The sequence below is a fragment of the Rhizobium sp. TRM95796 genome (assembly GCF_025779995.1).
In the GTDB taxonomy this organism is placed as follows: Bacteria; Pseudomonadota; Alphaproteobacteria; order Rhizobiales; family Rhizobiaceae; genus Rhizobium_E.
The window spans coordinates 57,261-114,744 of the sequence record NZ_JAOXHE010000011.1 but is presented as its reverse complement, the minus strand read 5'-3'; the positions used below and the strand labels follow the sequence as shown (position 1 = coordinate 114,744).

Annotated in this window: 54 protein-coding genes and 2 pseudogenes (2 of these 56 only partly in view); 16 read left to right on the top strand and 40 right to left on the bottom strand. The window is 58.6% G+C overall.

What is annotated here, in order from left to right:
* The 3 genes in view from OCK01_RS21465 to traA are tightly spaced (each overlapping or abutting the next) and all read right to left on the bottom strand, a layout consistent with a single transcriptional unit that may run on beyond the window.
* Positions 1–45, bottom strand: partial view of a conjugal transfer protein TraB gene (locus OCK01_RS21465; protein ID WP_263825731.1) — the start only. It extends 1,119 nt beyond the left edge of the window; the window shows 45 of its 1,164 coding nt (coding positions 1–45); it begins with the start codon at positions 43–45; the stop codon falls past the left edge of the window.
* Positions 35–592, bottom strand: a complete 558-nt coding sequence (traF, locus tag OCK01_RS21460) for a conjugative transfer signal peptidase TraF (RefSeq protein WP_263825730.1) — start codon at positions 590–592, stop codon at positions 35–37. The genes OCK01_RS21465 and traF overlap by 11 nt, the downstream gene beginning before the upstream one ends.
* Positions 589–3,900 (bottom strand): Ti-type conjugative transfer relaxase TraA, encoded by a 3,312-nt coding sequence (gene traA / locus OCK01_RS21455; RefSeq protein WP_263825729.1) that lies wholly within the window; start codon positions 3,898–3,900, stop codon positions 589–591. The genes traF and traA overlap by 4 nt, the downstream gene beginning before the upstream one ends.
* A 255-nt stretch (positions 3,901–4,155) precedes the next feature.
* Between traA and traC the strand changes: the two genes are divergently transcribed.
* From traC to OCK01_RS21430, 5 genes are all read left to right on the top strand, one after another.
* Positions 4,156–4,443 carry a conjugal transfer protein TraC gene (traC, locus tag OCK01_RS21450; protein WP_263825728.1) on the top strand — a complete coding sequence of 96 codons (288 nt, stop codon included), beginning with the start codon at positions 4,156–4,158 and terminating at the stop codon, positions 4,441–4,443.
* Between the two features lie 4 nt (positions 4,444–4,447).
* Positions 4,448–4,663, top strand: coding sequence for a type IV conjugative transfer system coupling protein TraD (gene traD / locus OCK01_RS21445; protein ID WP_263825727.1), 216 nt, complete (start codon positions 4,448–4,450; stop codon positions 4,661–4,663).
* Positions 4,650–6,572 (top strand): Ti-type conjugative transfer system protein TraG, encoded by a 1,923-nt coding sequence (traG, locus tag OCK01_RS21440; RefSeq protein ID WP_263825726.1) that lies wholly within the window; start codon positions 4,650–4,652, stop codon positions 6,570–6,572. Before traD ends, traG begins: the two co-directional genes overlap by 14 nt.
* Positions 6,573–6,833: 261 nt before the next feature.
* Positions 6,834–7,037, top strand: coding sequence for a WGR domain-containing protein (locus tag OCK01_RS26485; protein WP_318530252.1), 204 nt, complete (start codon positions 6,834–6,836; stop codon positions 7,035–7,037).
* Between the two features lie 88 nt (positions 7,038–7,125).
* Positions 7,126–7,560, top strand: coding sequence for a thermonuclease family protein (locus tag OCK01_RS21430; RefSeq protein WP_412179053.1), 435 nt, complete (start codon positions 7,126–7,128; stop codon positions 7,558–7,560).
* A gap of 36 nt (positions 7,561–7,596) precedes the next feature.
* On the opposite strand, the gene OCK01_RS21425 is transcribed toward OCK01_RS21430, so the two are convergent.
* The 9 genes from OCK01_RS21425 to OCK01_RS21385 form a co-directional block, all read right to left on the bottom strand.
* Positions 7,597–7,773: a hypothetical protein gene (locus tag OCK01_RS21425; RefSeq protein WP_263825825.1), complete on the bottom strand. Its 177-nt coding sequence runs from the start codon at positions 7,771–7,773 to the stop codon at positions 7,597–7,599.
* Between the two features lie 262 nt (positions 7,774–8,035).
* Entirely contained in the window at positions 8,036–8,194 is a 159-nt protein-coding gene (locus OCK01_RS21420; RefSeq protein ID WP_263825725.1) for a hypothetical protein, read from the bottom strand.
* Between the two features lie 315 nt (positions 8,195–8,509).
* Positions 8,510–8,818 carry a DUF736 domain-containing protein gene (locus OCK01_RS21415; RefSeq protein WP_018326263.1) on the bottom strand — a complete coding sequence of 103 codons (309 nt, stop codon included), beginning with the start codon at positions 8,816–8,818 and terminating at the stop codon, positions 8,510–8,512.
* A 649-nt stretch (positions 8,819–9,467) separates the two neighbouring features.
* A complete protein-coding gene (locus OCK01_RS21410; protein WP_263825724.1) occupies positions 9,468–10,391 on the bottom strand; it encodes an ArdC family protein in 924 nt (307 codons plus the stop codon).
* A gap of 273 nt (positions 10,392–10,664) precedes the next feature.
* Positions 10,665–11,252, bottom strand: a complete 588-nt coding sequence (locus OCK01_RS21405) for a hypothetical protein (protein ID WP_263825723.1) — start codon at positions 11,250–11,252, stop codon at positions 10,665–10,667.
* A 92-nt stretch (positions 11,253–11,344) separates the two neighbouring features.
* Positions 11,345–12,085, bottom strand: a complete 741-nt coding sequence (locus OCK01_RS21400; protein WP_263825722.1) for a hypothetical protein — start codon at positions 12,083–12,085, stop codon at positions 11,345–11,347.
* On the bottom strand, positions 12,082–13,839 hold the full coding sequence (locus OCK01_RS21395; RefSeq protein WP_263825721.1) for a ParB N-terminal domain-containing protein: 1,758 nt from the start codon (positions 13,837–13,839) through the stop codon (positions 12,082–12,084). Before OCK01_RS21395 ends, OCK01_RS21400 begins: the two co-directional genes overlap by 4 nt.
* A 293-nt stretch (positions 13,840–14,132) precedes the next feature.
* The gene (locus OCK01_RS21390; protein WP_263825720.1) at positions 14,133–14,447 is read right to left on the bottom strand and encodes a hypothetical protein; all 315 of its coding nucleotides are present in this window, start codon (positions 14,445–14,447) and stop codon (positions 14,133–14,135) included.
* Between the two features lie 225 nt (positions 14,448–14,672).
* Positions 14,673–15,536 carry an AraC family transcriptional regulator gene (locus tag OCK01_RS21385; protein ID WP_263825719.1) on the bottom strand — a complete coding sequence of 288 codons (864 nt, stop codon included), beginning with the start codon at positions 15,534–15,536 and terminating at the stop codon, positions 14,673–14,675.
* Positions 15,537–15,609: 73 nt separating this feature from the next.
* Between OCK01_RS21385 and OCK01_RS21380 the strand changes: the two genes are divergently transcribed.
* Entirely contained in the window at positions 15,610–16,545 is a 936-nt protein-coding gene (locus OCK01_RS21380; RefSeq protein ID WP_263825718.1) for an NmrA family NAD(P)-binding protein, read from the top strand.
* Positions 16,546–16,739: 194 nt separating this feature from the next.
* Here OCK01_RS21380 and OCK01_RS21375 read toward each other — a convergent pair whose 3' ends face one another.
* The 6 genes and pseudogenes from OCK01_RS21375 to OCK01_RS21350 all read right to left on the bottom strand — a co-directional run.
* Positions 16,740–21,833 carry a DEAD/DEAH box helicase family protein gene (locus OCK01_RS21375; protein ID WP_263825717.1) on the bottom strand — a complete coding sequence of 1,698 codons (5,094 nt, stop codon included), beginning with the start codon at positions 21,831–21,833 and terminating at the stop codon, positions 16,740–16,742.
* Between the two features lie 88 nt (positions 21,834–21,921).
* Complete coding sequence (locus OCK01_RS21370; RefSeq protein WP_263825716.1) at positions 21,922–22,527, bottom strand: DUF1419 domain-containing protein; 606 nt, start codon at positions 22,525–22,527, stop codon at positions 21,922–21,924.
* Between the two features lie 120 nt (positions 22,528–22,647).
* A complete protein-coding gene (locus OCK01_RS21365) occupies positions 22,648–22,890 on the bottom strand; it encodes a toprim domain-containing protein (RefSeq protein ID WP_263825819.1) in 243 nt (80 codons plus the stop codon).
* A 33-nt stretch (positions 22,891–22,923) separates the two neighbouring features.
* On the bottom strand, positions 22,924–23,610 hold the full coding sequence (locus tag OCK01_RS21360) for a DUF3991 and TOPRIM domain-containing protein (protein WP_263825715.1): 687 nt from the start codon (positions 23,608–23,610) through the stop codon (positions 22,924–22,926).
* A 217-nt stretch (positions 23,611–23,827) separates the two neighbouring features.
* Entirely contained in the window at positions 23,828–24,004 is a 177-nt protein-coding gene (locus OCK01_RS21355; protein ID WP_263825714.1) for a hypothetical protein, read from the bottom strand.
* Positions 24,005–24,281: 277 nt separating this feature from the next.
* Positions 24,282–24,911 (bottom strand): annotated as a pseudogene (locus OCK01_RS21350) (acyl-homoserine-lactone synthase); the annotation flags it as partial.
* Between the two features lie 314 nt (positions 24,912–25,225).
* Here OCK01_RS21350 and OCK01_RS21345 point away from each other — a divergent pair.
* A complete protein-coding gene (locus OCK01_RS21345) occupies positions 25,226–25,699 on the top strand; it encodes a GNAT family N-acetyltransferase (RefSeq protein WP_263825712.1) in 474 nt (157 codons plus the stop codon).
* Positions 25,700–25,839: 140 nt separating this feature from the next.
* Here OCK01_RS21345 and OCK01_RS21340 read toward each other — a convergent pair whose 3' ends face one another.
* The gene (locus tag OCK01_RS21340) at positions 25,840–26,433 is read right to left on the bottom strand and encodes a TetR/AcrR family transcriptional regulator (protein WP_263825711.1); all 594 of its coding nucleotides are present in this window, start codon (positions 26,431–26,433) and stop codon (positions 25,840–25,842) included.
* 131 nt (positions 26,434–26,564) lie between these two features.
* Between OCK01_RS21340 and OCK01_RS21335 the strand changes: the two are divergent.
* The 4 genes and pseudogenes from OCK01_RS21335 (at position 26,565) to OCK01_RS21320 (ending at position 29,793) form a co-directional block, all read left to right on the top strand.
* Positions 26,565–26,955, top strand: a pseudogene (locus OCK01_RS21335) (Rid family hydrolase).
* Positions 26,956–27,001: 46 nt separating this feature from the next.
* Entirely contained in the window at positions 27,002–27,610 is a 609-nt protein-coding gene (locus OCK01_RS21330) for an NAD(P)H-dependent oxidoreductase (protein ID WP_263825710.1), read from the top strand.
* 352 nt (positions 27,611–27,962) lie between these two features.
* Positions 27,963–28,754 (top strand): phytanoyl-CoA dioxygenase family protein, encoded by a 792-nt coding sequence (locus OCK01_RS21325; protein WP_263825709.1) that lies wholly within the window; start codon positions 27,963–27,965, stop codon positions 28,752–28,754.
* A 90-nt stretch (positions 28,755–28,844) separates the two neighbouring features.
* Positions 28,845–29,793, top strand: a protein-coding gene (locus tag OCK01_RS21320; RefSeq protein WP_263825708.1) for an IS630 family transposase whose coding sequence is annotated in 2 segments (ribosomal slippage) — positions 28,845–29,180 and positions 29,182–29,793 — 948 coding nt in all. Because the reading frame shifts where the segments join, the coding sequence is not laid out codon by codon here.
* A 107-nt stretch (positions 29,794–29,900) separates the two neighbouring features.
* On the opposite strand, the gene tnpC is transcribed toward OCK01_RS21320, so the two are convergent.
* The 12 genes from tnpC to OCK01_RS21260 all read right to left on the bottom strand — a co-directional run bounded on the left by tnpC (position 29,901) and on the right by OCK01_RS21260 (position 42,128).
* Positions 29,901–31,487 carry an IS66 family transposase gene (tnpC, locus tag OCK01_RS21315; protein WP_263825707.1) on the bottom strand — a complete coding sequence of 529 codons (1,587 nt, stop codon included), beginning with the start codon at positions 31,485–31,487 and terminating at the stop codon, positions 29,901–29,903.
* 69 nt (positions 31,488–31,556) lie between these two features.
* Positions 31,557–31,910 (bottom strand): IS66 family insertion sequence element accessory protein TnpB, encoded by a 354-nt coding sequence (gene tnpB / locus OCK01_RS21310; RefSeq protein WP_024707692.1) that lies wholly within the window; start codon positions 31,908–31,910, stop codon positions 31,557–31,559.
* Complete coding sequence (tnpA, locus tag OCK01_RS21305) at positions 31,907–32,296, bottom strand: IS66-like element accessory protein TnpA (RefSeq protein WP_263825706.1); 390 nt, start codon at positions 32,294–32,296, stop codon at positions 31,907–31,909. Before tnpA ends, tnpB begins: the two co-directional genes overlap by 4 nt.
* A 36-nt stretch (positions 32,297–32,332) precedes the next feature.
* On the bottom strand, positions 32,333–33,037 hold the full coding sequence (locus OCK01_RS21300) for a LuxR family transcriptional regulator (RefSeq protein WP_263825705.1): 705 nt from the start codon (positions 33,035–33,037) through the stop codon (positions 32,333–32,335).
* Between the two features lie 122 nt (positions 33,038–33,159).
* The gene (locus OCK01_RS21295) at positions 33,160–34,161 is read right to left on the bottom strand and encodes an IS30 family transposase (protein ID WP_263825704.1); all 1,002 of its coding nucleotides are present in this window, start codon (positions 34,159–34,161) and stop codon (positions 33,160–33,162) included.
* 203 nt (positions 34,162–34,364) lie between these two features.
* Positions 34,365–35,519 carry an N-acetylglucosamine-6-phosphate deacetylase gene (gene nagA, locus OCK01_RS21290; RefSeq protein WP_263825703.1) on the bottom strand — a complete coding sequence of 385 codons (1,155 nt, stop codon included), beginning with the start codon at positions 35,517–35,519 and terminating at the stop codon, positions 34,365–34,367.
* Positions 35,516–36,547 carry an SIS domain-containing protein gene (locus OCK01_RS21285; protein WP_263825702.1) on the bottom strand — a complete coding sequence of 344 codons (1,032 nt, stop codon included), beginning with the start codon at positions 36,545–36,547 and terminating at the stop codon, positions 35,516–35,518. Before OCK01_RS21285 ends, nagA begins: the two co-directional genes overlap by 4 nt.
* 223 nt (positions 36,548–36,770) lie before the next feature.
* Positions 36,771–37,916: an ROK family protein gene (locus OCK01_RS21280; RefSeq protein ID WP_263825701.1), complete on the bottom strand. Its 1,146-nt coding sequence runs from the start codon at positions 37,914–37,916 to the stop codon at positions 36,771–36,773.
* Positions 37,917–37,961: 45 nt separating this feature from the next.
* A complete protein-coding gene (locus OCK01_RS21275) occupies positions 37,962–39,095 on the bottom strand; it encodes an ABC transporter ATP-binding protein (protein ID WP_263825700.1) in 1,134 nt (377 codons plus the stop codon).
* 68 nt (positions 39,096–39,163) lie between these two features.
* Entirely contained in the window at positions 39,164–40,384 is a 1,221-nt protein-coding gene (locus tag OCK01_RS21270; RefSeq protein WP_263825699.1) for an ABC transporter substrate-binding protein, read from the bottom strand.
* Between the two features lie 20 nt (positions 40,385–40,404).
* A complete protein-coding gene (locus OCK01_RS21265; protein WP_263825698.1) occupies positions 40,405–41,247 on the bottom strand; it encodes a carbohydrate ABC transporter permease in 843 nt (280 codons plus the stop codon).
* A complete protein-coding gene (locus OCK01_RS21260; protein ID WP_263825697.1) occupies positions 41,244–42,128 on the bottom strand; it encodes a carbohydrate ABC transporter permease in 885 nt (294 codons plus the stop codon). Before OCK01_RS21260 ends, OCK01_RS21265 begins: the two co-directional genes overlap by 4 nt.
* 622 nt (positions 42,129–42,750) lie before the next feature.
* Between OCK01_RS21260 and OCK01_RS21255 the strand changes: the two genes are divergently transcribed.
* Positions 42,751–44,079, top strand: coding sequence for a phosphodiester glycosidase family protein (locus OCK01_RS21255; protein WP_263825696.1), 1,329 nt, complete (start codon positions 42,751–42,753; stop codon positions 44,077–44,079).
* Positions 44,080–44,335: 256 nt separating this feature from the next.
* Positions 44,336–45,253, top strand: coding sequence for an ROK family protein (locus OCK01_RS21250; protein WP_263825695.1), 918 nt, complete (start codon positions 44,336–44,338; stop codon positions 45,251–45,253).
* 342 nt (positions 45,254–45,595) lie between these two features.
* Here OCK01_RS21250 and OCK01_RS21245 read toward each other — a convergent pair whose 3' ends face one another.
* From OCK01_RS21245 to OCK01_RS21205, 9 genes are all read right to left on the bottom strand, one after another.
* The gene (locus OCK01_RS21245; protein ID WP_263825694.1) at positions 45,596–46,021 is read right to left on the bottom strand and encodes a DoxX family protein; all 426 of its coding nucleotides are present in this window, start codon (positions 46,019–46,021) and stop codon (positions 45,596–45,598) included.
* A gap of 359 nt (positions 46,022–46,380) precedes the next feature.
* The gene (locus OCK01_RS21240) at positions 46,381–47,544 is read right to left on the bottom strand and encodes an adenosylhomocysteinase (RefSeq protein WP_263825693.1); all 1,164 of its coding nucleotides are present in this window, start codon (positions 47,542–47,544) and stop codon (positions 46,381–46,383) included.
* A gap of 65 nt (positions 47,545–47,609) precedes the next feature.
* Positions 47,610–48,560 (bottom strand): LysR substrate-binding domain-containing protein, encoded by a 951-nt coding sequence (locus tag OCK01_RS21235; RefSeq protein ID WP_263825692.1) that lies wholly within the window; start codon positions 48,558–48,560, stop codon positions 47,610–47,612.
* A gap of 101 nt (positions 48,561–48,661) precedes the next feature.
* Entirely contained in the window at positions 48,662–49,666 is a 1,005-nt protein-coding gene (locus OCK01_RS21230) for a succinylglutamate desuccinylase/aspartoacylase family protein (RefSeq protein WP_263825691.1), read from the bottom strand.
* A gap of 30 nt (positions 49,667–49,696) precedes the next feature.
* Positions 49,697–50,443, bottom strand: coding sequence for an amino acid ABC transporter ATP-binding protein (locus tag OCK01_RS21225; protein WP_263825690.1), 747 nt, complete (start codon positions 50,441–50,443; stop codon positions 49,697–49,699).
* Between the two features lie 6 nt (positions 50,444–50,449).
* Entirely contained in the window at positions 50,450–51,109 is a 660-nt protein-coding gene (gene ehuD, locus OCK01_RS21220; protein WP_112951317.1) for an ectoine/hydroxyectoine ABC transporter permease subunit EhuD, read from the bottom strand.
* Entirely contained in the window at positions 51,099–51,758 is a 660-nt protein-coding gene (locus tag OCK01_RS21215; RefSeq protein WP_263825689.1) for an amino acid ABC transporter permease, read from the bottom strand. Before OCK01_RS21215 ends, ehuD begins: the two co-directional genes overlap by 11 nt.
* A 31-nt stretch (positions 51,759–51,789) precedes the next feature.
* Positions 51,790–52,665 (bottom strand): ectoine/hydroxyectoine ABC transporter substrate-binding protein EhuB, encoded by an 876-nt coding sequence (gene ehuB, locus OCK01_RS21210; protein WP_263825688.1) that lies wholly within the window; start codon positions 52,663–52,665, stop codon positions 51,790–51,792.
* 39 nt (positions 52,666–52,704) lie between these two features.
* The gene (locus OCK01_RS21205; RefSeq protein ID WP_263825687.1) at positions 52,705–53,901 is read right to left on the bottom strand and encodes a trans-sulfuration enzyme family protein; all 1,197 of its coding nucleotides are present in this window, start codon (positions 53,899–53,901) and stop codon (positions 52,705–52,707) included.
* A gap of 129 nt (positions 53,902–54,030) precedes the next feature.
* Here OCK01_RS21205 and OCK01_RS21200 point away from each other — a divergent pair, with 129 nt between their 5' ends.
* From OCK01_RS21200 to OCK01_RS21190, 3 genes are all read left to right on the top strand, one after another.
* Positions 54,031–54,924: a LysR substrate-binding domain-containing protein gene (locus OCK01_RS21200; RefSeq protein WP_263825686.1), complete on the top strand. Its 894-nt coding sequence runs from the start codon at positions 54,031–54,033 to the stop codon at positions 54,922–54,924.
* Positions 54,925–55,203: 279 nt separating this feature from the next.
* Positions 55,204–56,796, top strand: coding sequence for a diguanylate cyclase domain-containing protein (locus OCK01_RS21195; protein WP_263825685.1), 1,593 nt, complete (start codon positions 55,204–55,206; stop codon positions 56,794–56,796).
* A gap of 124 nt (positions 56,797–56,920) precedes the next feature.
* Positions 56,921–57,484, top strand: partial view of an urea carboxylase-associated family protein gene (locus OCK01_RS21190; protein ID WP_263825684.1) — the 5' portion only. 297 nt of this gene lie beyond the right edge of the window; the window shows 564 of its 861 coding nt (coding positions 1–564); the start codon lies at positions 56,921–56,923; its stop codon lies beyond the right edge, outside the window.

The following is a 57,484-nucleotide window of genomic DNA, read 5'->3' as shown; positions in this document are numbered from 1 at the left end:
GATCGCAGAGACAACGAGGAGGCTCGTTCGAAGGTCAGGGCGCAAAGGTCAGCACCTCCTTCGCCAGGCCGAGGATCCCCTCAACCGGGAGCGGTCCGAAGTATCGCGAGTCGTACGATCCCTTGAAATCAGAGTGAAGGAAGACAAACCCGTCGCGGACCACGCCGCCCGCATAAGGGGTGAGTGATCTCCCCTCTCCGTCTATTGGAGCCAACCTTGAATTGGGCAAGGGGATGCCTTCAACGAGGACCGTTTGCTTGATCTCGACCTGCTGCCCGGCGACCGCGGCGACCCTCTTGATCAACGGCGCATATCCTCCGGGGCAAAGACCCGATCGGATATAACCGCGCTGCGCGGCGCGTTCCATGTCTGGCCTTTCGGGCGGGCAAATGAAGATGAGGTCGCCGCCACGCGCCGGCCGGTCCAGCGGTTGGATACGCCATAGTCCGATTGGCTCGCTTGGCGTGAAGTTCAGGCGATAGCCGGCGAGCCCTGCCGTTGCTATAGAGACGGGGACGCATAGAGCGGTAAAAGCCAAAGCTAAACCGCGCTTCTGCCATATCCGATGGTGACTGTGGATAACGGAATTCATTTGAGTGATAGCCCTTGGGATTTGGTTTGGCGGAGGGTCTCCGCCTGCTTCGCCGCGTTGACGCTGCGCTCATGCGCCGCCAGTTGCTGGCTGGCGCGCATCAAGCTCCAGGCGGATTGAATCTCGGCTTTTTGCCCCGGATTCATGCCCGATGTGACGGTGCGGAACGTCTCGCCGCCTGTCTCTTTGGCAGCCAGGGGCAGGAAGGTTCTTTCGCCGAAACGTTCCGAGACCGCGCGCGCGAAGCCTTCCAGTTCTGCCTTGATCATCTTGTCCGCGAGCGCGAACTCCAGGCCGGACGGAAGATCGTTCCGGTCGATGGCGTCACGGACGCGCTCGAGGACGCTTTTCGCGCTAGCCGACAGGGCAGGGATGTCGATCGATACCTGTCTGCGCGTCGATAGCTCCTCTCCCCGCATGCGCGCCTCCAGCGTGTCGCGCTGACGCAGATAGTCGGTCAGGCTGGCAGCGAGCGCGGGCACGTTGGCGATCGCGCGGTCCCGGTCTCGCCTGTCGGCAGCGCTGGAGAGCATGCCGGTCTTCCCTTTGAGCGGGCCAAAGCTTTCTGGCTTTTCAGCGATTGTTTGCAGTCTGGCCGCCGCACTCGCTTTATCCGCCAGCATCTTGTCGACATCGACGGCTTTGAAGGCGGCTTCAGGGTTCGCATAGACAAGCTGAAACCGGGTCGAGACCTCTTCCCATTGCTTCTTCAAGGCAGGATCTGCTGCGAGCCTGTCTTCAACAGCCTGATCGACGGTTTTTGGGTAAGTCGTGATACCAGCGACCATGGGCTTTGCCTCCTGAGTGGGATTGGATTTGAGCGTTGGGCCAAGGCCGATCCTGGCGCCGATTGCCGCAAGCCGGCTGGCCAGATCGGCCAACCGCTCGGCCTGCCTTGCGGTCCAATCGAGCCGGTCGCGGGCGATCGTTCTGGCGACGTTGACGAGATGCAGACCACGCGCCTCGGCAAAACGAAGCGCCTGCCGGTAGAGGCTGCCGCCCGAATAATCGAGCGTGGTCTCTTTGGCGTTAGTGCGCGACAGCATCTCGACGAGCCCGCCCGCTTTGGCAAAGGAGCGGCGGCCGTAATAGACGGCAAGATCCTCGCGGTGGCGCGTCATTGCCACATAGGTCAGATGCCGATCGAGCGAGAGAGAGGCGAGCACTTTCACACGATCAACGGTAGCCCCTTGGCTCTTGTGCACCGTCGTGGCGTAGCCGTGGTCAACATTGTTGTAGAAGCGCTGTTCGACGCTTACGTGCCGGCGTTGCTCCGCGTCCCCGATCTCGGCGACGATGCGGCCAGGCGAGGCCTCGACCACTCTGGCCAGCATGCCATTCTTGACGCCGATCGATCCCTCATTCTTCAGGAAGACGATCTGGTCGCCGGCAGCAAACCTTCTTGTACCATCACCTGTCTTGAAGACGTGGCCCTCTTTGATGATGCCGCGTTCGACAAGCTTTTCGCGGGCTAGCTCGTTGAGCATACGAACGTCGCGTCGCAGATGCGCGAGGATCAGCGACGTCTTCTCAGGATCGTAATCGCGGTTCCAGTCGGCGATCAGGTTGCTGACGGCCTGGCCCTTCAGCTCCGAGGCCATCATACGGCCATGGGCGCCATAGGCTTCGACCGCTCTGCCGATGTTGCCACGGGCAAGATCAAGCGACGCGTCCCGCATCCATTCTTCGCGCTGACGATAGATGGTTTCCAGTTCCGCATAGCCGATGCGATCGGCGATCGCGCGGAATGCGGCGCCGGCCTCGATCGGCTGCAACTGTTCGGGATCACCGACCAGAACCAGCTTGGCGCCGGTCTTCGTGACAGCTTCGACGACGAGCGCCATCTGCCGGGATGAGACCATGCCGGCCTCATCCAGCACGAACACGGTCTTATCATCGAGCTGGTTTCTTCCCTGATCCCAGCGCAGCTCCCAGGACGACAGGGTACGGGAGACGATACCGGCTTCTTTCTCCAGACCTTCGGCCGCCTTGCCGGCGAGCGCACCCCCGACGACACGATAACCGGCCGCTTCCCATGCCTCGCGGGCCGCCTTCATCATCGTGGTCTTGCCAGCGCCGGCGCGACCAATCACGGCTGCGATCCGCTCTGGCCCGGCGACATGTTCAATCGCTACCTTCTGCTCGCTGGACAGGCGCTCGTGTCTCCCAAAGACGGCCGTCAGCACGGCGTCTTTCACGCCATGCGACGTGCGCTGAGAGAGCCAGATGGCGCGATTGGCCATTTCGGCTTCGAGCCGGATCAGTTCGCGTGTCGTGTATTTTGCAGGTTGCCGGACCCCGGTCATAAAGTCGATCCGCTCGCGGTCAAGCCGCAGCGTCTGCGGGCTCTGCAGGATGCGAGCCATCAGGTTCCGGAAGAGGGCGGGATCGTCGATATAGCGATGGAGCACTTTGGCGATATCGCGCTCATCGAATACGCTTTTTTCGCGTGTGATCAGGTCGAGCACGATCTCGGGACTAGCCTGGATGCGCCGAGCATTCTCCACCCGTCGCTCCTCCTGCAACTCCAGCCGCTCAAGGGAAACCGTCTCGGCCGCCGTGCCATCTGCGGTCGCGACCTTTCGCTCGATCGCCTTGGTGCCGACCCCGAGATGAATGGTCGGTGTCAATTCTATCCCTTGCCTCTCGAACGAACGACCGTCAACGCGGATGTCGAGACCGGCAAGCGCAAGATGCCGGTTCTGGCAGGCGAACCAGCCATCGCGAAACTCGTTGAAATCGTCGGCACCGCCGGCCCAAAGCTTGTAAACGATCTTGCCGGCATCGTTGCGGACCGGATTGCCGTCAGCTCCGGTCACCGGGACTTTCTTGGGGCCGAAGCCGTCCTCCGACAACGGTCGCAAGGTGGTCATCAGATGGATATGCGGATTGCCGGGTGCGTCATGAAAAACCCAATCCGCGACCATGCCCATGGACGTGATGTGCAGCGCTACGAACTCCCGGACAAGCTCGATATTCTGCTGAGGTGAAAGCTCGATCGGCAGAGCGATCGTCACATCCTTGGCAAGCTGCGCATCCGAGCGCTTCTCGAAATCCTCGACCCTGTTCCAGAAGGCTTCTGACGCACCGGATACCGAGCGGTCGGCAATCATCGACCGGAGCCACTCCGGCGCATCGGCCGGGATCGAAAACTCCTCGTGCAGCAATCCCTGTTTGCGGGTGTAGTCGATCGTGCGGGCCTCCCGCTCATATTCCATCTTGGCGCAATGTCGGTAGGCCGCAGACAGCACCGCGCTGCGGCCGGAACCGCGGGCAACGATGCTGACTGAGAAATGCGGGACGGCCACGAGCAGGACACTCCATCTTCCGAATGAATTCAACATATTCGAGAGGATCGGAGCGGCCCCGCCGGGGCCTTCAGCCAGAGCGTCGCGTTAGCGACGTATAATTGCGCCCTTGGATGCCGTCCTTCGAACGGCCGGGATGATGGTCAAAGGCGTTGGCAGAGCCAACTACCACTTCTGATAGTCGCTTCGCGCCTGAACATCTGAAATTTTCCACCTGTCACAGACAGGAAAAACGTTCAGAAGGATCGATCGGAAATGAAGAAATCGTCGCTTCAGCTGCGCAAGGACATCGCCAAACTCCAGGAACAGCTTCGCCAGGCAGAGACACGCGAAGCCGAACGGATCGGCCGGATCGCATTGAAGGCGGGCTTGGGGGAGATAGAGATCGACGAGGGCGAGCTGCAGACAGCCTTCGAAGCCGTTGCGAAGCGGTTCCGCGAAAGCCAGCGGACACCGAAATCGGCGGCAAGCGGGGGCGAGCCAAAAGGCCCAAGTACGACGGCCGGCTCTGGTGCGGCTTCGGGCCAACCTGCTGAGGCTTGAGCGAATGGCACGCACAACGATGTCTGACGCGCGCAAGAAAGATACGCGGGAAAAAATCGAGCTCGGCGGTCTCATCGTCAAAGCGGGCCTGAGGTTCGAAAAGAGAGCGCTTCTACTCGGAGCGCTGATCGACCTCCAGCAGCGTCTGGCCCATGATGGCGCTGAGCGCGACAGGCTGATCGCTATCGGGTCGGGGGCCTTCGGCGATGACGACGAATAAGATTATCATCACGGTGGCTCCTGCCATCCTGATGATCGTGGTTATGTTCATTTCGACGGGACACGAACAGGCACTATCCGCAATGGGTCGATCGGAAAACGCGCGAGTGATGCTCGGCCGCACGGGTATCGCATTGCCGTTCGTTGCGGCGGCAGCACTCGGCCTGATCTACCTATTTGCGAGCGCAGGCGCGGTGAACATCAAGGCGGCGGGCCTGGGTGTTCTCGCTGGCGGATTGGCGACGGTGGCAGTCGCCGTCGTTCGAGAGAGTACGCGGTTGCTCACTCTCGCGGGCAACGTGCCATCCGGCCAATCCATTTTTTCGTTCATCGATCCCTCGACACTTATCGGCGGCGGCGCAGCAGCTCTCGTTGCAGCCTTCGGGCTCCGTGTCATGGTCCTTGGCAATGCGGCCTTCGCAAGGCCAGACCCGAAACGCATTCGCGGCAAGCGTGCGCTTCACGGCGAAGCGGAATGGATGAACATGAATGAAGCCGAGCGGCTATTTCCATCATCGGGAGGCATCGTGATAGGAGAACGCTATCGCGTCGATCGCGACAGCGCAGCCGACCGGCCATTCTATGCTAACGATCGCATGAGTTGGGGCGGCGGCGGCACATCCGAGCTCCTGTGCTTCGACGGATCCTTTGGGTCCTCGCACGGCATCGTCTTCGCCGGATCGGGTGGCTTCAAGACGACCTCCGTGACGATCCCGACGGCTCTGAAATGGGGAGGAGGGCTGATCGTTCTCGATCCCTCGAACGAAGTCGCGCCGATGGTCGCGAGACACAGGCAGCAAGCCGGTCGACGGCTGCGAACGCTCGACCCTCGTCAGCCGGATATCGGCTTTAACGCGCTCGACTGGATCGGCAAGTTCGGCGGTACGAAGGAAGAAGATATCGCCTCTGTCGCGTCGTGGATCATGAGCGATACGGGGAGGGCGAGCGGCGTACGCGATGACTTTTTCAGGGCGTCGGGTTTGCAGCTTCTGACTGCGATGATTGCCGATGTCTGCCTCTCCGGCCATACCGAGGCGGAGGACCAGACGCTGCGGCAGGTGCGCGCCAATCTTTCCGAGCCGGAGCCAAAACTGCGCCAACGTCTTCAGGACATTTACGACAATTCCAGCTCGGACTTCGTGAAGGAGAACGTCGCAGCCTTCGTCAACATGACGCCTGAGACCTTCTCCGGTGTCTACGCCAATGCGATCAAGGAGACGCACTGGCTCTCCTACAAGAACTATGCAGCATTGGTGTCCGGCTCAACTTTCTCGACGGAGGACATAGCATCCGGCACGACCGACGTTTTTCTCAACATCGATCTGAAGACCTTGGAAACCCATTCGGGCCTGGCGCGTGTTATCATCGGCTCCTTCCTGAACGCGATCTACAATCGCGACGGAAAGGTGGACGCCCGCGTCCTCTTCCTGCTCGATGAAGCGGCTCGGCTCGGGTACATGCGGATCGTGGAGACCGCTCGTGACGCGGGCCGCAAATATGGCATCACGCTGACGATGATTTATCAATCGATCGGACAGCTGCGGGAGACTTATGGCGGACGCGACGCATCGAGCAAGTGGTTCGAGAGCGCCAGTTGGATATCCTTTGCGGCGATCAATGATCCGGAGACCGCGGACTACATCTCCCGCCGGTGTGGCACGACCACGGTCGAGATCGACCAGGTCAGCCGCAGCTTCCAGTCACGTGGATCGTCAAGGACCAGATCGAAGCAGCTGGCGGCCCGACCGTTGATCCAACCGCACGAGGTGCTGCGAATGCGAACCGATGAGCAGATCGTTTTTACCGCCGGCAACCCGCCCCTTCGTTGTGGCCGTGCGATATGGTTCAGACGGGAAGAGATGAAGGCTTGCGTCTCCGACAGCCGGTTCAGCCCGAAATCCGAGCCGTGATGTTGCCGAAAGAGTTTGGCGCGGAAGGATCGTTACCCGAATGGGCGAAGACCGCCCGTGGGCTTCGTTCGCGGGACGCGAATAGAGCCGTATGCCAAAGGCAGACCGCCCGAAGTAACTTGCCACTTCACGGAGATGAATCGATGGCCACTGTCCGATTCAAAACTGTCATTGGACGCTCGCGGCCAAAAGCGCGATTCTGTCGCCATGATCGCACAGCCCCACCAGCTCTACGTGGAAAGAACGGACCGGACAAAAAACATGTCCCGCTTCTATGCGATGTCGATCGAGCCAAACCTCTTTGGCGAAGCTTGCCTGACACGGCGCTGGGGTCGTATCGGCGCAAAGGGTCAAATGATGATGCACCATTTCGAGCGGGAAGAGGATGCGGTTCTGCTTTTCCTGCATCTCACCCGCCAGAAAAGAAACCGCGGATATCGCACCCTTCCCAGCAACAATCTCTGATCGCAACTGAAGCGCCCCTTTCAATCATGAAAGCCGAGCGCAAATCTGCTATCGCCATTTTAGCTCCCAGGCCTGAAGGAATATCCGTTTGAAAGCCGCCACATCCGCGTTCATTGCCGCCATTTCCATAGCGACGGTGCTGCAACCCATCTCATCCAGTGCCGCTTCCAGGAACGTGGCTCAGTTTCAAAAATGCGGTTCCGGCTCTCGTATGAACTGCATTGTCGATGGCGACACGATCTGGATTGGCGGTGACAAAATCAGGATTGCGGATATCGACACACCGGAGATTAGCGAACCGAAATGCCGATCCGAGCTCGCGCTCGGCAACAAGGCCACTGCCCGATTGATCGAGTTGATCAACGCTGGACCTTTCGAGTTGAAGGCATGGCCAGGGCGGGACGAAGATCGCTACGGCCGAAAGCTACGTGTCCTTACGCGAGACGGGCGCAGTCTCGGTGATATCCTGGTTTCGGAGGGCTTGGCGCGGACATGGTCCGGCAGACGCGAACCTTGGTGCTAGTATCCGGCTCGCTCGAAGGCAAGCCGGATGCGACTGTTACCGGCGCCGGTTCCAGTCGGTCTCGAAGTTGACTTCGATCTCGACGAAGAACGGGATCTTGATAGCGAGCTTCATGCCGAGCTTGCCTTTGCGTAAGAAATGCTGGGCGACCTTATTAAGTGCGCGAAGACGGCGGCCGGTGGCGCTGAGGAATTTTGCGAGCTGGTGCATCATGGATCTCCTGTTGATTGCGGTTCATTGCGGGGATGAAGAGCGGACCTGGAAGGAGGGCTGCACCCGCAGGGCCGAAGCGGAGCGGAGGACCTGATGGCGACCGAATTCTGATGCGCGAGGAGCCGCAGGCGGGGAAAATTCTGGCGTTATCAGGTTGCAGCCAGACGCCCGGGACGCACCATCCCTGATGTCAATGAAATCGGATCGACAGGAGATCTTCGGGTACCGTGTGCAGCACACGACGCGACTTGAGGCCTCCCCCTCAGAACGGTGGCTCCACATCGATGCGGCCGTCCATCTCGGCAATCGCCAGCGCCAGTTCCGCCTGTGCGAGATCGAGTTCCGTCTCGATCTGGCGGCGCTCGCAAGGATCGACAGCGTTACGCAGTTCTTCGATCTGGCGTTCAAGTTCGTAGGTCATCGTCTGATCTCCTATGTGAAAGACGATCAGCGGCGCCGGATAGGGAATGACGATGTCAGGGATCGCGGAAGCGACCGGCAGCGCCGGGGAGTGGGGGAGCCGATTTCGAGTTGGCGGCTCCGCTGCCAACTCGAAATTGGGGGTACCGCTCATCCTTGACGACGGCAGTCCCGTCGGCATCATCATCGGGTACTGAGCAGGTTTCCTTCCCCCCCGTATGGCACCAAAAAGCCGGACCCGGCTCAATGCCGGGTCCGGCTTGAAATCTCGGAGAGAAGAGAAGGCTCCGCCGGTGGCAGAGCCTCGTGATGTCGATCAGTCCCGGTTCGGCCGGGACCAAATGAGCTGGAGCCCGTCCTCGCCTTCCACCTCGGCGAGCGTTGCGTAGATCGGAGCCGGGAAGCTCGGATCGTCGAGCTTGACCGAGAGGTAGTCGCGGCCTTGCTCGGAGGTCTTCTGCCAGGCGGCGCCCAGCTCGACGCTGCCGGCGTAGACGCGGAACTGCGGGCCCTTGTCGGAGGGGTTCTCAACCCGGGCGATGCGGGCCTTGACGTTGAGGGCGAGGGTGCGGATGGAGCCGGTGAAGCCGTTTTCGGTGGAGGTGAAGGTGCCGATGGTTGCCATTGTAGTATTCCTTTTCTTGTGTTCGGGCCGCGCCCATCGCGGCCTCGATGGCAGTCGCAAAGACCGGTGACGATCGGACCGCACCTGATAAGGCCGGAACGAAGTGGAGGGCGGCAACTACCAATTTTGTTAGTTGGAGAGGAATGGCGGCGCAGCCGGCAGGGGTAAGAAAATTGGTCGTGGCCGTTGCGGGAAGACGATCGAGGCGCAGCCGGTCTCCGGTCAGACATGCCTCATCGAGCCCGCGGATGGGTTGCCGGAAACTCTGGAGGGAAGGGATATGACAATGGCGTTCCGCCGCACTCGCCCTGGATACGAACGGCATCCCGCGCAACGTACGCCGGGACCCCTCTCATCGTCTGCTTCATCAGGGGACTAGCGTTTCTCCCAACATGGCCCGCATGCTACCTGCGCACGGTGCGATATCGTGCGGCCTCAAATCGCTGCCTGAAGGATCAATGCGCTAACAAACAAGCCGGTCATCGTCGAACACAAACCGTCCCGCAAAGCCAAACTCGACACTCTAGAACCGTCGATCTTGGGAAGGCTGGATGCTGACATTGCACAAGGTCTCCAGGGTCAACGAGATGGGGACCTACATGATCCGGCTCACGCGGCCGCCACCGATGGTGACGACCGCGCTTAAGGTTCAAGCCGCAGCCTTCATATCCGTTTCCGGCTGCAGCGAATGCAGGAAGCTCACAGCGCGTTGCGCATGGGCCGCCGCCTGAAAAATCGCCCGTTTGTCATTGGCCAGCACCGTAAGCCATGACTGCAGATAAGAAGCGTGATCCGCTCGTGGCTCAAGCTCCGGCGCGATGCCAAGATCCGCGCAGAGGAAGCAACTGCCAAGTTCGGCAATGAGCTCTTCCCGCGCCCGCTCGGTCCGGTCCTTGGCATAGCGCGATAGGTCTCGTCCCACGCGATGCTCCGCCGCCGTCCAGTGGGTTGCCTCATGACTGAGGACAGCCGCGTATCCGGCAGCATCGCGAAACGCCTCAAACGGTGGCATCTGGATATAATCCATGACTGGAGAATAATAGGCCTGATTGCCGCCGTGCCGGATGACCGCGCCGGTATTGCGGAAAAAGCGATCGGCGCTCTCGATGCGCTCGACGGGATCAAGAACCTTGGACGGCGGCGCATAATAGCTGTCGGGCAGACCGTCGATCTGCTCGACATTGAACACCGAATAGGCCTTCAGGAAAGGGATCTCCCGATCGATCTCGTTACCATTCGCGTCCGCTTCCGACTTGGTGAAACGGCTGGCGAAGACCACCGTCGAGCCGTTTTCGCTCTTGCGCACGGCTCCCCCCAATTCAAGCGCCTGCTTGAACGTCATCCACATTGAGGAGGCAAAGCCATGCGACATCTGCTCCGACCATAGGAGGAGCACGTTCATGCCCGAATAGGGAAGGCCATTGTGGCGTACGGGTCGACGGATACGACCACCAGTGTTAGCAGCGCTCCACGGTTTCATCCAGGGACGAACGCCCTTTTCAAGATCCTCGACGATCCGATCGGTGATCCGCGTGTAGATGTCCGCCCGACCCGTTTCTGATTTTTTTGCCATGACTTTTCTCTCCTTTTCTGGGACCGCGCCGATCGCGGTCCGTCACGGAGGTCCGAGGTCAGGGGCCGATGGTGTGGCCATGCACCGGAACGGCCGCAATAGCGTGGAGGACGGCAAAGCCGTTGCATGGGCGCCCGGCTCCTGCAGGACCGCCGAGCGGGACGGGCGGCGACCGGGGTGTGGCCAGCCTTATTCTCGACATGAAAAAAGCCGGCGCCTGTGGGCGCCAGCCTGAAAAGAGGGAAATGGCGGGGTGCGACCCCGCCAAGTGCGTCACCCGAGTGCCGCCATCTGAGCCTCGGCCGCCTTGGGGTCGAGCGATGCGCCCGGGTTTTCGACCGGGCGGTCGAAGGGCTTCCAGGTCTCGCCGACGACCTGCTCGTAAGCGGCCACCGCGCCCTCGGCTGCCATTCGGAGTGCGTGGGACTGGACGCCCATGTCGGCCGCGAATTCCCGCTTGCGCTGGGCGGCGCTGTCGTAGCCGACCGGGCCGTCAAGATCCTCATCTCGGGCGTCGTTGGATGCCTTGGCCGTTGCGTCGCGCGCCTCGGTCACCGCGCGGGAGTAGAACTGTCCGGCGCCGTGGGCCGATCCGACGAAGGCCCCAACGATACGCTGCAGATGGATCTGCATAGCCTTCTCGCCGAGCCCTTCGGAGAGGCTGTCGGCGGTCTCGACGATGAGCCGCTCATGCAGGCTGCGGATACCATCGCTGTCGACGACCGTGGTGCCGAAGCTTTCGGCAATCTTGAGCGCCTGGGCGGCATCGGGGCATGTCAGGCGGACCATTTCGAGGGTTGCGCCTTTGCGGAGTTGCGAGACCCGTGCGTTGGAGCGGTTGGGAGTTGCGGGCTTGGCCATGTCTGTTCCTTCCTTGGCTGCCGAAGCGGTTCCGGCTCGTGCCGGTCTGCCCTTCGATGCGGACGACCAGAACCGGCAAAGGACGGGCGGCTTCACAGGTCCGATCCGGTTGAACAAGCAGGGCAGGTTTGCGGGCCAGCAGGTTTCGACCTGCTTGGGACCGCGAGCCTGCTCTCGCGCAGTGAGGCTGGATCGGCCGCTCCGCGGCGTGACAGCGGCCTTGAAACGCCCGGCCGCCGGTTCAGACCGCAGCAACAAGAAGGGCAGTCCGACACGGGCGCGATATCTGTCTCCAGCGGGAAGGAACGTTTATGCACAAGACCTCCCATGCCGCTGACATCGAGGGCCAGCAATTCAAGCACCGGCTGCTTCGTTTCGGGTTCGCCTTTGTCGCCGGATGATGTACAGGTCGTGTCGCGAGGCTGCAGTTCACTCTTGACCGGTTCTTGCATCGCCAAATTGCAGGCTATGACGTCGAGTTCGGCCCACCGCTCGAAGGTAAGGCGGTCGACGAGCTCCTGATAGTAAATACGAGGGCCGGATCTTCGACGATTTCGGCTCCGGGTCTTCACGGTCGTCGCCTGTCGTCCGGCGCACGACACAATCTGCTGTGTCAGTCGTTCCAGATACCGCTGGGTCTCTCGCCGGGCGCCGATTGCTTTCGCCAGCGGCTTCGAGATGCCGATGTCGGTCAGAACCGCTACTTCAGGCTCTGCCAGCCGGCGAAGGACGATGGACCTGTCAGCGGATAATGAGTCCGTGCTGTTAGCGACCTCCACCCCTGAAAACACAGGGGTGGCTTGTGCCTTGTTTGACCGAGGGATAGCAGTCATGCTGCAGCTTTCTGATCGACGTCTTGGGCAAGCTCTTCGTCGTCGGACAAATCCGGATCCTGTAGATCGCCCTGATCCGCAGCCTCATCAATTTGCCCGTCCTGGTCCTCAGCAAGGTCGTCGGCTTGCCCGCCGTCGGTGTCGTGCGAGGCCGTGCCAAGGGTATCTGTGGGCGAGCTTGCCCGGATCCAGTCGAGCAACTCGTCAGCTGGGGGTGCGAAGCGGGCCGACGTATGGACAAAGCGCTCGTTCTGGAAATGCTCGACCAGTGCCGCGCGGGTCTCGCGAACCTTTGACCGAGGCTGGACAGACGCCTCAGCGCAAGACGCCTCCAGCGCCTGACGAGAGAGGCACAGGAGGAAGCCCTCCGAACCCATGTTCGGCAGGTATTCGTCGGCATCGATCGCCGCGCCGGCGATGCGCGAAACCATACCGCTGTTCGACATACCGCGGCGGCAAGAGAGAACATCGATCAGCACCGAGCGAACGGCGATCCGAAGCGTGTCCTGATCGAAGGCGAGCTTTCCATGCTCATCGAACAGCGTGACGGCGTGGCGCGAGAAGCGCTTGCCGCCGTAGACGGTCCCATCTGCACCTGAGTCGACACGAACGTTTTGCCCGGCAAAGGCCAGCACCATCAGCGCCATCAGCATGTCATCCTCGATCGGCGCGCGACCGAGAGCCTCGTGCAGGGCATCGGTACGGAAATCGCCGATCATATCGTGGCCCTTCTGGGTCACGTCAGGGCGAGCGTTCTGCGTCGTGAATGCACCGGCAACATCGCCGCCTTGCGCAGTTCCCTCAGCGCCGCTTCCCTTCGGCTTGGCCGTTTCGGACAGGCGGTAATGCACCGTCTGCACCTTGCCATCTCGGTCAAGGTAAAGCGCGGTGTGATCAGACTTGGACGGCTTGCCGTAGACTTGCGCCGCCTTCTTCGGCAGATCTGGCTGACCCCAACTGTTGACTTCGACGACAGCGCCGCGCTTCGGCAAGTTGCTCGTCATCCATTCATGCTGGGCGCCGAGGAAGCCCTCGACATTCGTCGTGTAGCGACCGTCCTGATCGGCCGGTGCGAAGAGGTCCTCGACCCATTCGATCCCGTAGGCTTGGGCCAGATCGTCACCGAAGCTAGCATCGCGGGCATACATGCGTTTCTTGGTGAGCGCATTCGAGATCTGCCACCACGGAGCGCTATCGCCCTTCTTCGGCTTGTGCGCCTTCCAGACTTCCTTCTGGTCGACCTGGCCAGCGGCCGCGATGATCCGCAACTGTTGCTCGGACGGCATATCGCCGAGCGCCATCTGTTCAAGCATTGCCGGCAGGACATTGGCGAGCAGGCGCAGCTTGCGGATCTGACGGACCGGAAGTGCGAGGGCGACAGCAATGGCTTCCTCGGTCCATCCGAGAGCAACGAGCCGTTCGATGCCCCGCCATTGATCCACGGGATTGAGCGCCTCGCGAACCGAGTTCTCGACCATCGAGCGCATCGCGCCGTTATCGTTGGCGGCATCTGCGACTAGTATCTCGATTTCTTCCAGACCAGCGGCGATGGCGAGCCGGACACGACGGTGACCAGCGTCGATGATGTAGCCGTTTCCGCCATCTGTTTCCGGTGCGACCACCGGCGGCTGGACGATGCCGACGGCCTTGATCGTCGCCAGCATCAACGCATCGGCCTGCGGCGACGACTTTGTCTGGCGCATCCTGTCGGGGTTTTCCTTGAGGGCGCGCGGGTCAACCTTCATGATCTGCATGGGATTTGTCCTTGTCTGGAGGGTTCCGGACTGGCGCCTTGCCAGCCCTTCCTGTCTTCATTTCTTCGAAGACACCTCCCGGACCGCGGAGCGGCCGGACTGCCGCAACTGCGGCCGAGCATCCCTGCTGCGCGGGACGAGCGGGGCTAACAGCCCTGCGAAGGACAAGCAGCCGGGATGACGCAGGCGGCGGTTGAGCGATAGCGGCGGCAGGAGGACCGGTCTGCGACCGGTTCACATTCCTGCTTTTCTTTTCTCAACCCTTACTTCTCAGCCATAACTTGAGGATGGGACTATGTTCGGCGCCCCAGAAGGGCCAGCGCGTCCGCCTTCATGCGTTTCAGGATCAGTTTCCTGCTTTCTGGTGCAGTAGGACCGGCTCCGGGGATAGCAGCAGCAGGCGATGGATCGGCAGCCTCGGAGCGCGAAAGCGGGAGAGGCTCTTCGACCACTGCGGCGACAACGACGTGCGTGATCGTTGTTTCGTCCGATTTGACCGAAACGGTGACCTGTCCGCCGGAGCGTAGGCGGTCGACGCCCGTTTGAGCGGCCTCCTGCTCATCTTGAGCTTCGACCAGGGATGTCTGCGTCACCAGAAAAAATGGCATGTGTTCCCACGGAGTGTTTTAGTGGAGATCTCGTCCGCAGGGCGATTGCGGTCAAGATGCAGCGCCTCATTAGCGGTCCCCTCCAATACAAAAAAGGCGCTCGACCCGTGAGGGGAGCGCCTTCTTCTGTATCCCGCGACAGCGTCAAACGCCGCGGCGATTGCAGCCAGCAGGACTTCGTCTTATCGGGAAGTGATGCTCAGATATTACTGACGAGGGGCAATTTCAAGTCGCGATCAGGGATCCGGGCTGATTGATCGAGCCAGACGCGCGTTCAGCGATCAAAAGCCGATCCGCAAAGTAACGCGATGGCGTGGTGCCAAGCGCCTTCCTGAACATGACGATGAAGGCTGTCGTGGATTCGTATCCCAAGTCACCAGCCACCTGCTGGACTGTGGCCCCGCCCGCCAGTTCCCGCAGCGCGATGACGAGATGAAGCTGGCGCCGCCAACGGCCGAAGCTCAATCCGGTCTCTTCGACCATAAGTCGTTTTAATGTTCGTTCACTGACGGCGACATGCTCAGCCCATTGGCCGAGGGTCCTACGGTCGCTCGGATCTGCCAAAAGAGCCGCAGCAATCGACGCGATCTTTGAATGAGTGGACACAGGCAGCTCCAGCCTCTCACGCGGCATCAACGCGAGCTCATCGAGCATGACCCGCACAAGACGGTCGACATGAGCGTCACGCGCACCGCTTTCTGACAGGTCAGCCACTCGGTGGATCATTTCCCGAAGCATTGGCGATACCGAAAGCGTGCAGCATTCAGCCGGAAGCGCGGCAGCGCCGGGCTCGACGAACAGGTATGTCAGACGGGCATTGGACGTGACCTGATTGCTGTGAGGAACGCCGCCAGGGACCCAGAGCCCACAGTCGGGTGGGACGATCCAGACCCCGCGTTCCGCAGTGCATGTCACCGCGCCATGGAGCGCCAGGATCAGCTGACCCTGCGGGTGCTGGTGCTGCACCCCCTCGGCTTCATAATCGGTGAAGTCCACTCTGAACGCCATCGCCGGCCCATGCGAGAAGCTCAGATCAATGGCGGTACTGCAGAGTGGCTTATTTGAAGATTGGCCCGATTTCGAGATCATATGGCATTATCTCCACTTTTGCCCACCAAGCAATCCTTTAAGAATCGGCTCAGCAAACTCTAGGAGATGAGCCATGCGCATTGCTGTGGTTGGAGCGACCGGCAGGATCGGTGCCAGACTGACCGAGAAACTCTTGGCCAAAGGCCATGCAGTCAAAGCTCTTTCGAGAGGAGGGCCCGCCCTCGAAGCACTTGTCGCAAAAGGGGCAGACCCGTTCCTCGGTAGCTTCGACATGGGCGATGGCGAGCTCGGCAGGTTCTTCGAAGACGCCGACGCCGCGTTCCTGTTGGTCAAAACCCTTTGGCAGGCGGAGGACTTTCATGGGCACTACCCTGCGGTAGCGCTTCGGTTTTTCGATGCACTTCGGGATTCCCCTGTGAAATTGGCCGTGAGCCTGACCGCAATGGGATCAGAACTCGGCGGCAACACAGGCCATTTCCAGGGCTTCCATATTCTCGATCAGATCCTCAACCGGTTAAGCGACATCAAGCTGGTGCATCTACAGGGCGGCTGGTTCATGGAGGACCTGTCCAGGTGGGCGGATGCGATCGCGCAGCACGACAGGATTGGCTTTACACTCGCCCCCGACGTCAAAGCGCCCTGGATTTCTATTGCGGACCTCGCAGATTTCGCGGCGAAGGAGTTCGACGCGCCGACTGACCAGCATCGGTCGGTGAAGCAACTGGGCATCGATTACACGATGGCGGAAATCGCCGCGATCGTCGGCCGGGCGCTCGGTAGAGAGGTCGACTATCGCTTCGTCGATCCGACCGATCGTGAGGTCGAAACGATCTTCCGGGAGAGGTTTGGGACGCTCGATCGGTGGGTCTATGACAAGAACACGGCGGCGGCTCTGAACGATGGGCGGGTCAAGTTCCGCGATGATCGGCCGGCACTGCCCACGACAATGGAAGACTTTGTGAAACGTACTCTCGTCCCGCTGATCGAGAAGGCACGGATGGATAGCGTCAAACCGGAGACCTTCCTGACGTGGAGCTCCCAAAGATAATGCTGGGTTAGATCTCGACGAAGAACAAAAAAAGGGCCGCCGGCAAAAGCCGCGGCCCATGAAGTGTGGAGATCTAAAACCTCCAGAGGGGAACAGCTGCTGCGACGGAACTGGGAGGTGACCGTCATGTGCATCAGCTGGAGGCGTTATGCCTGAATTTTGACCAACTGGAAAACATTTATTGTGCAACGCTGCTATGCAGCTGCCGCGATGGTCTCGCTGTCCAGATCCGTCGCCAGTTCAACCTCGATCGCCCGCAGCCTCAGCCGCTTTTCCTTGAGGTCGTCTGCGAACGCGAAAGTGCCCCCGTCTCGGGAACGGTAGGAAACCAATCGCCGCTCGGCGTCTTCAAGCCGCCGGCGATACTGGCGCTGTTCCTCGTCGAAGCCGCCGAGTGCGTGCTCAAGCCGCGAGATGGAGCCGAGCGGCGTCACCGTGATGGCGAGATCGATCTCGTAATCTGCCCCGGTACGCTGGAGCAGCGTCTCGTAACGATAGCCATCGCCTTTGCCAAAGCGCTCGCCCTCGTAGACGAGATCGAAACCGCCGATCGTCGCCAGATGCACCTCGCCCTCCTGCTGAAGCTGTAGAAGCGTGAGGATCTCCTTCATCAACGCGCGGCCAGCCTCCTTGCGCTCGGTATATTCTTGTCCAAGCACCACCATCGTAAAGGCATCGCCGCCTGTCGGCTTAAGCCGTGCAATGTCCTGGCCGATCTCGCCGATGCGCCGGGTTGAGACCTCCATCTCGCGCTCGGCATCGCGCATCTGCCGGCGGACGGCATACTGGTCGTCTTCATGGGCGGCGCGCAGGCGTTCGAGCCGAGCGATATCTGCTTCCAACCCGGCTTTCTGCATCAGCCGCTCGTCGCCGGAGGCAATGGCCTTGGCCATGGCGAACTGGTTGGCTGCGCCCTCGCCGACATCCTCCAATCTCCGGATCGAGGTATCGCCGGAGAGGGCGGCGGCGATGAACCGGGCCTTGCGCTCATTGTTCTGCCACATCGACGCGTCGAGCGAACCCTCGGTGGCATAGGCGAAGACATCGACCTCGTCGTGCTGGTTGCCCTGCCGGACGATCCGTCCCTCACGCTGCTCGATCTGCGAGGGCAGCCATGGCACATCGAGATGGTGGAGCGCCTTCAGCCTGAGCTGGGCGTTAACGCCGGTGCCCATGGTTTCCGATGAACCGATCAGAAAACGAACCTTGCCGGCACGGACATCGCCGAACAGCCGCTGCTTCGCCTCGGTCTTCTTGTAATCCTGCATGAAGGCGATCTGGGAGGCGGGGACACCGAGCCGGATCAACTCGTCGCGCATGAAGCGATAGGCCGAGAAGCCGCGGGACTTTTCGACATTGATTGTGCCGAGATCCGAAAAGATCATCTGCGCCGCACCCGGCAGATCGAAGTCTTTGCCATCGGGGCGACGATAGATCGCGTCACCGGTTTCCTGCCAGATCCTGTAGGCATTGCGAATGAGCAGATTGAGCTTGTTGTCCGGCTCGTTCTCAGCGCCCGGCATGACGAAGCGCAGATCGATCGCCGCATGGCGCCCATCGGTGATGACAGACAGCAGGATATCGTCACCGGGCTTGGCCGGTCCCTCGCGCTTCTCGATCGCCTTGATCCGGCCATCGAGCATTAGCTGATAGGTCTTGAACAGCGTCGTCGGCTTGGCCGTCAGGATCTGCCGGCGCCCGGTCGAGATGTTGGGCACCTTCACATACTGCCTGAGATCGTCGGGCATGACGACGTCGGCGAACGACCGGAACATGGCGATCAGTTCGGGCACGTTGACGAAGGAGGCAAAGCGACTGACCGGCTTGTATTTGCCGGATGGCTGGATTTCGAGTTCGGTCGTGGTGTCGCCGAAGCAGGATGCCCAGGCGTCGAATTCGTGCAGCCCGCGTTCAGCGAGCGCTGCATGGCCGAGCAAACGCTGGATGGAAAACATCTCGCCGAGCGTGTTGGTGACTGGCGTGCCGGAGGCGAGAACCAGCGCCCGGCCAGGGTTCTTCGTTTCGATATAGCGGGACTTCACGTAGAGGTCCCAGGCGCGCTGCGGGCCGTTCGGATCGATGCCCTTCAAGGTCGACATGTTGGTGGCGAAGGAGAGCTTGCGGAACTCCTGTGCCTCGTCGACGACGATCTGGTCGATACCGATTTCGGAGATCGTCAGAAGATCGTCCTTGCGGGTCGCCAAACCTTCAAGCCGCTCCTGCAATCCTTCCTTCAGCCGCTCGAGGCGCTTGCGTGAGACGCGGTCTTCACTATCGACCTTGGTCAATAGGTCCTCGTAGAGCTGAAGCTCGTCCTGGATCATCTGCTGTTCGAAGGTAGATGGCACGGCGATAAACCGGAAGGCCGAATGGGTGATGATGATTGCGTCCCAGGTCGCGGTTGCCGCCCGCGACAGGAAACGGGCACGCTTATCCTTCGTAAAATTGGTCTCGTCCGCGACAAGAATGCGGGCATTCGGATAGAGGCCTAAGAATTCGCGTGCCGCCTGGGCCAGGCAATGGCCGGGCACGACCAGCATCGCCTTGGCGATCAGACCGAGCCGGCGCTGTTCCATGATGGCGGCGGCCATGGTCATCGTCTTGCCGGCGCCGACGGCGTGAGCGAGATAGGTCGAGCCATCGGCGATGATGCGCCAGATGCCGCGTTTCTGGTGGCCATAAAGAACAAAGGCGCCAGAGGCGCCGGGAAGTTTGAGATGGGAGCCGTCGAATTTGCGCGGCGCTAGGTTGTTGAAGCGATCATTGTAGTCCCGAGCCAGCCGGTCGGTGCGGTCGGGATCGGTCCAGACCCAGTCCTGAAACGCCTGCTTGATCCTCTGCAGCTTGTCGCGCGCCGCTTCGGTATCCACGACATTGAGAACCCGACGCTCGCCATCGGCATCTTTGAACACGTCGAAGATCTGTGGGACCCGGCTGTTGAGCGCATCTGCGAGCAATTCCCCGGCATGCCGACGGCTCGTTCCCCATTCGGACGTTCCGGCGGCGCTGTAACCGAGTTGTCGGGCCTCGACGGTCCAGGATCCGAGCTCCGGCATATGGTGGATACGGATATCGGCCTCCATCCTTTCTTTGACGAAGGCCACGACATCGGCGGCCGGGATCCAGGGGGCGCCGAGACGGGCGGTGATGTCGGAGGGTCGAAGGTCGGCCGGCTGGACATCCTGAAGCGCCCGCACGTTTCGCTCGTGGGCGGGATCGAGCTCGGCTGCCGCTTGTGCTGCGGCGAGCTTCGTGCGGACCGCCCCGGAGAGATAGGCATCCGCCGTCTGCCAGGAGCCGTCGGCCGGATCGCGAAACACTTCGTCGCCGAGCTCGTCCAGCACAGTCGCGGGATCACTGTGGAGCAGTTCCGCGATATGGTCGATATCCACGTGCCCGCGTTCGTTCAGCACAACGGCGAGGGCATCTGCAGGCGATGTGATCGTCGGCGCCTCCGGCGGCGCAATCACCCGTTCGGAAAAGATCGGACCGGGCTTCGCCGTGTCGGTCTCCAGATCGTAATCCTCGATCGAAGCCACCAGCCAGCAGTCCGGGTCGTCCCGGAAAGGCGCGAGGTTCGGCTGCCGATGGGTCTCCTTGACTTCGCCGGTCTCGGCATCCTCCTGGATGGAGACGGTGGTGTGATTGATCGGACCGAAATCCCGCACGAAGCTCGACCAGGCGATACGCAACCGCACCTGAAGATCGCGCCATGGCTGGTCGGTTTCCTGCGCCTTCAGCACCTCGCGCACCGCATCGCGGATCGGGATGAGTTTGCTGATGATCTGGACATGTTTTTCCGAGATGCCTTCTCCGGTTCGGCCCTTGCGGACGGTGACCGGTGCAGCCGCTCCGTCGAGCATCTGCATCAGCCCCTTCGACCGGTCGAGGAAGAAGCTGCCTTCGCGGATAACGTTGTCCCTCGGCTGCAGATCGACGATCTCGCCGAGTTCGTCCTCGAGATCGATATTGATGGGCGTCGGCTCGCCGTCGTAGAGATCGGCGGGCAAGAGATCGATAGCAGCGGCGAGCGCCGCTTCGAGATCTTTTTCATGTGGCCGGCAGGTATAGGTTTCGCCGAACGGCCCCGAGGTCAGTGCGTGGGTACCGAGCACAAAGCCAGGATGGCGAGCAAACCAGCGATTCACGCGGATAGCACCCTCGTCGCTGCTCGCGGCCTGAACCTCATCGACATCAAGCCACATCTGATCGCCTTCCGGCTCACCGAGCTTTCGCTTGCGGAAGAAGAGGATGTCGACGACGACGTCCGTACCAGCATCCCGGCGAAAGCTGCCCTTGGGCAGACGAATACCGGCAATCAGATCGGCGGACTTGGCGATATGCTCCCGCGCTGTGGCATCAGCCTTGTCCATCATGCCATGTGAGGTGACAAAGGCGGCGAGCGCGCCGGGCTTCAAGAGGTCGATCGAGCGGGCGATGAAGTAGTCGTGCAGGCGAAGACCGAGCGACCGGTAGCCACGGTCGGAGCGGACGGTGCGATCGGAAAAGGGCGGATTACCGATCGCAAGATCGTAGATCGGCGCTAAACCTGTGCAAGCGAAGTCACCATTGATGATCCGGGCCTTCGGCTGAAGCAGGCCAACAATGCGGGCGGTCACGGAATCAAGCTCGATCCCGGTGACGAAAGCCGCGTCTCGATAGCACTCCGGCATCAGGGCCGGGAACAGGCCTGTGCCAATGCCCGGTTCCAGCACGCGGCCGCCACGCCAGCCAAGTCTTTGGATCCCGGCCCAGATCGCCCGGATAATGAACTCCGGCGTGAAATGCGCATACTGCGTGCAGCGAGCAAGCGACGCGTAGTCCGCTTCGGAGACTGCGGTCTCTAGCGAGGAACCTAGATTGTCCCAGCCGTTGCGGAAATCGACCTCGCCCGGCCTACGGAACATACCATTGGCCAGCTCGCTGGCGCCGAAGCCGGTGAAGCGGATCAGTTGTGCCTGCTCCTTGGACGTTGCGGGCCGGTGTTGCTTGGCAACCTCGCCGGCGACCAGGATGGCCGCAACACTGGCGCGAGCGCGATCCTTCCAGGACGAAGGTAAGCCGCGGTCACCCTTGAGATAGAAGTTTGCCCGAAGTTCTGCCCGCCGCTTGGGCGTCGCAGTGGCGGGGACGGGGAGGGCAGGGGATGATGCGGGGGGCGTCGGATCTGGATCGTCGTCGTTTGCAACATCAGGTGAGATGCTTGCTAAAACCGTGACGCCGAGCCCGAGGCCTGAGGAAAGCGCGCTTGAGCCGAATATATCGAGCGTGAACGGATCATTGTTCATCTGAAAACTCCTTGGGTTTGCACGTGCACCATCGTCCGGTCGAGAATTTGACCGGCTGCGGCACCAGTTTTGCGGGAATGGACTCGGCTCAGGCGGCCAGGGCTGACGGGAGGTGGCGCAGATGCACCGGAAGCTTCGCTGCGACCTCGTCGTCGGTCAGCGTGTCGAGCAGCTTCAGGAAGGTACCTTCCTTGCCGCCATAGAGCATCACCGTTCGCTGGCCTTGCATTGGCTTCGGCCACCGATCGCCGGCATAAGCCCGATATCCGTCTGTAGTCGTGCTCCAGATATGCTCGAGCCTCTCTTCGCGGCTCATTGCGCGGACTGGGCGGGTTTCGCGCGAGACAATCGCCGCGCGCATCGACTCCACCGAGGTCGAGTCGGCAAGATCGCAGTAGGTGTGGAAATATCGGACGGCTTCGTCGATCTGCAGCGCGAAGAAGACTGAGGTTACGGATCCGGTCATGAACTCGCGCATCGCAAAGATCGGACCACGCATCCACAGCGGAGGCAGAAGATTCAGCATGTAATCATAAAGGGTCTCGTCGATCTCGAACCATTCGCCCCTGTAGAGAGGCGAGGCGTCGAACCCTCCCTTGTCGGGGCGTTGACCGTGCCGGTCAAACAACCTGAACATTTGCGGACGCGTGGCGACACCTTCGAAAATCTTTCGGATGGTATTTTCGATCTTCATTTCTGGATCCTTTCAGATATCGGGACCAAAGCGATGACCGTCGCGATCATCTTCATCTTCAATCCTTCACGATATCTTCCAGGCCGCCGGCATCCCGCGCGGCGGGGTCAAGGGCCGGCTTTAGCCGGGCGAAGCTTCCCTTGACGCAGTCGACCGAGATGCGGCACGCCTTCCTCCTATCTCCCTGTCTGCATTCTCCTTCAATCTGTCCTGCAAGACCTCGTTCCAGTCATCCGCTGGCGGCCGCAAACGCAACCAGTCAGACGACATTGCCTCGCTTAACCCGCGCAAACGGTCCGCAAAAATCTCACCTTGGGGATTTGCGTCAGTCGCACCGACAACTTGCGTTGCAGATCGCGAAATCAGGCTTCTTAAGGCCGCCTCCGTCGTTGGCGACTAGCCGCCACCTGTGCTCACGTAGAGTGTTCCTTCCCGAACGCCCTCGATCGCCGCAAGGCTCATCGCGTCGATCGCAGCTTCGGTGACGCATAGCCGTCTTGCATCGGCAGGACCGAGCCGGAAGAGGGTTTTAGCCCCTCCAGATGCGAAGCCCCGCCAAGCGGGTCCGCGCTCCTCCCATCCTGATAGAGCCCCACTGTTGTCCGTATGTGCCGCCCACATGCTTCCGGACGGACCTTCTCGAAGTGCGCCTTCTTGGGCTGCCTGACGAACCACTGAGACTGGAAGAGCGCGTGTCCAGCAAAGATACCGCCATACCTCAGACCCAGGATCTAGGCGCTTCCGTTGCTCCCAACGGCTGAGCACAGACGCGCGAGGTGTCGTGGCCTTCTTCCAGAGCGGCGTCGCCGGGCGAAACCCGCTGAGCGCGGCCACTCGGCTCGCGGCCTCTGCAAAACCGACCTGATCCAGGATAGCAACAAGTGAAAATACGTCGCCTTTTGCATCGCTCAGCGGATCGAACCAACCGCGACCATCATGTGTCACGATGACGATCTCGGCGCCTCGCCTGAATTTCCGGGCTCGGCGGGTGCTCTCTTTTACATCGATTGCGAAACCCGATGTTTCGAGTACAGCTTCGCACGCGACCCGATTTCGAAGGTCTTCGATTTCTTTCCTGTCCATTTTCCTTCCGATCCTTTTTTGATCGGTCCTCTCACCGAAATATCTTCCGCAATTCGCGGATCAATTCCGGTCGGCCGCGAAGAGCAAAGGATGCAAGGGCGCGCCTGGCAACTGTCAGAAGTGGTAGGTGTCGAAAGCCAGGCGCGGCGTAGCCTCCCTTGCGGCCGCCGGCTCGCAAGCGGCAAAAACGCTCGCCGCGCGAGCGGCGAAGGCCGGCTCAATGCGCCGGCCAAGGGAAAAACTCGTGCACGATGTCGAGGTCGTCGCTTACGTCGATCTCGTCGGAGGGCAGGACACCGTACTCGCCGTCGACTTCGAAGACGGTAACCGGGACCATCAGGTCGCGGGAAAGCTGGAAGGCGTGGGACTGTGCGAGCGTGAGATCATACGACATTTGAAGGCTCCATCGGGGAGCGGGCCAATTCCCGCTCGATGGCTCCTAAAAAGGCGCGGTCACGGGCGCGATCACCGCGCAGGCGAAGCCAAGCGGCCGCAGCTCGCTAGCGGACCCTTCACGGGTTGATCGTGGAAGATCCGGGACTGGGCCAGGACGCCATCACAAGAGAGCGGGATTGGACTTGATCCGCCTGGTCCGACTGAATCTCGCTGATACCAGCTTGCAGACGTTCGGAAAGCCTCTCGCCACGAACTGTAGGCTGGCCCGTCTGGCGTCGAGTAGGATAGCTGCGTCGGTATAGAGGCTCGGATACCTCCAGTTTAGTTCGCATCTGCCTGAGAATTCGGGGGGAGACCTCGAATATGCCGCAGCAAACCGGGAAGCGCCCAAATCCCGTTGCTCGGCCAAGCTCCTCTAGCTCCGCGCCGGCGCGTTCATACAGTCGCTTCAAATGGGGTTCGTAGTTCGATACTAATGTCTCGATCCCATGGTCGAGCGCCACCTCACACAAAGCGAGCAAAAGCTGACAAAACGCCTGATCCGGGCGCAACTCGGGCATGTCGCGGCTGATAGCGTCTTCGTCAATGCACATACGCGTGCCCTCCCATATCGTGGGGGCAACTAAGTCGCATGAATTGGGAAAGGTCGTCCGGAAGACGTCGTATAAGAGGGTTGGCCCAGTCGTCGGCAAGAGCCGGACCGTTCCGTAAAGCCTCTTTCCCTCATCATCACACCAGAAAAGGTAGGCGGGATTAAATGTATCATACAAGTCCTTTTCCATTTCTCCGGACACTGCAACTTTCCAGCCCAGCCGATCCGCAAAAACTCGTTTTCGCAGCAGGAAAGACTGATCGATCAAGTGGGAGAATTTTTCGAACTGATGGGCCTGAACTAAAAGATACATGGGCGTCTCCAACGTGTGTGCGTTGCAGCATGCCAATGTCTCGGGAAGGGTCGTATTCCCCTAGAACGGCACCCTCAGATAGGGGTATTGCCGTAGGGATTGATGAGGCGTAGCTGAATTGCTCGGGCTGTTGCCGCAGTTGTGGTCAAGCATCCCAGCTTATAGCGTAAGCGGTGTTTTCCTCGCACATCGATCAAGCTTGGATTGGGCTTACCGAAAAATTCCGCTACAACATTGACGGCAAGAATGCGCCAATTGCGGACATTCCAAGCCTTCTGATAATGGTGAGCTCATAGTTGATGGAGCCTAGCAAAATGGTCACAGTATCTATCGAGAGCCCACGTCAAGCTGGCGTGATCAGGCTTTTGGAGGCGTCTGATGACTATGCGGCCTCTTTGTACCCCGCAGCAAGCAACCATCCTCTCGACCTGGAAACCTTGGAAAAACCAAACGTTACGTTTTTCATTGCGAGACGAGACGATGAAATCGTTGGCTGCTGCGCCCTAGTGGATTCCGGCGACATGACGGGCGAGATCAAGCGCATGTTCGTCGATCCAAGTGCACGCGGCTTCAAAATCAGCAAACAGATGATGGACAAGCTGGTTCTTCGAGGCTTGGAAATGCGTCTGCGGGTCATTCGGCTGGAAACAGGCATCTACCAACCTGAAGCCATCAAGCTGTACCGCGGATACGGATTTCAGGAAATCGAGCCATTTGGAGCTTACAAGGCGGACCCCCTTAGCCTATTTATGGAAAAAGAGCTCAGCTCAACCACAGTGGAGCAATAATGACCTCTTCGGGCCGTTGGCCGCCACGGCGCGATAGGGCCGGCGGCCGTCACGGCGACGAAGCGCCAGAAGCAGACGTGCCGCAGTCACAACGGTAAACCGGTTCGACGACGATCAGCATCGGCCAAAAACGCAGCCCATCAGTCGTGCCGCACGAGAACTCCGCTCGCCATCGCGCGAAAGGCCTCTAAAGCCTTCGTCAGCACGACATTAGGATCATCGCTGGCGGCGACCCAGAGTGCAGCATTGAGTGACGCGCCGCTGATGAGCCGGGCGGCGGCTTCGGCATCCAGGGGCTTCATCGTTTCACTCGCGATCAGCCTCTCGACGGCTTGTCTTGTCACCTGCAGGCAATTGTCCTGGCTCGGCCATTTGGACGGGTCACCGAGCACAGCTGGTCCATCAAGCAGAACAATGCGCTGAACTTCGGGATCAAGCGCCATTTCAATATAGGCGATTCCCTCCGCAAGCAGGGCTCTCCACTCGTCAGGTTCGGAGGCCGCCACCTCTTTGGCGCGAGCAGCCATTTCCGAATCGATCTGATTGACGACAGCGGCAAACAGCCCGCGTTTGTCCCCGAAGTTGTGGTAGAGCGCTCCCCGCGTGAGACCCGCCTCAGCGGTCAGCTCGTCCATGGATGCGGCGGCATATCCTTTCTTGGCGAACGCCTTGCGCGCAGCTGCAACCAGCTTTGCCCTGTTCTCCTCTATTGTTTCCGCACGCTTCTTCGCCATTCCGTCCTCACTTTACATACGAAGCGTATTTTATTTGACATACGCCTCGTATCTCGTTATTTCACATACACACCGTATCTCGAGCGCGCCGCCGTTGAAAGGGGCTCCGGCAGCTCAACTGAGAGGAAGCCATGACGTCCGCAACGCCATTTTTCAGTCTTCCGGCACGCCCTTATGAGCAGCATGAATATTCACCGGCCATTCGATCCGGGGACCTGCTGTTCGCTTCGGGCCATGTTGACAGCCGGGAGGACGGAATAGCTGAGCTGGACTTTGGCGAACTGGTCCGGCTGGCATTCAGGAATGTGAGTGCAACGCTGGTTGCGCGGCCTGCACTTTGAAAACACTGTCGATGTCGCGACGATCCAGACGGAGCGGCAGAGCCAGTTCGCTATCCTGATGCCCACTAAGGACGAATATTCCCTGCGTCAACCTATCCGGACTGGACCGCCGCAGCCGTGACCTGGCTTGGCGGGTTCGATTTTGAACAGGGTCATCGCCCGCATGCCGCAGGCGCTTTAGCGCAACGGGCAATGATCCGAAACACTCTTTCAGATGGAAACCTCTCATGCATTCTCTCCTTGTAATCGCTCATCCCGAGGCCGGGTCTTATACAAACGCTGTAGCCGAACAGGTAATCGCTGGCCTTAAGGAGGACCCGCAGAACACGGTCGAAATCGCCAATTTGACGGTCGAGGGCTTTGATCCTCGCTACACAGGCGCTGACTATCGGGCATTCCGCGACGGAACGGCTCCTCCGGCCGACGTTGTCGCCGAGCAGGCAAGGATTGATCGCGCCGATCTGCTGATCCTGATTTTCCCCGTGTACTGGTGGTCCATGCCAGCCATCCTCAAAGGCTGGATCGACCGCGTATTCACCAATGGCTGGGCCTATATCGATGCCAGTGGTCAAGAAACAACCCGTCTTCTCGGTCGGCTAGCGATCCAGACAGTGGCGATTGGCGGGGCAACACAGCGCACCTATGACAAACGCGGCTATGCTCAGGCGATCCGGACACAGATCGATGAGGGCATTTTCGGGTATGTCGGCGCTCGCATGATCGGATCTGAACTCCTGCTCCCGCTCGACGCCGTGTCCTCTCAGGCCGGGCTCCAACGGGCCCGCGAGATCGGCGAAAGCCTCAGCGCCGCGACACGGGAAGCAGCTGGTTTGTAGCGCGCTGCACGATAACTGCAGCATCCGCAAGTTTTGTGTTCCCGAGCAGGCCTGACGGGCCCAGTTGCCCGGTTTGAACGAAGACCGCATGGCATTGATGCGCCAAAGGCGGACGCCGTCAGTCCAGCCCTCGATTAGGCGACATTGCAAGCGGCTGGGTGTCAGGCGTCGCTTTGATCTGTGTTTTGGCGACGTGGTTGTTCCTGATTCCAAGGTGATATATGGTTATCTCCATGATGTTCATGTCCACATTCTTCCCGCTGATCTGAACGACTGAAAGTCGTTCGGCGCTTGCGCGCTAAAGAAGATCAAAACGGCTCCGGCTCACCCGGCAGCCGCATGGAGAATGTGTATGCCAAAAATTGATGATCTCGGCCTGACTGCCGGTCAGGTCCAACAGTTTATTGACGACGGTTTCGTCAAAATCGAGCAGGCCTTCACGACTGACCTTGCGAAGACCGGCAGGGACGAATTGTGGGCTGACATAGGACTTTCCCCCGACGAACCCGAAAAGTGGGTTCAACCCGTTATCCGGGTTGGTTTCAAGACTTCGCCTCCCTTCGTCGAAGCGGCAAACACGCCGCGCCTGCACAGGGTCTACGATCAGCTTGTTGGTGAGGGGCGCTGGCTTACACCAAAGGGTCTCGGAACCTTTCCCATTCGCTTTCCTTCATCTGATCTACCCGGTGATGACGGCTGGCATGTGGACGTCAGTTTTGGCACGGACCACCCAGACTTCATGGAGTGGCGCGCCAACGTGAAGAGTAGCGGTCGCGCCCTATTGATGCTGTTTCTGTTTTCGGATGTGAGTGCAGATGATGCACCGACCAAAATACGGAAGGGCTCGCACATGGTCATAGCCAGGCAACTGCTTGCCTATGGCGACGCCGGCGCAACTCTCAGGCAGCTTTCTGCCAATGGCTACGCTTCGACAGCAGACTGCAAGGTCGAGTTGGCAACCGGCGCGGCAGGCACGGTCTATTTGTGTCATCCATTCCTCGTCCATGCCGCACAACCTCACCGTGGGCGGCATCCGCGCTTCATGGCGCAACCGCCGCTCCTGCCGAAAGGCGAGTTTGATCCGGCCCTGCCTCCGTCTCCAGTCCAATTGGCTATCCGTCGGGCCTGTGGGCTAACGTTCTAGAGCGCTTCCGCGTTTTTCTGAATCGGGCCTGATTCCCAAATCGGCTCTGTTCTGATTCACTGATGCTGGCTGGACGGAGGCCAGCATCCCATGACCGCACCAATATCGAATGATCTTCGTGAGCGTGTTGTAGCGGCCGTGTCTAGCGGCGAGAGTGTCCGGGCGGTTGCTGCGCGCTTCGCGGTGGCGGCGTCTTCGGTGGTGAAGTGGTCTCAGCGCCATCGCGCGACCGGATCGGTTCGTCCAAGCAAGATGGGTGGTTACCGCAGGCGCATCCTAGAGCCACATCGCGGCTTCATTGCCGGGCGTCTCGCTCAGAATCCACACCTGACACTGCATGGACTGAAGGCCGAACTTGCCTTGCGAGACATCGCCGTTTCCCATAATACGATTTGGGAATTCATCCGCAGCGAGGGGCTGCGCTTCAAAAAAAACGCTGTTCGCCCTTGAACAAGCCCGTGCCGATATCGCCCGCAGAAGAGAGCGATGGAAGACATTACAGCACCACCTCGATCCTGAACGGCTGGTCTTCATCGATGAGACCTGGATCAAGACTAACATGACACCCATCAGGGGCTGGGGACCCAAAGGCAAGCGACTGCGGGCGTTTGCACCGCATGGGCACTGGCGCACGCTGACATTCCTCGGTGCATTGAGAAAGGATCGGTTGACAGCACCTTGTGTCTTCGACGGACCGATCAACGGCCAGTGCTTTCGCGCCTATGTCGAACAGCAGTTGGTTCCGGTCCTCAATCCGGGCGACATCGTCGTCATGGACAATCTTGGCAGCCACAAATCGGCGACAATTCGTCAGGCGATCACTGCCGCAGGTGCACGGCTGTGGTTCCTGCCACCCTACTCACCGGACCTCAATCCGATCGAACAGGCCTTCTCGAAGATAAAGCACTGGATGCGCGATGCACAGAAGCGGACCATCGAAGATACATGGCGACATATCGGCGGCTTGGTCGAAACGATCCAACCCGACGAATGCGCCAACTATCTCAGAAATGCAGGATATGGTTCCGTCAAAAGGTGAAACGCTCTAGTCTGCTGACTCCGGGACGCTCTAAGCGTCTCGGGGTCAAGACTTTCAGCGATGTTCAAGATTGGGGCTCAGTGTCCGCTCTGGGCCGACAGCAGACTTCAGCCGTTGGTTCGTCCCGAATAATTCCACGGTAAGAGCTCAGCGATGCAACTTTGCTTGTGGCCGTTGACGATGGCAGTGAGCGTCGTGGTCAGGTAGGCCAGCGGGTCGACGGCATTGAGTTTACAGGTCTCGATTAGCGAAGCGATGGTTGCCCAGTTCTCGGCCCCGGCATCATGACCTGCAAAGAGTGCGTTCTTGCGATTGAGAGCAATCGGCCGGATTGTCCGCTCGACACTATTGTTGTCGATCTCGATGCGACCGTCGGTCAGGAAGAGCTTCAGACCATCCCAGTATTTGGCGATGTAGGCCAATGCCTCGCCGAGTGGGGACTTGGTCGCGACACGGGCACGGTGATGCGCAAGCCAGGTCTGCATGTTGGTGATGAGTGGCGCAGACCGTTCCTGCCGTCCGGCGAGGCGAGCCTCCGGATCGAGACCGCGCAGTTCGGCCTCGATGCGATACAGTTCGCCGATCCTTTTGACGCCCTCCTCGGCAATCGGTGCTGACCCATTGCGGGTGATCTCCACCAGCTTGCGGCGAGCGTGTGCCCAGCAATAGGTAAGGCGAATGTCCAGGCCAAAGCGCTCTGGTGCGATCAGCCTGTTGTATCCGGCATAGCCATCGACCTGCAAAATGCCGGAGAAGCCGTGCAGTATCCGTTCGGCATGAATGCCACCGCGACCGGGCGCATAGGTGAAGGCGACACCCGGCGGAGCGCTGCCATTCCAAGGACGATCATCCCGCGCCAGCGCCCAGAAGTATCCGGTCTTGGTCTTGCGGGAGCCGGGATCGAGAACCGGGGCATGGGTCTCGTCCATGAACAGCTTGGTCGAGCGCTTCAGGTCGGTGGTCAATGCATCGAAGACGGGGCGCAGTTCATAGGCTGCGCGTCCTACCCAATCGGCCAGCGTGGAGCGATCGAGATCGATGCCTTGACGGCTCATGATCTGCGCCTGCCGATAGAGCGGAAGATGATCGGCATATTTGGAGACCAGCACATGGGCGACGGTCGCTTCCGTCGGCAGCCCAGCCTGGATAAGGCGAGCCGGGGCTGGAGCCTGAACGACACCGTCAGTGCAGGCACGGCACGCGTACTTGGGGCGACGGGTGACAATGACACGGAACTGTGCCGGGATCACGTCCAGCCGCTCGGAGACATCCTCGCCAATGCAGTGCATGCAACCACCGCAGGCGCAGATCAGGCTTTCTGGCTCGATCACCTCCTCGACACGCGGAAGATGCTTCGGAAGCGAGCCGCGATTGATCGCACGTGGCTTGCTAATCCTGTTTGCCGCAGGAACGTCCGCCTCATCCTCGGCATGGATTACGGCCATAGCCGTTTCCAGGTCTTCTAGCGCCAGATCGAATTGGTCAGGATCGGTCTTCTCGGATTTGCGTCCGAAGGCTGCCTGCTTGAATGCTGCGACCAGCTTCTCAAGCCGTTCGATCCGCTCATCCTTGCGAGCGATACGTTCGTCCTTGCTGGCTATCGCGATATCCTTGGCCGCCTCGCGGGCCTGCGCCGCGATCAGCATCGCCTTCAGGGCGGCAATATCATCGGGAAGGTCGGCGGCATCAAGCATGGCTGGAAACTACCAAATCCGGAGCCGATTTGCCTTCGGAATTTGTGGTGCTGAGTCATCGTGCCGCAGCTATTCGATGGCCTCCGGGGTTCTTGTCTGGACGGCATGAACCCGCCGCCAATCGAGGCCTGCGAACAGCGCTTCGAACTGGGCGTGGGTGAGTGTCATCAATCCATCTTTGATGCCCGGCCAGGTGAATGTGTGCTCTTCAAGCCGTTTGTAGGCCATGACGATTCCGGAGCCATCCCAGTAGATCAGCTTCAAGCGGTCCGCCTTGCGAGACCGGAACACGAAAACCGTTCCGGTGAACGGGTCCTTGTGCAGCTCGTTCTTCACCAGCGCCGCCAGGCCGTCATGACCCTTGCGGAAGTCGACAGGCTTGGTCGCCACCATGATCCGTACGCGGTTCGACGGAAAGATCATGTCGCTGCCGCCAAGGCGCGGGCGATGGCAGCGATCCGAGATGCAGACGCGCCTTCCTCAAGACGGATCGTGACAGGGCCCACTACGATCTCGGCGCGGGAAGCGACCTTGACGGTCTGCGGCTCCGGCGCTGGAGCATCAACAACGATGGCCGCAAACTCGACTGCGTCGTCAGGCTCTGGCAACAACAACTTGCCCTGCCGCGCCAGCGTGCGCCAGGACGATAGGTGGTTGGCCTTCAGGCCGTAGCGTCCTGCTACTTCATTCACCGTTGTGCCCGGTCGCAAGCTCTCTGAAACGATCCGTGCCTTGACATCATCAGGCCATTGGCGGTGCGTCTCACGCCTCCTCCGGCGTGTTGTGAGAACCTCCAACGTACTCTCCATGGAGAAACTCCTTGTCGCTCATCCATGGAATGTCGATCACAGATCAGGCAGCGGCTGCCAATGTGGGGCCAGAACACCGGTTACCTTATAGCGGGCGGACTTGAGATAGGAGCGTGTTGTATGCTCAGAAAGACCAAGTATGAGCGCCAAGCCTTTGTGATCGTTGCCAAGGGCTAGCCAATGGAGGCATTCCATCTCGCGAGGGCTCAACAGTGGCACAGGGTCGTGACGGCCAAAGACTTCGAAAATCGCTTTTCGATGTACGAGACGAGCGAGCTCAAGCCATTCGTCCCGAGCATCGGCGACGATATCGCTCCATTCTTCGTTTGAGGCCGACGAATTGAGAGAAAGAAGTGCACGACGCGATTTGTCAGCGACAGGTATCGAAAAGCCGTTCTTACCGATACCATGCCGGATAGCATCCAGCAGAAACTCCTGTGCGGCTTCCGTCGCCTCGACTTCTCTCCAATCGAATGGAAGCTGGCGGAGAAAGCCCTCTCCAACGATAGGGTCCACTAGGACATATCCTCTTAACAGGTAACGAGCGACCCACGCTTCGTTATAGGTTGTTCGCACAAATGGCGCGTCAACCAAGCTCGCCGTGGTTTGCGACAGGTGATACGTCACGTGATCGATGCGATATGATCTCTGGAATATGGCGAGGGCACTGGCAACGTCGTCGCAGGCGTGGATTTCAGAATACGCTAAGTGCAAACGCGGGGACTGATCATCCAAATCCATTACGGGCCTATAGTTTGTACGCGGCGAGGCAGTCATCTGTGCGGCAAACCAACGTATTTGCTAAAATACTGTTTTGGAGAAGCTAACCCAAGTGCATCATAGCCGTCTTACAGGGTAGGGGATCATGGCCCATCCTGCAAATGTGCCATAAATGCCTCGGCAGGCGTCATGTATCCGAGGCATTTACGCGGTTGATGGTTGAGGTGGCGTGTGAGCTTGAGAAGGTCGTGTTGCGACACGGTCGCGAGATCTGTGGTGCCGGGCAAGTAGCGTCGAATGCGCTTGTTTGCGTTCTCGACCGTCCCTTTTTGCCACGGCGCACTTGGGTCGCAAAACCAGCTCCTCGCACCGATCCCGTCTTCCAGAGCCCTGAACCCGGCAAACTCGGTGCCCCGGTCAAATGTGAAGCTCTGACGCGCGAACGCCGGCAAAGGCGAAAATGCATTGATGATCTTGTCCATGATTGGTCTCGAATGCCGGCTCGGATTCTTGATGAGAACGGTGTAGCGGCTCTTGCGCTCCACGAGAGTGGTGACATTTGCATGGCCCAGTGGGCGTTCGAAGATGAGGAGGTCTCCCTCCCAATGTCCAAACCTCGATCGATCTCCAATGAAATCAGGCCTTTGGGATATCCGGTGAGTAGCGGGAAACGCGCCGTCACGCGGCTTCCTGGAACGCATTGGGCGACGTTTACGGCGGGCCTCAGATAGATACTGATAAAGACCGAGCTCGTAATCTTCTTTACTGTAGATGAAGCGGTAGATCGTCTCTTTGCACACGCGAATACGACTGAGCCCGTCCGACAGCAAACGTCCTGCGATCTGTTCCGGGGACCAGCGAGCCTCCAACTGGTTGATGATCTCCATGCGTAAAGCCGGGTGGCGCCGCAGCTTTCTCAATCGGCGTCGACGGTCTCTGGAGATGTCGTGAGCAACCGTGCTGTAGTATCCGTCGTAGTCGGGCAGTTCACGATCCCGAAACGTATTGCGCTTGATCTCGCGGTAAATGGTCGAGCGATGACGGCCAAGCTGACGCGCCATCTCGTTGACCGGAACCTTTGCCGCCACCAGATGATGAAGACGCCGACGATCGGCAAGGGTGATCTGTGTATAGCATCGAGACATGCCAAAATCTCCAAAACGAAGCCATTGAAATTACTGGCATGTCGCACTTGGAAATAGAATGTACCTTTTTGTTAGCTTTTATCGCATAATCGTTTTTATGGAACTCGATAGTCAGAGGCCGCTTTCCGGCACAAACCGCAGCTGAACGGCCACTCATCCTCATGGGCGAACTCCATTCGGTGCATAAGTCCAGCACCGCCCTATTAGTGATGCACTTTGACCCCGCCAATCCAGGTGCTCTTCATGCCCAGCTCATCCGTCAGCACGACGAAATCCGCATCATACCCGACCTTCAACGCACCCTTGCGCCAATCGAGCCAGGCTGCCTCCGCCGGATAGGCCGAGGCCATCCGCAATGCTTCCTCGACCGGCAGCCCGAGTGCCTGATGCGCGAACCGTACAGACGAGATCATGTCGATATCTGCGCCCGCCAGCGTCCCGTCGGCCAGCGTCAGCCGCCCGTCCTGCCGCAGAATCTCGCGGCCGTTCAGCGTAAAGCTCTTCATGTCCGTGCCGATGGTCGACATGGCGTCGGTGACAATGAATATCTTGCCGGGACCATTCTTCGCCCTGAGTGCTACGCCCATCGCGGCCGGATGCACATGGATGCCGTCAGCGATAATGCCTGCGTAAAGCGAGCCGATATCCAGTGCTGCACCCACCACGCCCGGCTGGCGATGGCCGAGCGGGCTCATGGCGTTGAAGAGATGCGTAACGGTGCGCACGCCCGCTTCCGCATAATCCTTCGCCGTCTCATAGGTCGTGTCGGTGTGGCCGAGGCTCACCATGAAGCCTGCTTCCGAAAGACGTTTCGCCTGCTCTACCGTGACATTTTCCGGCGCGATAGTGATCATCATCGCATCGAATTTGCCCTTGCAGGAGAGCATCAGGTCGATATCCTTCTCCTCCATCGGCCGGATCAGCTGCGGATCATGCGCGCCTTTGCGGGCGATGGAGAGGTGTGGGCCTTCGAGATGCAGGCCGAGAAAGCCCGGTATGCCTTCAGCTTTGGCCTGTTTGCCGGCCTCGACGGTTTTCGAGGTGATCTCGTAGGTATCGGTGATCAGCGTCGGTAGCAGCGCCGTCGTGCCGAACTTGGCATGCGCGGCGCAGATCTGGCGGAGGCCCGAAAGGCTCGGGTCCTCGTTCAGTAGCACGCCGCCGCCGCCATTGACCTGCAGGTCGATGAAGCCCGGCACGATCATCCCGCCGCCGGCATCGATCCGCTCGATGCCTTCCGGCAGCTTGGCAACCGGCTGGATCGCCTCAATCTTGCCGTCGGCGAAAACGAGTGCTGAATCCTCGTGCCAGAAGGTGCCGTCGAAAATCCGGGCACCGACAATCGCTTTCCCACTCATAGGGTTTCGGTCACCTTCTTCAGCGCCACCGGCGCATCTGGATTGAAACCCTTGGAGCGTGACCAGGCTTCGACGAAGCCATAGAACGGCAGGATCAGCGCCAGCGCATCGGTGATTGGGTGGCCGGTCGCGACGAACGGCAGCCTGCGGGCTTCCTTCACCTTGTCGGAGGTCGCGAAAGCCAGCGCGCCCTTGGCAGCCATGCCGTCAACAATCTCGACGACCGAGGCTTCGGCCGCATCGCGCGCCGCAAACGTCACGACCGGGAACTGCCGCTCGACGAGCGCCACCGGACCATGCAGCACTTCGGCGGAGGAATAGGCTTCCGCATGCATGTTGGAGGTTTCCTTGAATTTCAGCGCTGCCTCGCTGGCGATTGCCAGAGCCGGGCCGCGGCCGAGCATGTAAAGCGATTCCGCGTCACCCAGTTCATGGGCGAGCTCGCTCCAGTCGAGCTTGACGGCCTTTTCAAAATGCTCCGGCAGTCCGCGGACGGCCGATTTCAGGCTCTCATCGCCCGTCCATTCGGAAAGCACGGCGAGGCCGGCGACGATCGAATTGACGAAGGATTTGGTTGCCGCGACGGCGAGTTCCGGCCCCGCATTCAGGTTGACGGCATGGCTGGAAGCGATGGAAATCGGCGAGGGCAGCGTATTGGTCAGCGCGATCGTCAGGGCGCCGGCCTTGGTCGCAGCCTCCGCCATGGCGACGATATCCGGGCTCTTGCCGGACTGCGAAATGGCGATCGCCGCGCCGCCGTCAAGCTTCAGGTTTGCACCATAGATCGAGGCGAGCGACGGGCCGAGCGAGGCGACCGGACGACCGGCAGTGAGTTCGACCGCATACTTGATGAAGGTCGCGGCATGATCGGAAGAGCCGCGCGCGATGGTGATCAGGAAGGCCGGGTTCTTTTCGCGCAGCGCGCGGCCGGCGGCGACAATCGCGTTCGCAGAGCCATCCAGCAGGCGGGCGGCGGCTTCCGGAGCCTCGTCGATCTCCATGCTCATTTTCGTCATATTGGTCAGCATTTATGCAGTCCTTGAGGGTGTATCCGCCGAGCGCAAGGTCGGCTTGAATGCAGCGGTTAATGGCGCGCGACGCTGCTCCAGCACCATCGCGCTCGGTTCGTGACGACCATTTTTTTAACTCAGCGGAGCCTTCTTGAGACAGTGGCAGCAGGTCATCTCCGCTGTCGCGGTCACGGAGCGAGATCAACCGCGCCACGCGTCTCAAGCGCCCAAGATGTTACGCTTATCTTCCTCGATCGACAGCGATGGCGGTCGACCCAAGAGGTGGATTCAGGAAAAGTCGGGCCGCGAGTGTGTGAGCCATTCCAGCAAAGTTTTCGACACGTCGACCCACCACAATTGGCTTTGGCATTACGAACGACCTCTCCAACCCAAAATCTAGATTCGCACCAAGCGGGATGAACTGTATCCGGCTTGCCAACATCTCAAGAATGTCTTGTGGTATGCGAGAGCAAATGTACGCAGCTTCGAAATCAAATAGTGACAGCGCTTGGTTGAGCGCATCGGTGAACTGTTTTCCGATGTCGTCCAACCAGCGATTGAGTTCCGTTTCGCGGTTTGAGGATAAGCTCGACACCCCTTTCCAGCTATCCCAATCGTCAAGCTGCAATGCCCGCCTGAGGCCAGGCTCACTGGGGCGCTCGCTTCCTTCTTTGAAAAGCCTACCGACCACTCCGGCGTTGCCATGGTGGCCGTGCACCAAGCGTCCATCTGCGACAATCCCTCCCCCGATACGGGCATCAAGAAAGATGGCTATGAAATTTTGGCGACGGTCCTCTTCGAGGATGCTCGTCGCAATAATATGCCCATCGTTCTCAATCGCGGTAGGAACACCCGTCAGTTGCTCGATCTTTTGCTTAAGATCGATTTCAGCCCACCCGCCCGGATCAACTCGAGAAACAATGCGTCTTCCCCGTTCGAGAAAGAATCCTGAGGCTGCAACACCTGATGACACAACACGCGCATTTTGTGGAAGATCCATTGACAGGTCAGCGAGGAGTTCCTCGATCACACCAAGCTGTTGCCGTGATCGCGTGAACTCCTGCCGAACGGTCTCTCGACTTATGATCTGACCATTCAGATCACTGAAACTTACCGTAATTCGGTCGGGGGCGAGCACGATCCCAACAGTCAGGAGCGAACTGCGCACAAACTCCGTTATTTTAGGTCGTTTGCCCCGAACGCCCGTAGGCTCATCTGATTCGATTATTATCCCCGCCTCGATGAGCGGTTGGACGACTCTCATGGCGGTTTGAGGTGAAAAACCCAGTTCGGCGGCTAGCTCGTGGCGACGCACATTCGGCCTGCGGATTACCTGCCCAAGAAACCGTCTCTGATTGTCATTGAGTTCCAAGCCTAGCTTGTTCAAGTTCTCTCGCCTTCTCTCACATTGTACAAACGCAGGACTCGGTTACTATTGAACCCGTTCCGCCTGAATGGGTCCGCCTTCAACAACATGTCGCCGGTTGATTGCAAGACCGCGTTCGTCAAAGAGATGACAATCCGCAGCTTTGAAGCCGACACGGAAGCGCTCACCAGGCTGATGTGGGAGGGATCCGGAAGCGAGCGTTGTGATGCTCACGTCGTGGTTCCCATCGACTTTAGAATAGCTGACCGTGTGAATTCCAAGTTTCTCGACGACATGCGGAATAACATCCAGAACCGTGTCGTTGGGCTCAAGTCTTATATGTTCCGGGCGAATGCCTAAGATCAGATTCTGCCAGTCTCCTTCGGCCGCAGGGTCTGCCGGCACTTGAAACTGGCTACCTCCCGGCAGCCGCACGACAATCGAACCCGCTGTTCGCCCTTCATAAGTTACCGGAATAAAATTCATTTTGGGGTTGCCAATAAAGCCGGCAACGAACATGTTTTGAGGGCGGTGATACAGGTCGAGCGGGGAACCGACTTGGCTAATGCCCCCTTTGTCTAGAACCACGATACGATCTGCCATGGTCATCGCTTCGACCTGGTCGTGGGTGACGTAGATCATCGTTGCGCCAAGGTCCCGATGAAGTGACGTTAATTCCACCCTCATCTCGGCCCTGAGTGCGGCATCTAGGTTTGAAAGTGGCTCATCGAACAGGAACACCTCAGGCGCCCGTACGATCGCGCGGCCAATGGCGACGCGCTGCCTTTGTCCACCGGACAATTGTGATGGCTTGTGCTGCAAGCGGTCTTCCAACTTTAAAATCTTCGCAGCTTTATTGACCAAGCTCTCAATTTCCCCCGATGAAGCCTTTGCTACTCGCAGCGGGAATGCGATATTTTCGAAGACAGTCATATGCGGGTAAAGCGCATATGACTGGAAAACCATCGAAATTCCCCGCTTCACGGGCGCGAAATCATTTACAACAACATCGTTGATGCGCAGCTCTCCGCTACTGATTTCCTCCAGCCCGGCAATCATTCGGAGAAGAGTGGATTTGCCACATCCAGACGGTCCGACAAACACGACAAATTCGCCGTGTTTGATGGACAGGTCGACGCCCTTTATGACGTCAACGGGACCATAGGCTTTACGCAAGCCTTTGATAGAAAGACTACCCATTACGAATTTCCTTAACTGTGGAATATGGTGGTCCGCACGTGTCGCGCGTGCCGACTTGGGCTGGATCGCTATTTTGCTGCATCCAGTTTGCCAGCTGCGGTCGATACAGCGTCTTCCGGGTTGGATTCTCCGAGCACGACTGCCTGAATGGCTGCGTTGATTGCGTCCTGCATCGCTATGAAATCGGAGACGAGTGGCTCCGGGCCGCCATTTTCGACTGAATTGAAGAACGTCGTCCAGTTCGGGTCTGCTGCGATCAGTTCTTCTGTTTTGTACTTGAACCGCACAGGCATAGATCCCTGACCAATGTCGTATGCCAACTGATTGTCAGGACTGGTCAAAAACTTTACCAAAGACACGGCTTGTTCCTCGACACCCGTCTTTTTGAAAACAACCAAACTGTCGGATATGAGGGTGCTTCCGCTCTTGCCGCGCGGACCGTGTGGCACCGGAGCAGTCGCCCAATTCAGGCCTTTGGGGAGAGCTTTCCGCTCCCAAGGGCCGGATATAAACATTGCGAGGCGGCCTTCACTGAAGAGCGGGCTCAGCTTCACGCGGTCATACGCGATTGGGCCAGGTTGCGCGTAAGGAACAAGATCCTTGACCAAACGCATTGCCTCGATGTTGTTAGGAGAATTGAAGACGACCTCACCCTTGTCGTTCAAAACGCTCCCGCCGTTCGAATAGACCAGATCCAGGAACTGATGCATCGTGTTGTTAAAAGACGCTGCAGGGATACCTACACCCATAGCCCCTGTCTTCTCTGTAATGACTTTAGCGGCAGCGACGAATTCAGCCCAGGTGGCCGGTGGTGAGTTCGGATCCAGTCCAGCTTTTGAAAACAGATCCTTGTTGTAAAAAAGTGCTTTGCTAGAGAACGCGCGCGGGATTCCCCATGTCTCGCCGTCGATCGTGACGGTCTTGATGACCTGTGGCGCGTACATGGATAGTTCGTCCGCAGTGAACTTCACTGGAACGATCATGTCGTTCTGCATCAACTGAGGCAGGTTTCTCGAGCCAATATACGCAACGGCAGGAGGGTTGCCAGCTGCGGCCAGCGTCATTGCCTTGTTCTCACATTGCCCCCATGGGACGTACTCGACGTTGACCTTGAAGCCGGTATTTGCCGCCTCCCAATCGGCCACGGCCCTGTTCTGCGATGGGGTACCACCACCGGAATCGGCGCCGCACCGAATCATGTGGATTGCCTTGTCTGCAGCCAGCGATGAAAGCGCCGACGCGAGAACCATCGCCGTTGCACTGATCGTTAGGGCAAATAATTTATGCATGGTCTTCTCCCCTTGGATGACTAGGATTTCACTGCGCCAGACGTAAGGCCGGCAACGACGTATTTCTGTAGAAAGGCGTAAACGACCATCACGGGCAGGATGCCGACGAGGCTTGCTGCCATGACTTGGTTCCAGAGAATTTCTTGTTGGCCAAAGAACTGAAACAGGCCAACAGGAAGAGGATTGATTTCACTCTTCGAGTTGAAAGTGATCGCGTAGATGAATTGCTGCGCGTATCCAGAGATAAAACCGGCGACAGCTACCACGATGATACCCGGCATTGCCACGGGAATAATCACGCGTCGGAGCGTGTACAGACGGCTCGCCCCATCGACCAACGCGGCTTCCTCAAGTTCTTTTGGAATCTTCAGGAAATAGGAGCGTAGGAGCCATATCTTCGTTGGAATATTGAATGCCGTGCCGGGTAGAATGATTGCTAAATATGTGTTCAGCAGTCCCAGGGACTGCATTACCTTGTACAAGGGAATGATCAACACCGCACCTGACACCATATTGATGGCCAGAAACGCCGCAAGTAGGCTGCCCTTTCCCTTGAACTCGTATCGTGCAAACGCATAGGCTGCAGGTATCACCGCAGTTAGACCGAGTAGGGCAATTGCCAATGCGATGAACAATGAATTGAAGATGTAACGAGGCAGCATCGGCACCGTCGACCACATGTCGAGATAGGCTTTGAAACTCATCTTGCCCGAAAAGAAGCGATAGGGGACGGAGAAGAGGCCGTCGATCGGCCGAAGAGAAACCAGGAAAGCTTCGATAAACGGCGCCAACATGAAAAGCAACAACGCTGCCAATCCGACGTATATGAGGAGGATTTCCCACCATTTATATTTATTGATCATGAGTTTTCCTTTGAGGCAGTGATGCGTCGCAACAACAGAAAATAGGCGAGCGAGAAAATCGCTAGGAAGAGGACGATCATGACTGCGCGGGCAGAGCCTTCCCCGAACTTGAACCGTGAGATCGCTGACTTGTAGGTGTCTATAATCATTGTAGTTGTGGCGTCGCGAGGCCCACCCTCAGTGAGAATCCAGATGATCTCGAAGGAGTTGAACGTCCAGATGGCTGACAGCAGAGAGATGGTTGCGATCGAGGGAGCAATCAGAGGAAGCGTTATACGCCGAAAGCGATAGAAGCGGCCGGCCCCATCGGTCCAGGCAGCCTCGTGCAGATCGGATGGCACGCTTTGCATCGCTGCAAGCAGGTAAAGGCTTACCAAAGGAATACCGACCCAAACATCGACAACGATAGCTGCCATGAAAGCAGAATTGCGAAAGGCTAAAAACTCAAAAGGACCCGCTAAAATCCCTAGATTTTGGGCTACGCCGGAGATCATTCCGTACTGCCCATTGTATAGCCAGCTCCAAATGAACGCACTGATGGCGATGGGAACGATCCAGGGCGGCATAACCAAAAGTCTTGCAAGCGTTCGTCCCGGAACGGCTGCGTTCAGGAGAACGGCGCCCAAGAGACCGAGGAGCATCTTTAAGCTGACCGAAACTGCCATCCAGACAAATGTTCTGGCGATGACCTGAAGAAAGCCGTCGTCGAACATCTTCTTATAGTTGAGAAGCCCAACAAAGCGGACATTTGGGCCCATCGTTGCATTTGTAAAGGAGAGCCGGAACGTCTCTACAAATGGCCAAGCCACGATGAGGACGCTCAACAGGACCGCCGGCGCCAGCAGGAGATAGGGGAAATAGTCGAATGACCTCTGTTTCATCTTTGTATGAACTCTCTATTTGACGTCTGCAAGCACAGCCGCTCGCGAGAGGGCCGACGATTGGTCTAGGATGCGGCAAGGATGTGCGACCGAACTAATTTTGGAACGGTTCCCACTACACACCTGCCGAAGCTTGGCCCCACAACATCTGCTTGGTTGGCAAGGGTGATACCCCGGACATCATCGCGATTTGCTAGGGGAGCACCACCAGACTGGCCGCCAATTTTATTGATTCTAAAGCCTTTGCCTGAGCAAAGGACGTCCTCTAACTTCGCGCATTGTCGTTCCCGTCTTTTTAATTCCAGAAGGGAATATAATATTTATTTGTGCCGGTCAAGTCGACTATTTGCGCCACCATGTGATATGAGCAGCCAACGCAGGCCTAACGAACCGCGCGGTTTATGCCGGCTGGAGGACGTGATGGCTTGAAGTTAAATGCAGATCGGCCATTAATTCCATTATGGAATTGAAATGTGCGTTAAACCGACTTAGTTTCGGTGCGAGGCAACATCACCAGCGATAAAAGATTGGCAGAAAAAACGTGAATCTAAAAATTCGACAGCACGCTAATGCAGTTTCAAAGCAACAGGTCACTCTATCCGAGGGGATGGTGACTGACAGAGTGATCGTGAACATCGAAGGCTTTAGCGTCGAGGTCTACGGTGACGGCGTTGTCAGCCCACAGGTCTCGCAGGCGTCCCTCGCCCTCGCCGCTATAAGACTTTTGCGCCCGGATGCCTTTGCCGTACCTCATCCCTCTGCGAGAGCGGCAGTTCATCGGTCGACACCTGGGATATCGGGAGGAACAATCCAGGCTTGGGCTGAGCGCGTCGTTCAAACACTTGATATGTACGAAAGGGATCGGTTGTCGGTCGCCGACATCTGGTGGAGTAGACGTAAGCAGGAACTTGAGACGCTCCCCGCTCCGGTTGCCCAACTGGATTTGATGCGCCTGAGGAGCGCCACCATCGACTTTGATGAAATGCTGGCGAATGCGAACTACTTTTTGTTCGAGCACAAAGAGCTCGATACCCCTTTTGAGGCGTTCGGCGATCCTGTCGGACTTATCATATCAAATGGTCAGATAGTGTCCCCGCCCCAAACGGGCCGATCGTGCCTTTGCTTTGGCAACGGATCGATCAGCATCGAGAAATTCGCATTTAGCGACCTCAGCATCTCTCTACCAAACGGTGCCCAGATTGATGCCCATCCACTCGGGGCTTTCGATCACGATAAATTCGCTAATCACCCGGTAGCACTCGCTCGAGGTTTTGGGGCTCCGGGCGGCCTGACACCAGCCAACGAAGACACATTTGAGATAGTGATTGTTGGACGACACGCAGTAGCGGTGGCGCAGGGCGGATCAACCCCGATCCCGCGCACAGGGTGCGTGCTGGTGTTTCCAAAAGCGCCATCAGAAGAAGTCATAGCTGCCCTGAGGGATGGAGTTCCTCTCATGTACAATCTCGGTGTGAAAGCTCTGCTCGAGGCTGTCCAAGCAGGACCGTCTATCGTCCAAGACGGTGCGATACCAATGGATGACCGTTTCTTCGTCCGTGAAGGGATGCATCTCGAGTCCGCGGTCGGCGACATGGCATACCCGGCACCAGCAAGTTGGAAAGCGGATTGGCACCATACCCGTGCAGCACGTCTTGGCGCCGGCATTAGGGCTGACGGGAGTTGCTTTCTTCTCGCGATTGAAGGCCAATCGGCATTCCTGGAGACACCGGTCAAAGGCGCTACGCTGTACGACTTGGCAGACCAGTTGCGATTGGAGGGAGCAGTTCATGGTATCCACTTAGACGGAGGTGGATCGGCGCAGTTGTTCAGACCATTTGGAGGCGCACTTTTGCGTCCGGGCGATTTCTGCAAAGCGTTCTCCGATACATTTGCTGACTACGACCGTCCCATCCCTCTAGCGCTGAAGCTCACGTTAAAACGAGCGTCCTGATGGCCGCATCTTTTGCTCGCGTAGAACAAACGAGGTCTTGCTTGCCAAGGAGCCATATTTCAATGAAAGTCGCTATCGATCGGCAGGTGGGATGTCCCGGCCGCGTAACAATACCCTTCGCTCACCGTAAGACATCGGCGCTGCGACACATTTCCGAAGCCTTAAGCAGTGAAAGAAAATGTAGCGACAATCCAGGCGTCGGCCGTCGGGATCTGCCGCCTCTCGTTTCCTGCGTCACGCGTTATTCGGTGCATCCATGATCTGCGGCGGCATCGATATAGGCGGCACTAAGATCGAGGCGAGGCTGTTTTCCGAAGATCTGACAACCTTGGACCTGCGGCGCGTCCCAACGCCAACGGAGCGGCTCGACGATTTCATTGATGTTCTGGCCGCGCAGGTGCGGTGGCTTGAACAACTGTCCGGCGAACGTAGGGAACTGCCAGTCGGCGTTGCATTGCCAGGCCTTATTGATACCAGAACCGGGCGAGCCTTTACCTCCAATCTTCCGGCGAGCGGCCATGATATCGGAGCGCTGTTGTGCGACAGGATCGGCCGCAGACTTCCGGTGATGAATGATTGCCAAGCATTTACTCTGTCTGAAGCCAATGGCGGTGCGGGTGAAGGCTTCGATACCGTTATCGGGCTGATTTTAGGAACTGGCGTAAGCGCTGGACTGACATTTAGCGGCCGCCTCACCAAACGGCTGAATGGTTCGGCGTTGGAGGTCGGACATATTATGGTTCCGGCATCCGCGGTGCTGGAACAAGGTTTGCCGCTCTGGACGTGCGGTTGCGGCCGAGTCGGGTGTTTCGAGCAATATATCTCAGGGACCGGCCTTGCCGCTATCGGTAAACACCGACTAGGTCGACCAATGAGAGCAGAGGAAATCGTCACTGCGGCACTTTCCGGTGAGCCGAACTTTGCGGAAGTGCTCTCGGAGTGGCTGAGGATTGCTGCGGAATTCCTACTGATCATTCAGCTTGCACATGATCCCGACTGCATCGTTCTGGGTGGAGGGCTAGCGCGGATACCGGGTGTCGCGAAACGACTGCAAGCCCCATTTCAAGCCCTGCTGCTTGGTGAGATGCAGATGCCCGCCATCCGCACGGCCATGCATGGCGACAGTTCCGGTGCCCGCGGCGCTGCGATCATGGCAACAGGGCGAACCTTCTAGTATTTCGGAGGCTATAAATACTGAACCCAATTTCTATCCGTGAACTTTCCATGCGAAACTCGGACAAAAACCACCCTTGACATAGCCGAGAGGCGGTCGAGCGGGCGCCGATCAGCTCCAAAGGCGGTGACGTTGCTCTTCAATGCCAACCTTTCACCTGCAGGTTGACCATCTCATGAGATGAACATGCCGTATTGGGTTGACCGACACTAGCTAGCGAAAGAGGCACTCGCCGTCGCTTGGATAGGAACACCTGAGGTCTTCGCAAGATAGCCAGAAGAAAGAGCCGGACAGCGATCACGCATGTCCGGCTCTTTGGGTGGTACGGGCGGTGGATGACGTTCAGTTTGCGTAGACAGCGGCCGCAGAAGGTCCATCGCGCTTGGCGAAATAGGCATCGAGGCTGAGCGCGCCTGCTCCGAAAGCCACGACCTGTAGCAGGCCACCGGTCATCATGACGTTCTTGAAGAAGTGGACCATGGTGTTTTCATCGGCGAGGTTGCTGTGGAAGTAATAGGCGGTCACCAGGGTGAAAATGGCGAGCAGAGCGGCGACCGGCCGGACCTTGTAGCCGGCGACCAGCAGCAATCCGCCGCCGATTTCGAGCGTGATCGCGCCGATTGCGCCGAGCAGAGGAAGCGGAATACCGACCATCTGCACAAGGTCGACGGTCTTGGCAAAAGTGGCGGCCTTGGCGAGACCGAAGAACAGGAAGGGAAGACCGATGAGGAGGCGGCCGGCGAGAGGAAGATAGCGAGTGTCAGACATGTTGATTTCTCCGTTGGTTGGTCTGGATGGTTCCGCATCCGTATTAAGACGATGCCTGCGGAATGGCCCTTTCACTAGCCATCGAACTTGCTACGCGATGTCCCCAAAAGCGGGACAGACCGTCGCACCCTTGCCACGCTCACTATTATTGCTGTGGGACAGGCCCGCCCTCCCGATTTCTGCGCCGAGCATCCAAAAAGTCACGATGGAGGTAGGTGGATTGAGCGGGGACACATCCTGCCCGTGAAGTCGCGCTTCGTTCCGGCTGCAACTTCACAATAAGACCGCGTTAACCGAAACCGTAACACGATCGTCGGCTAGAGAGATTGCGGCATCAACATATGGCCACAGTCTACCTCTTAACGGTTCAGATCGAGGAATGCGGTTGCGACCAGCCGATCAACATCTGTCGGAACAGGGATAAGGCAGTCGTCGGGGCCGAGGGTTCGGCTCGCCACTCGCTCGAGGCAACGAGCTTGCATAGCAAAGCCGAGATCCATGGCTTCGATAGTATTGCCAAGCGGACGGGGGCCGGCAAGATTCGCCATGTGACCGGCCGCGAGGAGATGAATGCGGCGGCCGTCGGCAAGCGCCAGCGTCTCGATCATGTCTTCTGGCGAGGTTGCAAGGGATACGACAGCTGCATCGGAAATAAGGCCATCTCGGTCAATTTCATGCGGGAAATGGCCTCCATTCATCAGAATGGCACCGTCTTTCAGGAGCGGCATGTCCGCGGCGGTAACAATGTTGGGATAACCGGTGACTGTGACAATCACGTCGGCAGCCCGCAGCGCCTCGTCGCGATGCGGTGTCGCGAACCCGTCAAGATGCGCCTCCAGCGTCGTAACCGGATCGATATCGACTACGCTGACTGTGCTGTGGCCGTGGCGAAAGCAGGCCGCGGTTCCTTTGCCGCAGGCGCCGTACCCAAAAACGAGCACACGCTTGCCGTTTGTTGAGCGGTTGGTAAAGCGCAGATAGCTTTCGAACAGGCTCTGGCCAACCCCATGCCGGTTTTCGGCGAACTGCTTGATTGGGCTGTCGTTGATGACGAGGATCGGTCGCGCCAGATCACTGCGCAGCGGCATTAGTCGGGTACGGCCGGATGTGGTTTCCTCAGTGCCGCCGATTAAGCTGTCATAGGGACGTTCTAAAAAACGGGCAAAGAGATCGCCACCATTGTCAAGCAGCAGGTCGGGCTTCTCATCCAATAGCGCGTCGATGAAGGCATGATGGGCGCTGGCATCGCGGGTCTGCTCGCCGACGATAGCGACGCTGTTTTCCCTGAGAAAGGTGACTGTCGCCGGTTGGGTGCTGTTAAGATTACCTGTCGCAATGACACGCGCGCCGCCGGCCTTCAAAGTCATGAGCAGGGCAGCGGTCTTCGGCTCCAGATGAATCGCAGTGCCGATGGTCAAGCCGGCGAACGGCCGCGTTACGGTGAATTCAGCCGCGATGCCCTGCAGCAGTCGACAGCTCGAGGCGACCCAATCAATGCGCGAAAATTGCTGTCCCTGTTGCATGGCACTACCTCCGGTCTCTTGGTCGCTGGCAGATAGAGCATTTTCCGCGGGGCCCGACAGGGACATTATTGTGCATCTAAGGGCAATTTATCTGCACCTTCATGCATAAGCCATTTTCGTAGCGAGCCGATTGCCATGCCATCGGCGTCCACACTGCGGCAGCACAATCGATATCCTACAGGGCGGGTGACGAAACCAAACGGGGCCACAAGCTTGTTTTCTTCCAGCTCGCCCTCAATAGAAGCGCGTGGCGCCGCGACAATGCCAAGCCCAGCCTTGGCAGCAGCGATGGCGAGGTCCAACGTCTCTGTCTCGTAGCGCTTCTGGAACCGCAACGGCGGCATGCCGCTTTCGCGGAACCAGTCGTCGAGCAGGTGCGCTGTGTCGCGGGCGATGATTGCGGTGGTGGCCGCGATCTTGGTTGTATTGCTTGCCACCAACAGTTTGTCCGCCTCTACCGGCGCGCCGACAAGGCCAAACTCATCCTTCATAAAGCTGAAGGCAGCGATATCCGGTAGCGGCCGGTATTCGCCGCCCGCGATCAGCGCGTCGAGGTCAGGCCTATCCGCGAGCGTGAAGGCGAGGTCGACCGGGATGATGTCAATATCCAGTTTCGGTAGATCTTCCATTAGTCGCGAGAGGCGCGGCATCAGCCATTTGGTGGCCATAGGCATTGGCACGCCGAGTCGAATACGCTGGCGACGCCCTGCATCGGAGATTTCATCAGCAGCGCGAATAAGTATATTTAGCGCGACGGCCGCCGCATCCGCAAACCTTCGGCCTGCATCTGTAAGCGTCACCCGTCCGCCTTCTCGCGCTAACAGCGTTACGCACAGATTATCCTCAAGGCTCGCCATCTGCTGACGCACCGCGCCAGGGACGACACCTAACTGCTCCGCTGCGGCCCTCAGGCTGCCACACCTTGCGACCGCATCGAAAACGCGCACCGCATTGAGAGGGATCGAAGCTGCGCGCGTTCGATGAACCACATTGATTACAGTTTCATCCCGGGCCATGACTGCTTCGCCTCCAAAAGGTCGATCTTTGTCTTAGCCGGTCCGGATGACCAAGAAGTTTCTACTTCACGTTCCCTCTAAGTAGTCGTTCCGCATCCGTATCAGCCAGCTTGGACCATCAGCGAGTATAAACAGTCTCCCCGTTCCGTCAGCGTGGGGAAGCGGCGGCAGATGACAACGCCATCGACTTCAAAAACCAGTCTTTCGGGGTCGGCGAGTGGGTTGTCGAACGAATGCAAAAGACCGGCATCCTGCCCCTTGACGACAGTCTCTCCGCATTCGACATGTGGCTCGAAAAGCCCACTGCGCGGCGCGTAGATGGAGCCGCTGCGGCTTAGCGAACGCATAAATTTCGTTCCTGGAGAAACCTCTGCCACAACGTTCGGCGCAATTCCATATGTCTTGAGGACGCGCCGCACGCCGTTCACGGCGATTGATAGGCCTCGTGCCGACAACGTGCCGCCGCTTCCAAGCTCTGTGGTCAACGCCGGAATGCCATGCTGTTCTGCCGCGGCGTAAAGCGTGCTCCCCGCCCCACCGCCCTCTCCTGTCGTCACCACGCTATATGGTGCCCCGAAAGCTTCGAGAAGCGCGCGGATTTTCGTGGTCGTTTCCGGGGTAAGCCCCGGACGGGCGAGCGCCACCGGATAGTGATCCAGTGATTTTCCGCCCGAATGGAGATCGATGACGATATCCGACAGGGGGAAAAGCACGGTCTCGACGTAATGCGCGATCATCGCCGTCGGGCCGCCGTTGGCATCGCCCGGGAAAAGCCGGTTCAAGTTGCCTTCATCGAGAGGCGAAACGCGCCGCCCGGCGACGACGGCCGGATAATTCAGCGCCGGCAGAATGATGATCCGGCCGCGAATTTCCTCCGCGGTGATCGTTCGCGCTAGTTCGAGCAGGGCGATCTGGCCTTCGTATTCGTCACCGTGGTTGCCCGCCGTCAACAAGGCGGTCGGCCCCTCGCCGTTGCGGATGCAGATCATCGGGACCGGGATCCAGCCATAGGCGGATTTATCCGAGGAGAACGGTACGCGCATGTAATCGGACTGCTTTCCGTCCTGTTCGAAATCGATCCTGGTCCAGGCACGGGTGGCGGCCATTTGTGTTCCTTTCTGGAATGCTTGGAAAAATCATAGAATTTGATGCAGGAAAGTGCGCGTGCGCTCATGCCGCGGATTGGCGAAAAATTCAGCGGGCGGCGCGGTTTCGACGATCGAGCCGGCGTCCATGAAGATGATCCGGTCAGCGACCTCGCGGGCGAAACCCATCTCATGCGTCACACAAATCATCGTCATGCCCTCCTCGGCGAGCGAGCGCATGACATCGAGAACTTCCTTGATCATTTCTGGATCAAGAGCGGAGGTTGGCTCGTCGAAGAGCATAACCTTGGGATTCATGCAGAGCGCCCGTGCGATCGCGACGCGCTGCTGCTGACCGCCGGAAAGCTGGCTAGGGTATTTGCTAGCCTGCTCGCTGATGCGCACCCGCCTGAGCATCGCCATGGCGACCTCCTCAGCCTGTGCACGGGCGATGCCCCTCGCCCGCGTTAAAGCCAACGTACAATTCCTGAGCACCGTCAAATGCGGAAATAGATTGAAGTGCTGGAAGACCATGCCGACATCGCGGCGCAGTTCGTGCAGCCGGGCTGCCTTCGAGCTAACCTCGCGGCCATGCACGACAATGTCCCCCTCCTGGTGAGATTCCAGTTGGTTGATGCAGCGAATGAGCGTTGATTTGCCTGAGCCAGAGGGGCCGCAGATAACGATCTGTTCGCCCTGCCGCACCTCAAGACCAATCTCCTTGAGGACCTGGAATGTGCCGAACCACTTGTTTAGCCGCCGCACCTGCACAGCGGGGTGTTTTTCTGTGACGACCATTGTAGTTCACCGCCTGGATGAGAGGAGAAGCCGCTCCTCGAGCAGTCGGACCAGCTGAGCGATGGAAACGGCAAGGATGAGGAAGACGATACCGACGATTGCCATGGGTTCCGCGTACCGGAAGGTATCGGACGCTACCTGCATGGAAGCGCCCAACATTTCGTTGACGCCGATGACAGCGAGATACGGCGTCGATTTTAGAATACCGACAAAATAGTTGCCCATTGGAGCCGCGATATTGCGAAGCATCTGAGGAGCGATGACAAAGACCGTGGCATCGAAGCGCGTCAATCCGATTGCTTTGGCTGCTTCGAACTGGCCTGAAGGAATGGCCTCGATACCGGCCTTGAACACTTCTGCAAGGTAGCCGCTGTAATAGATGCTGAGGCCGACGACGCCGACGGCGAGCGCCGGCAGTGTCACACCGTAGAACGGCAGCACAAAATAAAAGAAGTAGATCTGCACGAGAGCCGGCGTCGAACGGATGAAGTCGATCACAAAGCGGACAAGCCATCCAATGTATCGATTGGAGCGCCGCATCATTTCCAGCGAAAACCCCAGCAGCGAGGCGCCGATACAGGCAGCTATCGCGACAAGTATCGTTGTTGGGATCGCCTCAACCACGACCGGCAGCATCGACAGCGCGAACTGGACATCAAAGTTCACGATTGCCCCTCCCCTGCGGCATAGTCCGCCGCTCTAGCCACCGCCCGAAGACCGTCGCGGGATAGCAGATGATGAAGTAGGCGATGAGCAACGCGCTGTAGATCCCCGCGGGATTGAAGGTCACCTGGTTGATCTCCATTGCCCGATGCGTCATGTCTGAAAGCGTAATCAATGAAACAAGAGCCGTTCCCTTAACCAACTGAATGAACTGATTGACGAAAGTCGGCGTCATGGCCGCGAAAGCCTGAGGCAGTTCGATCAGGCGGAGTATCTGATGGCGGCGGAGACCGAGTGCGAAACCCGCCTCCACCTGTCCCCGGTCGAGCGCCTGCAGCGCTGCCCGAACCGATTGGCTTCCATAAGCGCCGATATGGAGGCCCAGTGTCATTGCTCCCACGGCGATACCGGAAAGCGTGATGCCCATTCCCGGGAGCGTGTAATAAAACACGAACATCAGTACCAGTATTGGCGTGCTACGCCAGAACTCGATGACCGACGTCATGAGCGTACGGCGCCAACCGGCAGTAAAGTACTGCAATATCCCGAACACCAGAGCGAATGGCACGGCATAAAGCATGCCGTACAGTGTGACCGATGCGGTCACACTGAAACCTTCAAAGATGCCGGAGAGGATAGCCGTGAAGGTCACGTCCTTACCTTCCTATTAAGCGAGTGCGGGTTTATTTCCCGGCGCAGATATCCAGCGTCGTTTTCGACGGAGCCATATCGGAATCCGCAAAGCCGTATTTAGACATGATCTTCCGGACCGTGCCGTCGGCGATCATCTTCGCAAGCTGCTTGTTGTAGGCATCACGCAGGTCTTTATCTTTCGATCGGAAGGCGACGGCGGTATACATGGCCGCCTCGCTGCCATCTGCTTTCAGCAGCCCTTTGAAAGGCATTGCCCGTTCCAAACCGGCAAGGTTCGGGTCGGCCAGCAGGGCCTGTGCCGACGGAGCGGAAATCGTCGCTGCATCGGCGCGGCCCGAAAGAATGGCTGCGAGCGTTGCCTGAGCATCCGTCAGTTGCAACACCTGATCTGTCGGGACGCCGGCATCTAGCGCGTTCTTCGTGTTGAGCGAACCACGCCCACCGGAAAGCTTGATATCCGGGTTCTTGGCGATGTCGGCATAACTATGGATGTTTTTCGGATTGCCTTTCTTGACGATCAGCCCATCCAGGACGGAAAGGTCAGGCTCGCTAAAGACGACCTGGCCGCACCGCTCCGGGGTGATAGATATACCTGATGCAATCATGTCGAAACGATTAGCGTTGAGGCCGGGTATCAGCGCACCGAAGTCAGAGATGACGAAATCGATCTGCTTGACGCCAAGCGGTTCGAAGGCAGCGCGCACGAGATCGGGATGGAAGCCGGTCACCAATCCGTCTGGGCCACGAAAGCCCCAAGGCGCGCGGTTATGAATTCCGACGGTGAGCTTGCCGTCGGCGACTGCCTCCTCAATTGTTTTTGCTGCCGATGTCGATGGTAGGCCGGCTAGGCCAAGCAGTGAAAACGCGGCGAGGCTAGTCGCAATGCGGCGCGTGAACTTGTTCATGTCATTCCCCTTTTTGTTATAGTCGATGGATTCGCTGCGTCAGCCAGCTTTGCGCGTTTCGGTCTGAGCAGAGCGGTCTGCGATATCCGCGAAGAACGTCTCGATATCAGTCATGAGATCATCTGGGTCTTCTAGGCCGACGCTCACGCGAAGGATCAGGTCTTCGCCATCCCATTGCGTAGCGCTGCGGTAGTGCTTGATCGGCATGGGAGCCATGAGGCTGCGGGTGCCGCCCCAGGAAGCGCCGATCGCGAAGGTCTTCAAGGTATCGAGTGCCACAGCGACATGCGGGATCGCTGCAGGCTGGAACGTCACGCTAAAGACACCGCTTGAACCGAGGAAATCGCGTTTCCAAATGGCATGGCCCGGAAAACTGGGAAGCGACGGATAAAGAACCTGATCGACGACAGGATGTTTACGGATCCACTCGATCAGCGTCTCCGCACCGGCCGCTGAGTGCTTTAGCCGAACGCCGAGCGTTTCGAAACCACGCAGCACGAGCGAAGCGTCGTCCGGAGAAACCCCGATCCCGAAACGCCCAAGTGTCGAACGGATGGGCGCAATGAGGCTTTCATCCTTGACGGTAAGGGAGCCCATTAGCAGATCGGAATGGCCTGAGACGTACTTGGTCAGGGCCTCTGTCACCATATCTGCGCCCAGCGCCAGCGGTTTGTAGTTCAGCGGCGTCGCCCACGTGTTGTCGCAGCCAACCAGCGCGCCGTGATGGTGGGCGATCTCGGCGATACGCGGCAGATCCTGGATTTCCATCGTCGTTGAGCCAGGCGACTCACACCAGACGATCTTCGTCCTGTTGTCGACCTGACGCGCCAAATCTTCGGTATCAACCGGGTCGTAGTAGGCAACCTCGATGCCGAAGCGGGCGAGATCCCGGCTGGCGAAATCACGCACCGGCGGGTAGGAGGTATCGGCGATCAGCACTTTGTCGCCAGCTTGCACGAACGGCAGGATGCCGACCGTATTCGCTGCTTGTCCGGACGGCAAGAGGAAGGTCCATGCCCCTTGCTCCAGAGCGGTGAGCTTGGCTTCCAGTGTGCGGGTGGTAGGCGTTCCGTAGAGCCCATAACTGTAGCCGTCATGCCCTCTCTGGCCGCGTGAAGCGTACGCTGCCGCGTTGTCGAACACTATCGTCGAAGCCCGGTGTGTCGCGACACCGAAGGATTCAAAGCCCTCGGTCTTGACCTTGGGTGTTACCACGCATTGCGTCAGGTCTTTCATGTCTTGTTCTTCCTTACGGGGCTTTTCGCCTTGCAGACTACCTGCCCCAAAGAAGCACGCCGCTTGCTATTCCGTCCAATATTAAGATTAATGCAGGTTATTCTCGCTGGTTATGGATTAGGAAGCCCCATGGATATGAACATCCGCCACCTTGAGGTGTTTCATGCGGTCATGACAAACGGCACGGCCTCCCGGGCAGCGGAGGTGCTGCGCATTTCGCAGCCTGCGGTAAGCAAAGGCATTCAGGAACTTGAACGCATTCTCGGCTTCGATCTTTTTCATCGAATCAAAGGCAGAATGCTGCCAACAGCCGAAGGCCAGCTCTTCTTCCGAGAAGTGGAAGGATCCTTCTCCGGCCTCATACATCTCAGAAGTGCTGCAGCGCGCATCCGAGATTTCGGGTCCGGTGAGATACGTGTCGCCAGCCTTTCTGCTCTCAGCACCAATGTGATGCCAAAAGCCCTTCGAGCATTTCAGGCGCTCCATCCCAATGTCGCTATTACCTTCCAGGCGCGCATGTCCTCGATCGTGAAGGACCTTGTGGCGGGCGGGCAGTTCGATGTCGGGCTTGCTGCTGACGAGATCGACGTGACCGGCGTCGAGGCCCGGCCGTTCGCCCGCTACCGGGTGGCGATTGCAATGCCCGCAGGACATCCGCTTGAAGCACGCCAGACGATCGAGCCGTCAGATCTTGACGGGCAAAATTTCATTGCCCTTTCACCGGAGGATACGACCCGGCGGGAAGCGGATATCATCTTCGCGGAGCAGGGAATAAAGCCGAAGATGGTGCTGGAAACGCCCTATTCTACGACAATATGCGCCATGGTGCAGGCAGGCCTCGGGGTGGGCATGGTCAATCCCATGACCGCGGAACCCTACATTGGAAACGGCCTCTCCCTTCGACCGCTCGCCGCGGCAGTGCATTTCCGGACGCTGATGCTTTTGCCGCCCAACCGCCGGCCATCACGGATCGTGTCGGACTTCATCGAGGAACTTCTTAAGCATTCCAAGTTCGAACCCTAGCTAACACGTATCCTCTTCATCTCCAGGGTCTGATAAAAGGCAGGCTTCAGGAAGGCGTCACACCATTGCGCCAGAAGAGGTTAATCGCCGGAGCGCCAATGAATGCCAGGCTTCGCACTGAGGAAGCGAAAAAGATCAACGTCGTGCGGTTACGAAAACACGCGCTCTTTAACCGCCGCAAATCCGGAAATACAATGCAATTGCAGAGTATCTATAACGAATTTCTAAGGCTTTCCCTATAAACTAAAAGCTAGCAGTTTCCGTGCGGGTGGCCAATCATTGCTCCAGTCTGACGTCATGCGAGTCCTGCACGCCTGCTCATCGCCTGCACTTGTGGTCGAGGCCGAGGGGCGCCGCGTCGTCTTCGCGAACCCAGCGGCGAACGCCCTGTTCGGTCCTAGCGAAATTGCACGGTGGCCGCCTGCCTCAAAACTCATCACCGGGTGGGACGCATCAAAGCCGAGCTTTCCAGCTTCGATCCAATGTCGAGCTGGCTGGTTGCCTTGCAATGTCTCTTTAATCCCTTTGTCGGGCGAAGACCGCGATCGTCATGCGGTTTTGATCACCAGTAAACACTCGCTTGAGCACGACTTGAAAGAGGCCAAACAACGCTTGCAGTTCGTCATCGATATGCTGCCACAGGCAATTTGCCTGTTTGATCATGACGATCGCTATGTGCTCTGGAACAAGAAATATGGCGAACTCTACACGGACATTGCCCAGCATCTGAGGCCGGGAATCCTCTTCGAGGACATTTTGAGGATCAGCCTGGCCAGTGGCGAAATGTCGGAAATTGCGGACGATGAAGAGTTCTGGCTGAAGCAGCGTATGGAAAAATTTCGGCAGCCGGCGTCGCAGGAAGAGCAGCAACTCCGCGACGGGCGCTGGCTGCGCCACGATGATCGACGCACGCCCGATGGCGGCGCTATAGGCATGCGTATCGACATCACCGAGCTCAAACAGCGCGAAATCTGGCTCCGGGAATTGTTCGAAGCCAATCCGATGCCAATGTTGCTGTGCGATGGGGTGACCCTTGCAGTTCTCCAGGCCAACAATGCAGCGGTAGAATTTTACGGTTACGGTTTGCACGTACTCCTTACGAAGACGGCGATCGACTTGCATGTCGAAGAGGAGAAGGACCGTTTCGGTGCAGCCATCGACGGTCTCGAAGACCACTGCAACGCACGCACTGTTTGGCTTCAGCAGTCTTCGGCAGGAACGCTCCTTCATGTCCTCATCTATGTACGGGTTGTCTATGAGGGCGCTGCAAAACGTCTTCTTCTGAGTGTCGCTGATGTCAGCGATCGCGTTAACGCTGAAAGAGAAGCAAATCGTCTTGCCTATCATGACGCCCTCACGGGCTTGCCGAACCGCATGTTCTTCTACAAATGTCTGGAAGAAGCCATCGAAACGGGGGGTAATGACGACCTAGTTATCTTTTGCCTCGATCTGGACGGCTTCAAGCCGGTCAATGATACATTCGGCCACGCTGCTGGAGACGAAGTATTGAAACAGGTTGCGGAGCGATTGCAGAAGGAAGCCCGCGGGCGAATGGTAGCGCGGCTCGGCGGCGATGAGTTTGCCTTTGTCTTTCGTGCGCCAGTGAAATCCATAAGCGACCTAGCGAGCCGATGCATTGCCGCGTTAGAGGAACCCATCGCGATTAAGGGATTGCCCATCAAAATCGGCGTGAGCATAGGAATTGCCTCTTCCTCGCTCAAAGAGCCTGACGGCGAGGTGCTTGTCCAGGCGGCCGATCGCGCCCTCTACGCCGCAAAGGCTGCGGGCCGCGGCACATGGAAGCTGGCCTCCGACCTCAACACCGATACGCAGGAGGAACCGGGCTACGCACGTCTTCAGTCGACGGGATGACTTATGCGGTCAACTGAACCAGGCCAAGGCGGCTTGCGCCAATTCTCCCAAAGGTCTTACGTTATAGCAGCTAGCAATTTGATTCCCTCTAGGGAACTGGTGGGCTGATCGGTTCAGAGGGCCAATGAAACCAACCCCATTGACGCAAATACCCGCAGATGCCAACGCGCGCAAAGCCATTCCTCCGGTTATATGCTATCCTGTAGACAGTCTGCCACGGGTCGATATCGCGGCGTATCGGCAAGTCAGGGAACATCTCGATCTCGTTGGGACGGTAAAAGCTGAGCCACGTGATGCGGTGACTTGGCACGTGCCCGCCGGACACTTCTTCCGCATTATCTGCAGCGACGGGCCTCAGGTCGGGGATCTCAATCTGTTCAACGCCCATGATCTGAGCGAGCGGTTCTATAGCGGCAAGACCCGCGCTCTAAACGGCACCCACCTTGGCGTCGGCGACCAGCTGTTCACCACTTTTCCGGCCATGCGGCCGATGGCGACGATCACGCATGACACGCTCGATTGGTATGGTTTCGACGAGTTCGGTGGCGCAGTACATGACGTCATCGGAACACGGTGCGATCCTTATACCCACAACCTTCTCAGCAGTGGTGGCCAGTATCATCATTGCTGCCACTCTAATCTCACGCGGGCGCTCGCAAAAGCTTCAGGCAAGTCGCTGGATGAAGCC

Bases quoted from the DNA above. Each gene is read 5' to 3' on its own strand.
- OCK01_RS21405 (WP_263825723.1), bottom strand. From the start codon at position 11,252: ATGGCCAAGCCCGCAACTCCCAACCGCTCCAACGCACGGGTCTCGCAA.
- OCK01_RS21275 (WP_263825700.1), bottom strand. From the start codon at position 39,095: ATGGGTAGTCTTTCTATCAAAGGCTTGCGTAAAGCCTATGGTCCCGTT.
- OCK01_RS21265 (WP_263825698.1), bottom strand. From the start codon at position 41,247: ATGATCAATAAATATAAATGGTGGGAAATCCTCCTCATATACGTCGGA.
- OCK01_RS21200 (WP_263825686.1), top strand. From the start codon at position 54,031: ATGGATATGAACATCCGCCACCTTGAGGTGTTTCATGCGGTCATGACA.
- OCK01_RS21230 (WP_263825691.1), bottom strand. From the start codon at position 49,666: ATGGCCGCCACCCGTGCCTGGACCAGGATCGATTTCGAACAGGACGGA.
- tnpB (WP_024707692.1), bottom strand. From the start codon at position 31,910: ATGATCTTTCCGTCGAACCGCGTACGGATCATGGTGGCGACCAAGCCT.
- OCK01_RS21295 (WP_263825704.1), bottom strand. From the start codon at position 34,161: ATGTCTCGATGCTATACACAGATCACCCTTGCCGATCGTCGGCGTCTT.
- OCK01_RS21245 (WP_263825694.1), bottom strand. From the start codon at position 46,021: ATGTCTGACACTCGCTATCTTCCTCTCGCCGGCCGCCTCCTCATCGGT.
- traG (WP_263825726.1), top strand. From the start codon at position 4,650: ATGACGACGAATAAGATTATCATCACGGTGGCTCCTGCCATCCTGATG.
- OCK01_RS26485 (WP_318530252.1), top strand. From the start codon at position 6,834: ATGTCCCGCTTCTATGCGATGTCGATCGAGCCAAACCTCTTTGGCGAA.
- OCK01_RS21425 (WP_263825825.1), bottom strand. From the start codon at position 7,773: ATGATGCACCAGCTCGCAAAATTCCTCAGCGCCACCGGCCGCCGTCTT.
- OCK01_RS21325 (WP_263825709.1), top strand. From the start codon at position 27,963: ATGCCAAAAATTGATGATCTCGGCCTGACTGCCGGTCAGGTCCAACAG.
- OCK01_RS21415 (WP_018326263.1), bottom strand. From the start codon at position 8,818: ATGGCAACCATCGGCACCTTCACCTCCACCGAAAACGGCTTCACCGGC.
- ehuB (WP_263825688.1), bottom strand. From the start codon at position 52,665: ATGAACAAGTTCACGCGCCGCATTGCGACTAGCCTCGCCGCGTTTTCA.
- OCK01_RS21285 (WP_263825702.1), bottom strand. From the start codon at position 36,547: ATGCTGACCAATATGACGAAAATGAGCATGGAGATCGACGAGGCTCCG.
- OCK01_RS21360 (WP_263825715.1), bottom strand. From the start codon at position 23,610: ATGGACAGGAAAGAAATCGAAGACCTTCGAAATCGGGTCGCGTGCGAA.
- OCK01_RS21400 (WP_263825722.1), bottom strand. From the start codon at position 12,085: ATGACTGCTATCCCTCGGTCAAACAAGGCACAAGCCACCCCTGTGTTT.
- OCK01_RS21410 (WP_263825724.1), bottom strand. From the start codon at position 10,391: ATGGCAAAAAAATCAGAAACGGGTCGGGCGGACATCTACACGCGGATC.
- OCK01_RS21375 (WP_263825717.1), bottom strand. From the start codon at position 21,833: ATGAACAATGATCCGTTCACGCTCGATATATTCGGCTCAAGCGCGCTT.
- OCK01_RS21395 (WP_263825721.1), bottom strand. From the start codon at position 13,839: ATGCAGATCATGAAGGTTGACCCGCGCGCCCTCAAGGAAAACCCCGAC.
- tnpC (WP_263825707.1), bottom strand. From the start codon at position 31,487: ATGCTTGATGCCGCCGACCTTCCCGATGATATTGCCGCCCTGAAGGCG.
- OCK01_RS21205 (WP_263825687.1), bottom strand. From the start codon at position 53,901: ATGAAAGACCTGACGCAATGCGTGGTAACACCCAAGGTCAAGACCGAG.
- OCK01_RS21390 (WP_263825720.1), bottom strand. From the start codon at position 14,447: ATGCCATTTTTTCTGGTGACGCAGACATCCCTGGTCGAAGCTCAAGAT.
- OCK01_RS21260 (WP_263825697.1), bottom strand. From the start codon at position 42,128: ATGAAACAGAGGTCATTCGACTATTTCCCCTATCTCCTGCTGGCGCCG.
- OCK01_RS21235 (WP_263825692.1), bottom strand. From the start codon at position 48,560: ATGGCCCGGGATGAAACTGTAATCAATGTGGTTCATCGAACGCGCGCA.
- nagA (WP_263825703.1), bottom strand. From the start codon at position 35,519: ATGAGTGGGAAAGCGATTGTCGGTGCCCGGATTTTCGACGGCACCTTC.
- OCK01_RS21420 (WP_263825725.1), bottom strand. From the start codon at position 8,194: ATGACCTACGAACTTGAACGCCAGATCGAAGAACTGCGTAACGCTGTC.
- tnpA (WP_263825706.1), bottom strand. From the start codon at position 32,296: ATGGAGAGTACGTTGGAGGTTCTCACAACACGCCGGAGGAGGCGTGAG.
- OCK01_RS21370 (WP_263825716.1), bottom strand. From the start codon at position 22,527: ATGAAGATCGAAAATACCATCCGAAAGATTTTCGAAGGTGTCGCCACG.
- OCK01_RS21355 (WP_263825714.1), bottom strand. From the start codon at position 24,004: ATGTCGTATGATCTCACGCTCGCACAGTCCCACGCCTTCCAGCTTTCC.
- OCK01_RS21240 (WP_263825693.1), bottom strand. From the start codon at position 47,544: ATGCAACAGGGACAGCAATTTTCGCGCATTGATTGGGTCGCCTCGAGC.
- OCK01_RS21340 (WP_263825711.1), bottom strand. From the start codon at position 26,433: ATGGCGAAGAAGCGTGCGGAAACAATAGAGGAGAACAGGGCAAAGCTG.
- OCK01_RS21380 (WP_263825718.1), top strand. From the start codon at position 15,610: ATGCGCATTGCTGTGGTTGGAGCGACCGGCAGGATCGGTGCCAGACTG.
- OCK01_RS21250 (WP_263825695.1), top strand. From the start codon at position 44,336: ATGATCTGCGGCGGCATCGATATAGGCGGCACTAAGATCGAGGCGAGG.
- OCK01_RS21225 (WP_263825690.1), bottom strand. From the start codon at position 50,443: ATGGTCGTCACAGAAAAACACCCCGCTGTGCAGGTGCGGCGGCTAAAC.
- OCK01_RS21330 (WP_263825710.1), top strand. From the start codon at position 27,002: ATGCATTCTCTCCTTGTAATCGCTCATCCCGAGGCCGGGTCTTATACA.
- OCK01_RS21345 (WP_263825712.1), top strand. From the start codon at position 25,226: ATGGTCACAGTATCTATCGAGAGCCCACGTCAAGCTGGCGTGATCAGG.
- traC (WP_263825728.1), top strand. From the start codon at position 4,156: ATGAAGAAATCGTCGCTTCAGCTGCGCAAGGACATCGCCAAACTCCAG.
- traF (WP_263825730.1), bottom strand. From the start codon at position 592: ATGAATTCCGTTATCCACAGTCACCATCGGATATGGCAGAAGCGCGGT.
- OCK01_RS21385 (WP_263825719.1), bottom strand. From the start codon at position 15,536: ATGATCTCGAAATCGGGCCAATCTTCAAATAAGCCACTCTGCAGTACC.
- OCK01_RS21300 (WP_263825705.1), bottom strand. From the start codon at position 33,037: ATGGATTTGGATGATCAGTCCCCGCGTTTGCACTTAGCGTATTCTGAA.
- OCK01_RS21270 (WP_263825699.1), bottom strand. From the start codon at position 40,384: ATGCATAAATTATTTGCCCTAACGATCAGTGCAACGGCGATGGTTCTC.
- traD (WP_263825727.1), top strand. From the start codon at position 4,448: ATGGCACGCACAACGATGTCTGACGCGCGCAAGAAAGATACGCGGGAA.